This is a genomic window from Paenibacillus tyrphae (assembly GCF_000722545.1).
Taxonomy (GTDB): Bacteria; Bacillota; Bacilli; order Paenibacillales; family NBRC-103111; genus Paenibacillus_G; species Paenibacillus_G tyrfis.
The window spans coordinates 57,011-114,681 of the sequence record NZ_JNVM01000011.1 but is presented as its reverse complement, the minus strand read 5'-3'; the positions used below and the strand labels follow the sequence as shown (position 1 = coordinate 114,681).

General features: G+C 46.9%; 50 protein-coding genes and 1 pseudogene (2 of these 51 running past the window's edge). 2 read left to right on the top strand and 49 right to left on the bottom strand.

The window, feature by feature from the left end; genetic code table 11:
- The 7 genes and pseudogenes from ET33_RS15275 to ET33_RS40610 form a co-directional block, all read right to left on the bottom strand.
- Window positions 1-673: the 5' portion of a dTDP-glucose 4,6-dehydratase gene (locus tag ET33_RS15275; RefSeq protein ID WP_036682953.1), read on the bottom strand. It extends 296 nt beyond the left edge of the window; only the first 673 of its 969 coding nucleotides appear in the window; its start codon is at window positions 671-673; the stop codon falls past the left edge of the window.
- The gene (locus ET33_RS15270; RefSeq protein WP_200879213.1) at window positions 657-1,655 is read right to left on the bottom strand and encodes a Gfo/Idh/MocA family protein; all 999 of its coding nucleotides are present in this window, start codon (window positions 1,653-1,655) and stop codon (window positions 657-659) included. The genes ET33_RS15275 and ET33_RS15270 overlap by 17 nt, the downstream gene beginning before the upstream one ends.
- The gene (locus ET33_RS15265; protein ID WP_036682950.1) at window positions 1,627-2,142 is read right to left on the bottom strand and encodes an acyltransferase; all 516 of its coding nucleotides are present in this window, start codon (window positions 2,140-2,142) and stop codon (window positions 1,627-1,629) included. Before ET33_RS15265 ends, ET33_RS15270 begins: the two co-directional genes overlap by 29 nt.
- A gap of 117 nt (window positions 2,143-2,259) precedes the next feature.
- Window positions 2,260-3,726 carry a glycosyltransferase family 4 protein gene (locus ET33_RS15260; protein ID WP_081890332.1) on the bottom strand — a complete coding sequence of 489 codons (1,467 nt, stop codon included), beginning with the start codon at window positions 3,724-3,726 and terminating at the stop codon, window positions 2,260-2,262.
- A 77-nt stretch (window positions 3,727-3,803) separates the two neighbouring features.
- The gene (locus ET33_RS15255) at window positions 3,804-4,613 is read right to left on the bottom strand and encodes a glycosyltransferase family protein (RefSeq protein ID WP_063761654.1); all 810 of its coding nucleotides are present in this window, start codon (window positions 4,611-4,613) and stop codon (window positions 3,804-3,806) included.
- On the bottom strand, window positions 4,610-4,801 hold the full coding sequence (locus ET33_RS40615; protein WP_407668102.1) for a tetratricopeptide repeat protein: 192 nt from the start codon (window positions 4,799-4,801) through the stop codon (window positions 4,610-4,612). The genes ET33_RS15255 and ET33_RS40615 overlap by 4 nt, the downstream gene beginning before the upstream one ends.
- An 819-nt stretch (window positions 4,802-5,620) precedes the next feature.
- Window positions 5,621-6,733 (bottom strand): annotated as a pseudogene (locus ET33_RS40610) (glycosyltransferase); the annotation flags it as partial.
- A gap of 156 nt (window positions 6,734-6,889) precedes the next feature.
- On the opposite strand from ET33_RS40610, the gene ET33_RS15245 reads away from it, so the two are divergent.
- On the top strand, window positions 6,890-8,833 hold the full coding sequence (locus ET33_RS15245) for a tetratricopeptide repeat-containing glycosyltransferase family 2 protein (protein ID WP_036682944.1): 1,944 nt from the start codon (window positions 6,890-6,892) through the stop codon (window positions 8,831-8,833).
- A gap of 26 nt (window positions 8,834-8,859) precedes the next feature.
- A complete protein-coding gene (locus ET33_RS36410) occupies window positions 8,860-10,788 on the top strand; it encodes a glycosyltransferase (protein WP_051775355.1) in 1,929 nt (642 codons plus the stop codon).
- 30 nt (window positions 10,789-10,818) lie between these two features.
- Here ET33_RS36410 and ET33_RS15235 read toward each other — a convergent pair whose 3' ends face one another.
- From ET33_RS15235 to ET33_RS15030, 42 genes are all read right to left on the bottom strand, one after another.
- Window positions 10,819-11,181 carry a hypothetical protein gene (locus ET33_RS15235; protein WP_036682939.1) on the bottom strand — a complete coding sequence of 121 codons (363 nt, stop codon included), beginning with the start codon at window positions 11,179-11,181 and terminating at the stop codon, window positions 10,819-10,821.
- Window positions 11,181-11,573: a flagellar export chaperone FliS gene (gene fliS / locus ET33_RS15230; RefSeq protein ID WP_036682937.1), complete on the bottom strand. Its 393-nt coding sequence runs from the start codon at window positions 11,571-11,573 to the stop codon at window positions 11,181-11,183. The genes ET33_RS15235 and fliS overlap by 1 nt, the downstream gene beginning before the upstream one ends.
- A gap of 5 nt (window positions 11,574-11,578) precedes the next feature.
- Window positions 11,579-11,977: a flagellar protein FlaG gene (locus ET33_RS15225; RefSeq protein ID WP_235206724.1), complete on the bottom strand. Its 399-nt coding sequence runs from the start codon at window positions 11,975-11,977 to the stop codon at window positions 11,579-11,581.
- A gap of 30 nt (window positions 11,978-12,007) precedes the next feature.
- The gene (gene fliD / locus ET33_RS15220) at window positions 12,008-13,789 is read right to left on the bottom strand and encodes a flagellar filament capping protein FliD (RefSeq protein WP_036682934.1); all 1,782 of its coding nucleotides are present in this window, start codon (window positions 13,787-13,789) and stop codon (window positions 12,008-12,010) included.
- Window positions 13,790-13,860: 71 nt separating this feature from the next.
- The gene (locus ET33_RS15215; protein WP_036682931.1) at window positions 13,861-14,910 is read right to left on the bottom strand and encodes a glycosyltransferase; all 1,050 of its coding nucleotides are present in this window, start codon (window positions 14,908-14,910) and stop codon (window positions 13,861-13,863) included.
- Window positions 14,911-14,986: 76 nt separating this feature from the next.
- On the bottom strand, window positions 14,987-15,799 hold the full coding sequence (locus tag ET33_RS15210) for a flagellin N-terminal helical domain-containing protein (protein ID WP_036682928.1): 813 nt from the start codon (window positions 15,797-15,799) through the stop codon (window positions 14,987-14,989).
- Window positions 15,800-15,908: 109 nt separating this feature from the next.
- Window positions 15,909-16,109, bottom strand: a complete 201-nt coding sequence (locus ET33_RS15205) for a carbon storage regulator (protein WP_374701679.1) — start codon at window positions 16,107-16,109, stop codon at window positions 15,909-15,911.
- A 53-nt stretch (window positions 16,110-16,162) separates the two neighbouring features.
- Complete coding sequence (fliW, locus tag ET33_RS15200; protein WP_036682921.1) at window positions 16,163-16,570, bottom strand: flagellar assembly protein FliW; 408 nt, start codon at window positions 16,568-16,570, stop codon at window positions 16,163-16,165.
- 60 nt (window positions 16,571-16,630) lie between these two features.
- Window positions 16,631-17,200, bottom strand: coding sequence for a DUF6470 family protein (locus ET33_RS15195; protein ID WP_051775354.1), 570 nt, complete (start codon window positions 17,198-17,200; stop codon window positions 16,631-16,633).
- Window positions 17,201-17,224: 24 nt separating this feature from the next.
- Window positions 17,225-18,112, bottom strand: a complete 888-nt coding sequence (gene flgL / locus ET33_RS15190) for a flagellar hook-associated protein FlgL (RefSeq protein WP_036682918.1) — start codon at window positions 18,110-18,112, stop codon at window positions 17,225-17,227.
- A 27-nt stretch (window positions 18,113-18,139) separates the two neighbouring features.
- Window positions 18,140-19,699 carry a flagellar hook-associated protein FlgK gene (flgK, locus tag ET33_RS15185; protein ID WP_036682915.1) on the bottom strand — a complete coding sequence of 520 codons (1,560 nt, stop codon included), beginning with the start codon at window positions 19,697-19,699 and terminating at the stop codon, window positions 18,140-18,142.
- A gap of 18 nt (window positions 19,700-19,717) precedes the next feature.
- Window positions 19,718-20,221, bottom strand: coding sequence for a flagellar protein FlgN (locus ET33_RS15180; RefSeq protein WP_036682913.1), 504 nt, complete (start codon window positions 20,219-20,221; stop codon window positions 19,718-19,720).
- A 19-nt stretch (window positions 20,222-20,240) separates the two neighbouring features.
- Entirely contained in the window at window positions 20,241-20,504 is a 264-nt protein-coding gene (gene flgM / locus ET33_RS15175) for a flagellar biosynthesis anti-sigma factor FlgM (protein WP_036682909.1), read from the bottom strand.
- A 92-nt stretch (window positions 20,505-20,596) separates the two neighbouring features.
- Window positions 20,597-21,022, bottom strand: a complete 426-nt coding sequence (locus ET33_RS15170; protein WP_036682906.1) for a flagellar protein — start codon at window positions 21,020-21,022, stop codon at window positions 20,597-20,599.
- A 110-nt stretch (window positions 21,023-21,132) separates the two neighbouring features.
- Window positions 21,133-21,912, bottom strand: a complete 780-nt coding sequence (locus ET33_RS15165) for a ComF family protein (protein WP_036682903.1) — start codon at window positions 21,910-21,912, stop codon at window positions 21,133-21,135.
- 16 nt (window positions 21,913-21,928) lie between these two features.
- Window positions 21,929-23,791: a DEAD/DEAH box helicase gene (locus ET33_RS15160; protein WP_036682899.1), complete on the bottom strand. Its 1,863-nt coding sequence runs from the start codon at window positions 23,789-23,791 to the stop codon at window positions 21,929-21,931.
- 30 nt (window positions 23,792-23,821) lie between these two features.
- Window positions 23,822-24,220, bottom strand: a complete 399-nt coding sequence (locus tag ET33_RS15155) for a hypothetical protein (protein WP_036682897.1) — start codon at window positions 24,218-24,220, stop codon at window positions 23,822-23,824.
- 89 nt (window positions 24,221-24,309) lie between these two features.
- Window positions 24,310-25,035, bottom strand: a complete 726-nt coding sequence (locus ET33_RS15150) for a response regulator (protein ID WP_036682894.1) — start codon at window positions 25,033-25,035, stop codon at window positions 24,310-24,312.
- Between the two features lie 5 nt (window positions 25,036-25,040).
- Window positions 25,041-26,195, bottom strand: coding sequence for a sensor histidine kinase (locus tag ET33_RS15145; protein ID WP_036682889.1), 1,155 nt, complete (start codon window positions 26,193-26,195; stop codon window positions 25,041-25,043).
- Between the two features lie 88 nt (window positions 26,196-26,283).
- Window positions 26,284-28,905, bottom strand: a complete 2,622-nt coding sequence (locus ET33_RS15140; RefSeq protein ID WP_036682885.1) for a stalk domain-containing protein — start codon at window positions 28,903-28,905, stop codon at window positions 26,284-26,286.
- A 158-nt stretch (window positions 28,906-29,063) separates the two neighbouring features.
- Window positions 29,064-30,269, bottom strand: coding sequence for a methionine adenosyltransferase (gene metK, locus ET33_RS15135; protein WP_029191820.1), 1,206 nt, complete (start codon window positions 30,267-30,269; stop codon window positions 29,064-29,066).
- A gap of 194 nt (window positions 30,270-30,463) precedes the next feature.
- Entirely contained in the window at window positions 30,464-30,733 is a 270-nt protein-coding gene (locus tag ET33_RS15130) for an alpha/beta-type small acid-soluble spore protein (protein ID WP_036682879.1), read from the bottom strand.
- An 88-nt stretch (window positions 30,734-30,821) separates the two neighbouring features.
- Window positions 30,822-31,415, bottom strand: a complete 594-nt coding sequence (locus ET33_RS15125; RefSeq protein ID WP_036682876.1) for a hypothetical protein — start codon at window positions 31,413-31,415, stop codon at window positions 30,822-30,824.
- 88 nt (window positions 31,416-31,503) lie between these two features.
- Window positions 31,504-34,620, bottom strand: a complete 3,117-nt coding sequence (locus ET33_RS15120) for an S-layer homology domain-containing protein (protein ID WP_036682873.1) — start codon at window positions 34,618-34,620, stop codon at window positions 31,504-31,506.
- A gap of 545 nt (window positions 34,621-35,165) precedes the next feature.
- The gene (locus ET33_RS15115) at window positions 35,166-38,948 is read right to left on the bottom strand and encodes an S-layer homology domain-containing protein (RefSeq protein ID WP_036682869.1); all 3,783 of its coding nucleotides are present in this window, start codon (window positions 38,946-38,948) and stop codon (window positions 35,166-35,168) included.
- Between the two features lie 264 nt (window positions 38,949-39,212).
- Window positions 39,213-40,331 (bottom strand): glycosyltransferase family 4 protein, encoded by a 1,119-nt coding sequence (locus tag ET33_RS15110; protein WP_036682867.1) that lies wholly within the window; start codon window positions 40,329-40,331, stop codon window positions 39,213-39,215.
- A 220-nt stretch (window positions 40,332-40,551) separates the two neighbouring features.
- Window positions 40,552-41,676 carry a polysaccharide pyruvyl transferase CsaB gene (gene csaB, locus ET33_RS15105; RefSeq protein WP_036682864.1) on the bottom strand — a complete coding sequence of 375 codons (1,125 nt, stop codon included), beginning with the start codon at window positions 41,674-41,676 and terminating at the stop codon, window positions 40,552-40,554.
- Window positions 41,652-43,697, bottom strand: a complete 2,046-nt coding sequence (locus ET33_RS15100) for a DUF5693 family protein (protein WP_235206723.1) — start codon at window positions 43,695-43,697, stop codon at window positions 41,652-41,654. Before ET33_RS15100 ends, csaB begins: the two co-directional genes overlap by 25 nt.
- Window positions 43,698-43,730: 33 nt before the next feature.
- A complete protein-coding gene (locus ET33_RS15095; RefSeq protein WP_407668101.1) occupies window positions 43,731-45,443 on the bottom strand; it encodes a phospho-sugar mutase in 1,713 nt (570 codons plus the stop codon).
- A gap of 57 nt (window positions 45,444-45,500) precedes the next feature.
- The gene (gene fabZ, locus ET33_RS15090; RefSeq protein WP_036682856.1) at window positions 45,501-45,923 is read right to left on the bottom strand and encodes a 3-hydroxyacyl-ACP dehydratase FabZ; all 423 of its coding nucleotides are present in this window, start codon (window positions 45,921-45,923) and stop codon (window positions 45,501-45,503) included.
- Window positions 45,924-46,090: 167 nt separating this feature from the next.
- Window positions 46,091-46,612: a CDP-alcohol phosphatidyltransferase family protein gene (locus ET33_RS15085; RefSeq protein ID WP_036682853.1), complete on the bottom strand. Its 522-nt coding sequence runs from the start codon at window positions 46,610-46,612 to the stop codon at window positions 46,091-46,093.
- Window positions 46,613-46,741: 129 nt separating this feature from the next.
- Complete coding sequence (locus tag ET33_RS15080; protein ID WP_235206722.1) at window positions 46,742-46,960, bottom strand: DNA-directed RNA polymerase subunit beta; 219 nt, start codon at window positions 46,958-46,960, stop codon at window positions 46,742-46,744.
- A gap of 28 nt (window positions 46,961-46,988) precedes the next feature.
- A complete protein-coding gene (locus ET33_RS15075) occupies window positions 46,989-47,864 on the bottom strand; it encodes a flagellar hook-basal body protein (protein WP_036682850.1) in 876 nt (291 codons plus the stop codon).
- A gap of 55 nt (window positions 47,865-47,919) precedes the next feature.
- A complete protein-coding gene (locus ET33_RS15070; RefSeq protein ID WP_036682846.1) occupies window positions 47,920-48,813 on the bottom strand; it encodes a flagellar hook-basal body protein in 894 nt (297 codons plus the stop codon).
- 15 nt (window positions 48,814-48,828) lie between these two features.
- On the bottom strand, window positions 48,829-49,827 hold the full coding sequence (mreB, locus tag ET33_RS15065) for a rod shape-determining protein (protein ID WP_036682843.1): 999 nt from the start codon (window positions 49,825-49,827) through the stop codon (window positions 48,829-48,831).
- Window positions 49,828-50,107: 280 nt separating this feature from the next.
- Window positions 50,108-50,395 (bottom strand): sporulation transcriptional regulator SpoIIID, encoded by a 288-nt coding sequence (spoIIID, locus tag ET33_RS15060; RefSeq protein WP_036682840.1) that lies wholly within the window; start codon window positions 50,393-50,395, stop codon window positions 50,108-50,110.
- Between the two features lie 194 nt (window positions 50,396-50,589).
- Complete coding sequence (locus ET33_RS15055) at window positions 50,590-51,321, bottom strand: M23 family metallopeptidase (RefSeq protein WP_036682836.1); 732 nt, start codon at window positions 51,319-51,321, stop codon at window positions 50,590-50,592.
- Window positions 51,322-51,388: 67 nt separating this feature from the next.
- Window positions 51,389-52,444 carry a stage II sporulation protein D gene (gene spoIID / locus ET33_RS15050; protein ID WP_036682833.1) on the bottom strand — a complete coding sequence of 352 codons (1,056 nt, stop codon included), beginning with the start codon at window positions 52,442-52,444 and terminating at the stop codon, window positions 51,389-51,391.
- 168 nt (window positions 52,445-52,612) lie between these two features.
- A complete protein-coding gene (gene murA / locus ET33_RS15045; protein WP_036682830.1) occupies window positions 52,613-53,938 on the bottom strand; it encodes a UDP-N-acetylglucosamine 1-carboxyvinyltransferase in 1,326 nt (441 codons plus the stop codon).
- A gap of 145 nt (window positions 53,939-54,083) precedes the next feature.
- Entirely contained in the window at window positions 54,084-54,335 is a 252-nt protein-coding gene (locus ET33_RS15040) for a DUF1146 family protein (RefSeq protein WP_036683147.1), read from the bottom strand.
- 74 nt (window positions 54,336-54,409) lie between these two features.
- Window positions 54,410-56,929 (bottom strand): S8 family peptidase, encoded by a 2,520-nt coding sequence (locus ET33_RS15035; protein ID WP_036682826.1) that lies wholly within the window; start codon window positions 56,927-56,929, stop codon window positions 54,410-54,412.
- 202 nt (window positions 56,930-57,131) lie between these two features.
- Window positions 57,132-57,671: the 3' portion of an NADH-quinone oxidoreductase subunit N gene (locus ET33_RS15030; RefSeq protein WP_036682823.1), read on the bottom strand. It continues 975 nt past the right edge of the window; 540 of the gene's 1,515 nt are visible here — the last part of the coding sequence; its start codon lies beyond the right edge, outside the window — the gene reads right to left on this strand; its stop codon occupies window positions 57,132-57,134.

Here is a 57,671-nt window from a genome sequence, read left to right as displayed (position 1 = left end):
CATAAATAAAATCTCGTGTTTGTAATCCAGTGCCATGTATTTCTGGCGTTTCGCTATTTATAATTTTTTTAATAGTCCTTGGAATTACTCCAGCCATCATACCCTCGTAGTTTTGTCTGGGACCATAGTTATTAAAAGGCCGAACAATAAAAGCATCTAAGTTAAACATCCGAACATAGCTCTGGAGCATAAGATCAGCAGCAGCTTTGCCAGCCGCGTAAGTTGTTGTTGGATTAATGGGGTGATTTTCATCCATTGGTTCGTAAACTGCTGTACCATAAACCTCGGATGTAGAAAAATGGCACAGTGTGCCGAATGCATTCTTTCGCTGTAATTCCAGCAGATTCCGGATCACTTGCACATTCGTTGTGAATGCATTTGCTGGGTTTAGAAACGAATAGTTTAATGCTTTAGTCGCACAATTAAATACAATATCTATTTTATGGTTATTAAAGATATATTGAAGTGCGTCATCATGTTCCGCATCATCAGAATATAAATGAATTCCGTTTAAAATTGCTTTATTTAAATTATTTTTCGAACCTAAGAACATATTGTCTATAACGATAATTTCCGAAGCCCCGGCATCAATCAAGCCATCAACTAAATGGCTTCCGATAAACCCGGCGCCTCCGGTGATAAGAATTGAACTCCCTTTAATTCCACATCTCATATTTTTCACCTTTAATTAGATATTGTATTTGTTTTGCCACTTTGATTGAATCTAGAGCAGCATGAATTCCAGGTGTTATTGAATCAAGTTTTTTATGTAAACAATTATTAACAAAACATATCATTTCGCTTAGAAGCGCTTCCTGTGTTGGAACATTCACCGCTTCTTCAACAGATGCAAGAGACATATATTCATATGACTGCAGAACAGATTGTTTATTTATTAGTATTTCTTTTTTCAAAAGATTACAATCTATATACATGTCTTCACAGGTTGCACTTATTTGTCTAATTCTTTTTTCGGTAACCCTACTTGCCGTAATTCTAGAAAATACTCCGGTCTTGTGCTTAATAATCGCACTAGCAAAACTAATCATATTTTCTTCATTTGTTCCATAGGCAAAAACATTTTCAACATCACCATTCAAAAATAAAGCTAGATCGATATCATGAATCATTAAATCAATAATCACATCAACATCTTGGATTCGATTGCTTAATTTATTCGTCCTTGTGAAATCAACATTTAGAACTCTATTGCTATGCTTTAATATTTTTCTTAATTCAATTACAGCGGGATTATATCTTTCGATAAACCCAACCTGAATATTTATTTTTTTTGACTCGACAAGTTTTTTTATCTCTTCCGTAGTACTCGTACTATCGGTCAATGGCTTCTCAACAAAAATATTCTTTACATGATCACTTACGATTTTAATATAATCGAAATGGGTACTTGTTGGTGTAGCTATAATAACAGCATCAACAAGCAACAAATCGGCCATTAAATCAATTGAAGGTTTGACGTTATATTTTTCCGCACAGCTGTTCATATGATCTTGTAAAGTATCGTACACAAAAATTAATTCAACAGTTTTAAGCATGCTTAATACTCTTAAATGATTCTGACCCATTTTACCCAGCCCGATAAGGCCGACTCTTAAGGGTTTAAAATTACTCATGGCCATCATACCTTTTGTCAATTTTGTTTCCTTCTTTATCTATATAAGAAAAAAAACGAGCAGGGTTGCCCATGACGAGGGTAAACGGCTCAACGTCTTTTGTAACAACAGAGCCAGCCGCGATCATCGCATATTCTCCAATTGTAATACCGCATACAATGGTTGAATTAGCCCCGAGACTCGCACCTTTCTTTATGAAAGTTTCCGTAATTATCCAATTCTTATTAAACGCTCTTGGAACTTTATCGTTCGTAAAAGTAACGTTAGGGCCAACAAAAACATCGTCCTCAATAGTCACACCACTGTATATGGATACGGAATTTTGGATCTTACATCCGTTCCCTATAACGACATTTGAGTCTATATAAGTATCTTTAGATATGATACAATTCTTCCCTATCGTTGCACCCTCTCTAACTTGAGAATTGACCCATACTTTAGTCCCAGATCCAATGACACAGTTATTTTCTACCATTGCAGTTTTATGGATAAACACATCATGTGACATGTTTAACCTCCTCATTTAGAAATCTTCAATAATGTACGCGGGTTATTCCAATATTGGGTAAGTTAAGGATTCAAAATTTTCAGTGTGAGAGAATGAGAAAATTCTTCTTATAGCCTATTATGAGTATCTGTTCAACCACTTATTAAATGTACCATACAGTAAATTAAAGTTTCCTTGTATTGGTTGGATAAGTGCTAAAATATGATTCAATTTATTTACATCTTCGTTGTTTTTATATTGTTTCTCTGCTGAAAAACCTACTCTGTGATTTTGAGGCATGTTTTTTACTACATTTTTTACTTTTTCTCTCCAAGCTGTGCCCAAATGTGTTGCTACTACCGATTTTTGCTGTAATTCACCCGATTCCATTCTAAATTTGGCATCATGAATGTATGCCTCAACTAAAGCTTTATAGTTGTCCATACTATCGGGATTTTTGGCTTTACCATTAATTGAACCTAATACTAAATATGGAGAAACAGGCATGGGAGCCGAAACAATTGGCTTCCCCAGGGCCGCAGCTTCAAGGGACGCAGTGAATGAACCGAACGGAAAGCTTTCCAAATAAAAGTCCGATGCTCCATAATATGGTACAACATCTTTTTGCAGCCCCATTACTTTTACTCTTCCGCTTGTCTTTTCAATTGCTTCTTTCCAGTTTACATCCTGTGGATCGACACCAAGCACAATGAGTGTAACATTTTTATTTTGAGAACTATTCAAAATGTCTATCATTGTGTTTTGAAAATTGAGGTTCTCATATGGCAGGTACTTATATCCTGGTGCAGAAGTTAGCATAACTACGCAATTAGGGTCTATACCCAATTGTTCCTTATAGTAACTTGATGATTGTTTTAAATCAGGAAGATTTATAGGGAGAGGCAATAACAAATTATTTTTACTTCGCCTTTGTGATATGGTTAATTTTTGATCTTGCACTCCCATGTCTAATACCGCATCTGCTACACCCACGCCATACCAGAAGCATAATGAAGCATGATTTACAAACATTACCGGTGGCCCTTCATTTTCGCTAAAAGCAACAGAGCAAATCGGGTTATTAGGATGTATATGCAGAACTATAATATCCGCCCAGTCTCTTGATATATTTCTTAAAACTTTGGCCTTTTCCATAAATCCCATTTCAGAAGGAAGAACAATGTACGATCCTCCGGTTTTTTGGGAAGCCGCAATAAGCCAATTTGGTATTTCTGCATCTTGGTCCAGTAAAATAAATGAGTGAATATCATCATCAGTAGCTGATGCCATCCATCTTTCCGCTAATCGGGTGTGCCCCCCTGTTGTGTACGCGGCGGTTAATATATGTAGCCATTTTCGTCCTTGCCGTATATTTCGAGGCAGACACCATGAGAAATTGATATCAACTGAATCTAGCTTATCCCCTATACTATGAAGTCCTTCTTCAATTTCTTGATGCATATAAAATCCAGGATGTGCAAACCAAGCACATGAACCTGCGATTTCTGCCCATCTTAATGCATCTTCATAATTTTTTTTATTTAAATGATGAAAAAATTGTGTTGAGACCCTTTCAAATCTTTGCTGATTTAATAAAAGTTGCACGAAGATCACTCTCTTATCAGTAAGTTATTTGAACCTAAAATCTGTTTTATTAACGATTACGTTATTTATTATCTTAATTAAATCATGCCCTCATATTCAACGTGTAGCATTTCCTTAATTAATAGAAGTTTTTCGTATTCATTATTTTCTTCTTTTTTTCTTTTTTGTAATTCGTCATCCAGATGGTTTATAGTTTGGTCTAAATAAAGTTTATACCGATCAATAATTATCTCACTGTAATTCTGCAGAGTTATTTTTAGATTATCTTCGAACCCATTACTGACATTAACAATACCACAGTCATGAATGCACCAATACTTATCCTGCCTAGGTATCGCTACCTCATAACCATTCTTGATAAACTCCATACATTGCGACAAGTCATAACAGTGCCATCCTTCAAACAGGTCTTCTCTCCATGGTAAATCATATTGTGTTATTAAGATCAAACCGTCTACAACTGTTACCGATTTATAGTTATCAATTTCATTATTAAATTCAAGTTTCTTTAGAACCCCTGTAGAACTTTCAAATACTGCACCATATTTACTTCTAGCTTCCCACCAAACACCTTTAAGTGGTAAATATTCAGCCCCTGCTACTCCCATAATGCCTATTAGGGGGTTAAGTGAAAATAGTTTTATAATATCCAATATAAAATCCTTATTTATAATAAACGTATCCTGATGCAAATACACTTTATACTTCGCATCGGAGCTTTGCATAGCCTTGTTATAACCCGCGGCCATACTTTCGGCCCCAACGATACCTAATATTTCAATCTCAAACCCCTCAGGAACTTTTAAAGTATGGATATACTTCAAACACTCTTGGTAAAGCACCTCGTCATTGTAGCAGGTAATAAAACATACTTTGTATTCGTTCATACGGCGCTTACCTCTCTTAGCTTTTGCATAAGCTCTGTTACGCTGCTATTTTTGTCCCGCACACGATCAAGATATATTCTTGCACTGTCAAACTCCCCAAAGTCATACAAGATATGTGCCAGCAAATATAGCGCATCTTGATTATCCGCATCGAATTCCAACGCCTTCTCGAAGAATGGAAAGACCATATCATGCAGACCATGCTCATAACAAGACACCGCTAGTTGCGTTAATAATTGTGATTTTTCCACCATATCGTTCTCAACTATTTGATATATTTGTTCGATGGTTACTTCTCCATTGCCTAACAATCGAAGCAGCTCTGCTAAACTAGCTTCTCCCTCGACGTCATTCTCCAATCTCCGAAGCAAAAACTTCAATTTATACTTTTCGTAAGCCTTAGCATAGAGTTCTGCTTCAATTTGCCTCACCCATTGCTCAAGCTTATCATCTCTAGTGGAAATTAAACTCAGCCAATCCAACGCCAGCTGGTCATGTCCTTGCGTATACATCGCCAAGCCCAAATTAAATAGAGTAGGATCATGGCTGGCATCAAGCTCAAAAGCTCTGCTTAAAAAAGGCAGCGCAAGATCGGGTTTCTGGTGCTCGATAAACTGCACAGCAATATAGTTCAGCAATTCAGCCTTCTGCTCGTGCCCCGCATCTTCAATAACGCTCAAAATCGCTTCGGCATCTTTTTTTGCAAGCTGGCTTACGCTCGACCGAACGTCGTTCTGAAGCAATAGATTATTAATCAGCGTCTTAACACTCAGGTCTTTATTGCTTTTACGCGCCTTAACCAAATAATTCTGAATTTCATATGGTTTTGTCGTCTGAAGTCCCGCCATCTCAGCCAAGCGCTGGAGAAACTCTTGGTCTTGAGGGAAGACTTCTTGTACCAGACCGGTAATCTCTAACTCCATTAACTCCGCCGCTTTGAATGTTTCTTCAATGTCTGACAATTTCCAATACTGTAGTTCAGAAGGAGCAATCGACCCTGCTATCATTTTTTTTATCGTCCGATAGTTCAGCAAGTTAGGAGCCATGACGATCATCTGCCCATTATCGTGCAATAGCTTTTGAAGGATTTTAATGTTTTCTACGTTTTTCTCATTTAGGCCTCCGAGATTGCCTGTTATAATGACATCGAAAAAGCCTTCCTTATGTACATCCAAAACATCATTCAACGACAAATAAATATGAGACGTCACCTCAGCAGCTACTTTGGCCGCAAAGGCATTTGTTTCAACCCCATACACTTCAGCATATGGAAATTGATTTTTGATATACAGAAGCGTTCCTCCGCAACCGCTGCCGATCTCAAGAATACGGATCGAATCGTTAGGCACCGCTTCAATTTGCTTAACAAGTCCATTAAGAATGATGGCTCTCTCAGGATCAAACCCCCATTTTTCCAAAAACTTGTCCTGATTCGTACGAAGCAGCTTATTATATGCTTCTGCGTCCTTTCGAAATGAGACGCTCCCGAAATGATGAATAAACGTATCTTTACACAAATAAAGCTTATAGCCTGCCAGCTTGATGCGCAGAGACAAGTCATCATCTTCGAAGTTTCCTGGTGTAAAACGTTCGTCCAGCAAACCCACCTCATCGAGTACCTGCTTCTTCATCAACATACAATAGCCGACGAGCTTTAGGCGCTCCTCCCAGAGCTCGGGATTGGAGCTTTGATTGAACTGTGCCGCGAATTGATGCATTTCCTCGACGGACTGGTAGGGTACTTGAATACTTTGCCCATAGGAGCAGCTATTCGTCACCGAACCTACTGCGCCAACCTCTTCACTGCTATACAAACAAGTCAACAAGTTGGTTAACCAGTTTTCGGTCACAATCGTATCATTGTTCAATAATAAAATATTGTCGCCGGTCGAAATTTCAATCCCCTGGTTGCATGCTTTTGGAAAGCCCAAATTTTCTTCGTTGAAAATAACTTTAATATCCGACTGATTGCTGAGCCATGCTACGGTATCGTCCGTCGAATGATTATCTACTACAATAATTTCGTAATCATGCTGGGACGTAAATTTACGGATGCTTTCGATACACAATTGCGTATATTCCAATTTATTATAAGTCGCTATAACGATGCTGGTTTTCACGTTGTTTCCTCCGCTTTCGTCACGTGGAATCTGATATACTATATATATCGACAATTTTAGATAAAAAGTGATACTAAATTGCTTTACAATTTCTGTGATCCTGTCGATAAAACCTATATAGATCTACTTTTGGAACTCCGTCTATCGGGAGGCATTATGGACAAGCTTATCACTCTATGTATGATCGTAAAAAACGAGGAGGCCGTCCTTTCTCGTTGTTTAGAAAGCGTGAAAGATATCGTAGACGAAATCGTCATTATCGATACAGGATCAACAGATCAGACGAAAAGCATTGTTCGGCAGTATACGGATCTTGTTTTCGATTTCCCGTGGAGCTACGATTTTTCTGCCGCAAAGAATGAAGCAATCTCGAAAGCAACCGCTCCATGGATCCTTGTCCTGGATGCCGACGAGTACTTGCAGCATGACGATCAGGATATTCGAAAATTTCTAAGAGAGCTGGATCCCCAGAAGCCTTTGGGAGTTATTTCTTCTATCATTAACTATGTCGGTCATCCGAACTCCGGAAAAATGGTTGAATCTTCCTCGGCTCGTATTTTCCCTAGAAATGCCGATATCGTTTTCGTACGCCCTATTCATGAACAATTAAGCTACCTACACGGGGAACTTACTTACATTAACGGTCCCCTGGTTATTTACCATACCGGATATACCCAAGATACTATTCAGCTTAAGAATAAAACCGAGCGCAATTTATCCATTTTTCAAGCCATGCAACACTCCGGAAGCTTAAAACCATATGATTATTACACACTTGGCAACGAATATATGATGACAGAACAATATGAGCTGGCCTTAAAACAATATCAGAAAGCGTTTGTAAAACAGGAATTTGAAAAATACTGGTTCCCTTATTGTGCAACCCAAATGACCACCGCATTTTTAAAACTGGAACAATATAAAGAAGCTTCGCTTTTAATTGATAGTTGCTTGCGGAATTGGCCTCAATACTCTGATTTTTACTGGTTCAAAGGAGCTATTTTATATGATCTCGGTCTTTATGATGCATCTATAGCAGAGCTTCAAATGGCCATATCGCGGTCTGAGAAGCCAGGTGTACAGAGTCCCGATAACCAAACATGGCTCATTAGTCCGAATTACGGAACATCTCTTCCTTACCAAAGACTGGCTGTCATTCATCTGGAGCATTTGCGTATCCCCGAGGCTGTTTTTTATCTTACGAAACTGCTATATTCCAATCCGAACAATGAAACCGTATTATTTCGAATCCTTCAGCTCATGAATAAGTCCGAGTCGGCAGAGTCGATCATATCGTTTCTGGATAAAGTATACGATGCCCCAAAAGAGCATCATTTGCTTATGCTCCTTCGGGTAACGTTGAATTTAGGAAACCTGCCTTTATTTCATTACTATAAAGAAGAATGTTTGAAAAAGAGCATCACTCTTCCTATTCACCTACAGCTTCTTCAAGCATTGGTTTTGGATAGACAGGATCTATTTATCAGCCTAATTGAAAATTGTAGTGCGCTGCCTGATGATATCGAGTTAATGACAACAATCTGTTCTGCAAGTATGGCGTGGGAAGAGCGCAGCTTTGCGACATTCATCCCGCAGAGTAACAATGCCGGCGAGTTAAAGTTCATCCTAGACTATTATTGGGAAATCTCTCCAGATCATGCGTTATCGCAAAAAGATATTGCTGCATTAACCAAGCTGCTCACCCAACTATTCCAACTTGGCTTTTTCGATACTTATGATCGCCTTATGGAGAGGTTTAACGCGTATGCTGACGAGTTGGCGAATGAACTCGGACATTATTTTTATTCGATACAGCAAATTGAGCTTGCCATCGATTATTATTCAATTTTGATCAACAAAAACAAGCTTTCAGGAAAAGGGTATGAGAACTTAGCTAAGCTCTATATTCTTCAAGGCGAATACGAAGAAGCTCTTTATTTCATTAAACAAGCTCTTCAATTCATAGCCGTTCCTCCATCCCTTTACATCATGTTTTTACAGCATTGCCAAGATCGTAAACTGAATAACCAAATTAGGCAATTGCTGCAAATGAAGCATTCTGAGCTGATTGACATTCCATTACTAAAATCATATTTATAAACTAAGACGGCATAGGAGAAATCGGCATGAATAAGTTGCTATCCTTATGTATGATTGTAAAAGACGAAGAAAAGACCCTTCGAAGATGCTTAGAAAGTGTCAAAGGCTTGGTGGATGAAATCATAGTGGTGGATACAGGTTCTACAGATAAAACGGTAGAGATTGCTTCGGAGTTTACCGAACACGTATATCCTTTTCAATGGATTAATGATTTTGCCGCGGCAAAGAACGAAGCAATAAGCAAAGCTACCGCGAAATGGATCCTTGTGTTGGATGCAGACGAGTATGTGCAACCAGATGAGCACATACGTCTCCGTGAACATTTACAAAGCCTCGATCATGCAGAGCCTCAAGGGATCATATTGCCGATCTTCAACTTTCTAGGTCATGTAAAAGATCGAAGATTTATCGAATCCACAGCCATACGTTTGTTCACAAACCATCCTGATGTTTATTTCTTTAGACCTATTCATGAGCAGATAACTTACCGACATGGCGAAATTCATCTAGCCAACTATCATTTTAAAATATTTCACACCGGTTATACGGATGAAACAAGGGGCAGAAAAGACAAATCAACCCGAAATTTATCTATTTTTGAATCTCTAACTAATAAAACAGATTATGACTTCTTTACGCTTGGAAACGAATATATGATCCTCAATGATTATAAAAAAGCGCTCTACTATTACGAGCGGGCCTATAAAAAAGCAAAGAAGAATGAAGTCTGGTATCTTCACTGTGTTAACTCCATGATTAATGCTTACTTTTATTTAGACCGATATAAGGAAGCCAGTGATTTGATTGAAGAATCGATTCAAACTTGGCCTCACTTTTCAGACTATTACTGCTACAGAGGCTTGGTTTACTCTCATTTTGGCCTGCATGATCAAGCGATTAGATCATTCAATCAAGCAATTGAGATTGGGGAAAAAACTACCGACAAAAATCAACGTTTTTGGCTTATTAGCCCGATATACGGAAGTTCCCTTCCTTATTCCAAACTTTCAAATATTTACAGTTCAGTGCACGATATGCCTAATGCTGTCTACTGTTTAACCAAATTGATGCAGCTTATGCCCGATGATCGCTTGGTGCTATATCAGTTGCTTATGATCTTAGTATCTACAGAGTCTACTTCTTCAATAGTTGAATTTCTTAAAAAAATATATCCAGAGATGACCGCCGCCAGTGCTCTGCTCTTATTTCAAATGGGGTTGTTGGTTGGCAAAAATGAAATTGCCGAACATTACTACAAAGAATGTGTAAATTTTGGTATAGAAATCTCATCTTTTAATTATGTTCAATATGCATTGATAATTAATAATCAATCTCTTTTCGATCAGCATCTAGCAAAAATTGATCATGCAGACGAGCAGGAGGAAACGGATCTTTCTAAAACTTTATTTTTGGCTGCTTGCCTTTGGAAGAATTCAAGCTATCTCAACTTTGTTTCATCTGTCAAGGAATCGAGTCTGACACAAACAACGATGAAACATATCCTCTCTGGATCCTTGACAAAGGACACAGATATTGATTTATTGATCATCATCAAACTACTTATCGACTTGTTTAAAATGGGGCATTTTGAAGTATATGATTGGCTTATAAAGCAGTTACCTCATCAAGATTCGATAGCCAATCTACTTGGAGATTACTTCTACACGCAGAATCAAATCGAATTAGCTTTTGATTATTATTCGATGCTACTGCAAAAAAATACGCTTCAAGCTACAGGCTATGAAAATATAGCGCGACTGTACCTTCAACAAGGAGAAGTAACAGAAGGGTTAGAATTTTTAAGAACGGCTCTAAAGTTGAATCCCAACAATATCGTATCTTATACTTTATTTTTACAGTACAATTCTGATCCTCAGGAAAAAGCACAATATAAAGAATTAATGTATAACCAGTTTCCTCACTACAGGGGGCTCTCTTTTATTAAATTGCTCTAAAAAATAGGATCAGACCGGCGAGGTCTGATCCTATTTTTTATTATCTATGAAATAACCTTCAACTTGCGAATAAGCTTGCTGGTATCTATTTTTCATCAAGTTTCCAGCCTGCAGCTTATTTATTTCAGCCTTAATCATATTTTGTTCTAACTGAAGTCTTTTCTGTATGGATTGCTCCAATTGAAAGCACTCTGCTATTATTGCCTTTGCTGAGGCATCGGCAGTTTGCGCACTAAATCCAAGTTGATCCAATTGCTCTCTAAGCTCGTCTTGAGTAGCTTGCAGAATCGTTAATTGCTCCAAACTTTCCTCTTGATCGAAAACAAGCATAGAGATTTGTTTAGTGACGTCCAATAATTGCTCCAAAAGCTGCATTTCATGTACCGAAACCATTACGACTGCACCTTCGCAGGAGACCTCAAAGATTTCATGGCCTTAACCCAAGTATCTCTAAGGTCCGTCATCAACTCAATGCTTACTTGAAGGGCTTCTACATTAAGCTTAGTATTGGCCTCGAATAATTTATCTTTCATAAAAACGTATAATGCATCGAGGTTTTTGGATATTTCATATTTTTTATCTAAAGTCGCAATCAACTCATCTATAATGCGGATAGCTTTTTTGATATTTGTATTTTTTGCTTCAAAATCACTTTTTTGAATCCCATCTAACGCTTGCTTCATGAATTTGATACAACCATTATAGAGCAATAAGGTTAATTCCCACGGCGCCGCTGTCGTCACCTGCATTCGCAGGTATGTTTCTTGTCCTTGCTGCTGGATCATTCGTGTTACCTCTTTTCATCTATAATTATGCCGCAGATATCCTGAAGTTTTGCAACGAGATCCAATAGTTTTTCAGGCGGAATTTCCCGGATAAGTTCATTGGTTTCTTGATTAAGCACTTTCACCATAATTTCGCCTGTTTGTTGATGAACACGATATTCGAATCTTTTTTCGACGCCTTGAAGAGCTTTATTTGCTTTCTGGATCGCTTTGACTACGGCTTCCTCGGAGATGGACAACTCAAACTTCTCTTTTTTCAATAGCTCTGTAGCACTAGAAGAGATGTTGGGCACGTACCCAACGCTACCATAGCTCTCGATCTGAACTGCTGAATCTGTCCCGTTTTTTACTGATCCTGTCATACCCGTCATGTTAGTCGAGGAAGGCATAGAATTCATTTCCATTACAATCACCTCACCTTTACAAACAAGAAATTACATTCTTTGGGCTAGCCATGAGCTTTGAGCATTATTTTTTTGAATCGCTTTTTCCATTTGTGCGAATTGAGCGTAGTAATTATTTTCTTTTTTCTTCATTTTTGCTTCCAAATCTTTGATTTTGCGTTCGAACGTTCTCATATTAGAGCCTAACGTCGTATTTTCGTCATTTTCAACAGTTCCTGGTTTGCCTGCTTTTTCGGATAATTCATTGATGGATGAACCGATTTGGTCAAACATACGCTGAGCAATACCTTTTTGTCTATATTTGGCCTGATCAGATAAACCGGAATCCGCCGGAAAATTGGTAAACATAGCAACCACTGAATCCGGGTCGCTAGCCAAAGCTTTCTTAAGCTTGGTTTCGTCAATCGTTAGCTTTGCCGCATCTTCCGGTTTATTAATATTGTAAGACGATGTTGAAATACCGATTTTATAAAGGGCATTATAATCTTGTGATACCCCTTCAACGGTTTCGCTGGTCATTCTTCTTAAGGAGCTCAGAGCGCTAGAAACAATGCTGTCTCTTCGAATCAGGCCACTCTTGGCTTTTTCTTCCCAAAGCTTAACGTCAGCCTCTTTCATATCTTTCTTCTCATCATCGCTCAAAGGATTGTAGCCGCGATATTTGTCTTCGTTCAAGCGCTTGCTCATTAACTCAACCGTTTCGTTATACTTCGAGACGAAATTTACGATTTTGTCGAAGAGAGCGTCCGTATCTTTCGTTACCGAAACGTTAACGACAGTTGACGGAGCTGTCGTTTGATTTAAGGTGTAGGTAATGCCGTCTTTGGTAAAGGTATTGGATTGCTCGTAATATTGAACACCGTCGATTTGGACACTTGCATCTTGCCCATAGACTGCATTGCTGTCGGCAAATTGTAATCCGGCCAAAATGGAACTATTCGTTCCGGTCAAGTCCACCTTAGCATTGCTGCCCGTTCCCTTGGATGCAAAGACGACTTTATCGCTTGCGACATCATAACTCATCGTAACACCGGCGGTAGACGTGTTGACTTTGGTGATGATGTTGGATAACGAATCTCCAGGACCGATGGTTACCATTTTTCCGTTAATTACCATATCCCCAGAGAAGCCTATCGGACTTGTGGCATCCAGCCTATTTGATCTTTGAGCTCCGGCAGCGAATCCAAGGGCGGTTAAGCCATTATTCCCGGCTACGTCTGATAATGTGACTTGGCCCGTACTGTTAAATTTAAGCTGATTGTTACCCGCTCCTGTTAAACTAACCGAGACGGATGCGCCAAAAGCGGCCGAGAGCTGTGTGTTCAACTCATCTTTTAATGTAGAAGGCGTATAAGAGGCATTGGGACTTAGCGTGATCGTCTTCTTAACTCCATTGACAGTAACATCGAACTTATTATTGCTGGAATCGATGGAGACCGTTCCAGATAAAGCACTTCCTGCAAGATCATTCGAAATTGCCCCACTGCTCGATTTACTGGCTCCACTTGCCAATCGATCTACAGCAATCGTATGGTTTATGGCATTGGAACTGCCGTCCGATGATACCGTTACTGCGGCATTCGTAGATGCAGCTTTGGTTGCCTTCCAGTCGCCGCTTAATTTCATATCATTGACAACCGTTTTAAAACTGGATAGCTTCGTATTAATTTCCCGATACAACCCCATAGTCCATGACGTTTGGGTTCTCTTTTGAGTTATTTTGTTTAATGGCATCCGTTCCGCCTTCATCAGGTCACTTACCATTTTGTCGATATCAAGTCCCGAGCTCATACCGGTAATTCTCATAGGCATAGAAAACGCCCCCTTATCCATAGTAGTCTTTACTTCATTTATCGTAATTTTCGCAATAAAATTAAAGGGTTTTATAAAAATTTTAATCTTTCTACTGCTGGCTTGTAATTTTCAGTGGCGGAGGATAGATAGTATTCTTTGGCTTTGGACGTATTACCGACAATTTCGTAGTAAACTCCCAAATTATAAGCGGCTTTGTAAGTGCCTACACCGGCAACGGAAGTATATTTGGCGCTTTCTCCAATGGCTAAAGCTCTTTGAAAAGCCGGGGCGATTCGTTGGATATTGCCCGTGTCCATCGCGAGTAAGCCTTGCAAAAAGGGAAGGTCCGGGAAATCGGGATAGTCATTTTCGAAATTAACTAGCAATTGCTCCGCTTCTGAACTTCTACCCGTCTCTTTTAAAGCATATCCCAACATAACCAATGTTACCGGAAAATACAACCGGTTCGCTTCGCCGATATTTAAAGACTGCATTAAATACCGGATAGCCGAGGAATAATCGTTTTGCGCAAAATAAATTTTTCCCATTTGATAAAGCATATAACCGTCGTTCGGATTCTCTTCCAGATGCTTTTTATATAAAGGCAGATACCTGCTTATTTTATTCTTCTGATCATAATGCTCTTGCTCATAACCATAGTGAGTAAGGGTCAAATTCATTGGCTTAAACTCGGCAGGGGCATCTTTATAATAAACTTGCTCATGAACAATTCCATGAAACAAGTACATTCCGTCGTTAGGGTAAAAACGCACCATACGATGTGTCTTGATCTCATCTTCCATCTCATTCTTAATAAAAACTGAAGCGCACATTTTCGGGTATTGCAAAACAAATTGATTTACGATCTCGTTGGTATTTGCAGGCAAAGTTTCGTCTGCATCAAGTACTAAAATATAGTCTCCTGTAGCAAACGAACCACAATAATTTCTTGCATCGGAAAAATTGTCGTTCCAAGCATATTTCTTAACTATTACCCCGCTGGATTGAGCAATTTGGACAGTTTGGTCTGTTGAGCCCGTATCCAGCACAATGGCCTCAAAATCAGGAGGGATGCTGGCCAAAGCGTTTTTAATGCAATCCTGTTCATTTCTCACAATCATACAAACGCTTACTTTCATTTAGTAGCCTCCCGTATTTACTAATACAAAGAGCCCATTAATCCATAATGGGCTCTTTGTATTAAAGCTAAGCAAATTAACGAAGCAATTGCAGTACGCCTTGAGGCGCTTGGTTCGCTTGAGCCAACATCGAGTTGGAAGCTTGTTGCAGGATGTTGAGCTTCGTGTAGTTCATCATTTCTTTTGCCATATCGGTATCGCGGATACGGGATTCTGCAGCTTGCAGGTTCTCGGTAGTCGTTCCCAAGTTGTTGTAAGTGTGCTCCAATTGGTTTTGAACAGCACCGAATGCGGAACGAGCTTTGTTGATTTTCAGAACGTCGTTGTCGATAAGAGCCAGTGCTGTGCTTGCTCCACCTTGAGTTGCAAGGCTTTGATTATTGATAGAAAGGTTAGTAACCTTAATGTCTTGGAGAGAAACAGTGATTGTGTCTCCGCCATTGTCGCCCATTTGGATAAGAACGGATGCTTGCGAGCCATCCAAAACGCCGATACCATTGAATTTCGTTTTTGTAGCGATGTTGTCGATAGCGGAGCTCAAAGATTTGAACTCTTCGTCGATTGCTGCCAAGTCGGAACCGTTGTATGTACCGTTTGCCGCTTTTACAGCCAGTTCTTTCATGCGGGACAGCATGTCGGAAACTTCGTTCATTGCACCCTCAGCAGTTTGAACAAGGGAGATACCGTCTTGAGCGTTGGATTGAGCTTGGCCCAAAGCTCTGATTTGCGTACGCATTTTTTCCGAGATGGAAAGACCTGCAGCATCGTCAGCAGCGCGGTTAATGCGGTAGCCGGAAGACAATTTCTCGCTGGATTTGCCTTGAGCGATGTTGTTCAAGCTCATGTTGCGGTGTGCGTTCATTGCGTTAAGATTGTGGTTGATAATCATGTGATTGTTCCTCCTTGAATTTTAAATTCATTCACGTCCTTGTGAATATAGGGATTTTCCCTACATTTAGTTATATCGGCACATAGACTTCAAATGTTAATAGCTTTTTTCAACTTTTTTCTGCCGATTTCATCATGTTCTTTAGCTTGCTTAGGTCTAGTTTTGCCGATAAGGCTTCCTGATTGCTTTGTTGGATTGCTTCGATTAATTCTTTTCGGTATATTTTAATGTCGCTCGGGGCCTTAATACCTATTTTCACTTGATCCCCTTCGATCGCGGAGATTACAATTTCAATGTTGTCATGAATCATAATGGACTGTCCTTTTTTTCGGGATAGGACCAACAATGTGGTGCACCACCTTTCTATTTATTCGATTTGTCGAATAAAGGAGTTTTGATGTTATAGTCATATTTGGGAGGCAGCACGATTTGTCGTCCGTTCAAGTTTTGAATATTAATAATAATCGGTGCCATCAAGTTCATGGTCGAGGCTTCAAACGGCTCTCTGACGGTAACGATACAGAGAACCAATGCTTCTTCTTCTGACGAAAGCGCAAGCTGATCGATGTCATCCAGTGATAACTCAAAAGTATAATCCTTAAAATGAACAAATGGTACGCCCACGACAAATCCAATATTTTCGTCGTCCAAGCTTTGAAAATAAGCGAACTCCATTCCCTCGATATGCTGCAGCTCATATTGATTATAGTTCTCAAAAGCTAGTATACTGCCGTTTAGATTGAATGCCTTTCCATTCAGTTGTTCCAACATAGGAATGCTCCTTTCAAATATGCAAAGGCTATAGCATTATAGCTATAGCCTTTAATTGTTTTACTTATACCAGTCGTACTCGCTTACCGTAATGTTGATAGATTGCATTTGCCTCATATAAATATCAACTTTGCCCGGGGTATAGGTGAACTCGGGCTTCGATACGGTGTAGTTGATTTCCGGTTTATTCGCTTGAATATTAATTTGTGGAGCATTCATCGTATAGCTAATTTTAACGTTCATAAAGGAGGCCGGTCCTACATACTGAATCTCAGGTTTATCCTGCAAGGCTCCTTTGGCGATATCGGCAAAAGCATTGGATGGGTTTGTAATTTGTGCCATCCGCTTGCCTTCTTCGACTTTTTTGGCCAGTCCTTGCAGAAACACGGAGTCCATCTGGCTATAAATCATATTGAGCCAAGCCTGGTGGCCGCCTTTGGCATAGGCCTGCCAAGCCTGCGATGAATCGATCTGAAGCTCGCCTTGCGGACTGTGAAACTCAAGCGTGGCCGGCTTTTGCTCTATCGTTTGCTGACCTGGAGAATTGTGCTCGATTTCCTGCTTCGCATTGTTCGTCTCCATGCCAATCTGACCCAATGTTTGTTCAATGGATAATCGAAGTAATCTCACCTAATCCCTCCTAGGATAAGGCATTTATCTCAAGTAATCAAGCAAGCTGGGCTGAATGATTTTTGCGCCGGAAGAAAGAGAGGCCTGGTACACGTTCTCATCCCGCTGCATTCGAATCATCGTTTCCGCCATATCGGCATCTTCCGTTTTGGAATTCATACTCGTCAGATTCATCTCGAGGTCCTTCAAACGATTGTCCATAAGATCAATTCGATTCGCTCGAGCTCCCACTTCCGATCTTACTTGGGAGAACTTATCCTGGCGCACCTTTAGCTTTTCCATGAAATCTCGAGCCGTAGCCTGATCTCCATTCACAAAAGCATTTTGGATACCCTTCAGAACTGTAAATAAATTATCGGTTTCCGTCCCTTCTCCAAATACTTCATTACCGGTAATATTAATCGGAATCACTACACCTGCAGAGAACTCATATTTAATCTCCGCCGTATCGGTAGATTCGGTTCCCGTCGTATACGGTTTTTTGTCCGTAAACTGCCCGTTAAAAATGTATTTCCCGTTCATTTGGGAATTTCCCAAAGTGATAGCTTCATCGAACAAGGAACCGATCTCTTTGGCTATTGCGTTTAGAGCATCTTGGGGGTTCGTCCCGCTAACCCCTTTTACTGTCAGTTCGCTTGCCCGTTGGATAATGTCATTGATTTGACCAAGAACCGAATCCGTATGATCGACCGAAGACTTAGCAAAATCAATGTTTTTTTGATATTGTTCGTTAATGGAAAGTTCACTTCTATAACGCAATGCATAGGTAATACCTACCGGGTCATCCGACGGCTTGTTCAATTTTCTGGCCGTGGTCAGTTCGTTTTCCGTATTACTCATTCTTTTCACATTGTTGGACAGGTTGCGAAGAAGCTGGGACTGCATCATCCCTTGGGTCACTCTTAATGGCATTGAAAGCACCTCCTACTGGTAAAATGGTTATCTACCTACAACACCCATGCTGTTTATCACTTTATCCAACATTTCGTCGAACGTTGTCATTGCTCTGGAAGCTGCACCGTAGGCATGCTGGAACTTGATCATATTGGACATTTCCTCATCGATCGATACTCCGCTAACCGATTGTCTGCGGCTGTCTACTTGATCAACCAGCGCTTTTTGGTTTTCTAGCTGTCTCGTCGCTTCTTTAGACTGAACGCCAAGCTGTCCGACCGTCGACCTAAAATAATCGTCTACCGTTCCTTCAGCTACTGTAGCTCCATTGCTCACAAAAGTTAATTTCGTATCCTTCATCTGGGAGATGAGCAATGCTAACCCATTATTTCCTTTAACAACCTTTTCCGAAGCACCTGATACTGCTGTGCGGAGCGAAGTGGCGATTTTATCCGGATTCGTTGCAATATCGGGGTTCAGTTGAAAGCTCTCAGCCGTTATAGAGGTAAAGCCGTTTTTTGCCGTAAAGAAATCACCGCCTGCCTGAATCGGATCAGACAAGTTGTACCCGAGTTTGTGAAGACCGTTCAAACCGTTGACTTTAACTGTCAAATCATCGGTAAGCGTTCGACTAGCCCCGGTATATTTGACGTTGTTCAGAACCGTTCCTTCCGGCAACACGGAACCTTTGGGAATGGTGATCGTCATTTCACCGTTCGCTATCGTACTAGCCAACGTATCTAATTGCCGTTGATAATCAGAGACATATCTTTCACGGGAAAGAAGCATCCCGTGAACCTCGCCGCTATTAAGAACACCGGAGTTATAAGCATCCGTTAATGCAGCTGCGGAAGTAGGGACTGCCGTTTGTCCGTTCACCAAGTTTGTCGTGCCCATGTTAATATTATAGCCTTGGTCGGTATCTTGAACGGTAATGTTTACGATTTGCGATAATTGGTCAACCAATAAATCTCTTTGGTCTCGCAGATCATTGGCATCGTCACCTAAACCCTCGATTCTGAAAATCTCCGCGTTCAGATTCGCGATACCCGTAGTAATCGAGTTCATTTGAGTGGCCTTTACGTCCACATTATTGGTTAAGTCCGTGGAAAGGTCTCTGAGCTGCTTGCTCGTATAGTTGAAGGCATCCGCCAATGCCATCGCATTCTCGCGTACAATCTTGCGTCCGGTTACATTCTCGGGGTCTTTGCTTAAGTCGGACCAAGATTTCCAAAAGTTGTCAATCACCGTGCGAATACCGGTACTGCTTGGTTCATTCATAATCGTTTCCAATTTCTCTAAAGTGTCCGCTTGAACGGTCCAAGTGCCCAACCCTTTGCTTTCGTTTCGGAATTGATCGTCCAGAAACCTTTCCCTTACTCTTGTAATGGATGTGAACTCCACACCAGTGCCCAGCTGACCCGGTACAGCGGAATGCGACATGCCTACCGCTTCGATCGGTCGGGACGCGACCATATTCACGACTTGCCGGGAATATCCCGCCGTATTGGCATTCGCAATATTATGAGCCGTCGTTTGCAATGCCGCTTGTTGTGTAAACAGGCTTCGCTTGGCCGTTTCTATTCCATGGAAAGTTGACCTCATAACGTCACTCCTCTTTTCCTATGCTCTCGTATCAAACATGGTATTCCGACGAAGGTGTTGGTCCTGTTGTTGAGTCGGTTTGGAATAAAACATATCATTATCCGGAGGAGCTGAAATGATATCTATCGAATAATTAATAAACGCGAGCGACTGCTCGATCATCTGTTGATTTAACTCATTGTGCTCCCGCAGCTTACGGATGGTAGCCAGCAACTGCTTCTGGGAATCGACCAAGATTCGCTTCTCCTCGGCGTTAAAAATAATCTTGGTCAAGTCGCTGACCGTCACCCGCGGATTCGGTTTGTATCCTTTTTCAATCAAGAAATTACCGATCGCATCCACCCGTTGCTGATCCATTTCCCCGATCCGCTTGAGCAGCTTGTTTTCTTTCGTTACGATTTGCGTCAACTGCTCCACTTGATTGTGGATAAGCGCATGCTTTTTCTGCTCCGCCAGCTCCAACAAGGTGAGATGTACATCGTTCAGTTCGGACATGGTCTGCAATACGGCTTCAAAAGACATGGCTCTCCACCTTCAAAAATTATTTCAAAAACGGGAAAATTTTCTCGGCCAGCTTGCGCGCATCGACAACGTACGTCCCGGATTTTACCGACTGCTTGAGCTCTTCCAGCTTTTCGCGGCTCGCTCCTGCTGCCTCCGTACCTAAAAGTTCTTTGGCTTCGCTGGATATCTCTACCTGGTCCTTTTTCTTTTGCTTCTTCCCTGCGGCAAATGCCTGTTGCGCTTCCTGATTCTTCTTATATTGATTCACGGCACCTACCTGATTCGTTCCATTAATTTTCATCAAACTCACCTCGATTAACTACATAATAAACCCACCGATTCAGCGTTATTACTTTTATCGGTGGGCGGATTTTAAAAGTTTAGATGTATTCGTTATTTTGTTCGATCCTGTAAGCGGTCTTTAATAAGAAATGAGGCATGCTTCCCTTGCTCGGCCTGTTGCTTTTTGCGCTGTTCGTCTTCGGCCATGTTTCGCGCTTCCTTCGTCAACCGTGCCCGGCAGGCATCGCACATGTTGTGTTCGCGAATATGCGCTCCACAAACGTCGCATTCGTAAGTCATATTTGGATTACTTTTAATCGAAATGCGTCCTTCACGGATAAACTTCACGATTTGTTTGACCGGCACTTCGGTCGCATCGCTTAATTCTTGTATCGAGCAAGCGCGGTTCTCACGCAAATATTTTAAACACGTCTCGTATTGCTTCTCCATTTCCCGAAGGCAGTTCGGACATAAACCGTAATTGTTTTTCATGTATATTTTTCCGCAGCGGTCGCAGTTTGCTACATTCAGACTCATGTTAATTCTACTCCTCTCAAGAGCAAGGCCTAATACTCCTAATATAGCTGAAATTATCGAAGTTTGCACTTCATTTTTTGTCGGAAATTGGACGTTTGCCGCAAACAGTTTTATCTGGCCCAACTAATGCCGCACACCTCGAGAGGAAGGACCGTCTTTATGGCTCTTGAGCATTCGTTTAGCGTGCTTCCGGTCGTATACACGTCGTCGATCAAATAAACCCGTACCCGCCCTTGTCTGCATGCTGCCGCCACTTGGGAGGCAGCTCCCGGTTCCAGAGCAAAAACTCCTTGGAGATCGTCCAAACGTTCCATTCTTCCTTTGAAGCTTTGTTTGTCCGTATGCCTCGTTCGCAGCAACAGCGGGAGAACAGGCAATCCCGTCAGCCTTCCCAGCTCGGAAGCCAGCTGTTCAGCTTGATTGAACCCGCGTTCGGCATATCGCTGCTCACTTAGAGGCACATAAGAGATGAACTCGGAAGCAGGCCTCCCGAAGGCCGCGACGCCGGACGGCCCTTGCCGATGCAGATGATAGGCGTGCAGCAGCATCGGGCCGAGCACGCTGCGCAGCGACTCTTGGCCCCGGTACTTATACTGACCAAGCCATTCCTTCATTCGTTCGTCATAACGAACAGCACTGCGGTTCTGGTCATAGTACGTATCGGTTCGCCGGGGACAGTCGGGACAAGCTTCGTAACGGCCACACTTAGAGCAGCAGACTTCGTGGATCCACGGGATCGCTTCCCAGCAGCGCCTGCAAACCGGCAGCTTACGGGTACCGTCGTTCGCCGCACCGCAGGCGACGCAAGGCTCCATTTTGGAGGCCAGCAGCGATTCCGCCCCGCTTAGAAGTAGGCGCATCCACCTTCCGGCTTGTTCGGTCCAACTCATCGTACGCGCCCCCTTTTCAGTCGATATATCCTTTTTTCCGTGCGATAACGTTCATTTCGGCAATTTGTCGCCTGGCATGCGCTTGAGAACGTGTCTTTTCTTTGGCCGCAAAATATACACGCCCCCGGGGATCTTGAGCGGATCTTCCCGCCCGCCCCGCCATTTGCACCAACGCCGCCGAATCGAACACTGGGGAATCGGCATCGATAATAAATACATCCGACTTTGGAATCGTCACTCCCCGCTCCAAGATTGTCGTAGTGACCAGCATCCGAATCGAGGTTGCGCGAAAATCGATGACCTTTTGCGAGCGATCGGCGTCTTTGGAGGAAGTGCCTTGAACGTTGACGGAAGGAAACGACTGGCGAAGCAAAGCGACGAACGGCTCGACCATGGCGATTTTCGGGACGAAGACGAAGACTTGTGCTCCTCTCTCCAACGAGGAGGCCAAGTGTCCCTTAAGCTTACTGTTCAGCACGTTTTGAGCCAGCATTTGCCGCAAAGGCGGACACGCGAGAAGCGATGGTTCCGGCAGCGGGTGACGATGGTATCTTGCCGCTACTCGGGCATGCGGCAGCCGGTTGCGCTTTACAGCACGCTGTAGTTCCTCCGGTGGCGTTGCCGACAGCAAAATGTACGCTCCGCCCGAAGCGCATACCTGCTCGGCAGCATAGATCAGCATCGGATTGTTATGATACGGATACGCGTCGATTTCGTCGACTATGACCAGATCAAACGCTTGCCGAAATCGCATCAATTGATGCGTCGTCGCTAAGGTTAGCTCGCCTTGCTCCCACCGCTGCTCGCTTCCGCCATATAACGTGACAACCTTCGTGTGCGGAAAAGCTTTCTCCAGCCTTGGCTTCAGCTCCAAGACCACATCGCGACGCGGAGTAGCAATGGCGACCCGGCCTCCCTTGGCCAACGTATATTGAACCATCGGAAAAATCATTTCCGTCTTCCCGGCGCCCGTTACAGCCCAAATAAGAAACCGCGGCGCATGAGGGTCCTGTGCTTTTTCCCTTGAAAGGGACTTATTTGCTTTCAAAAATTGCAACGCCGAACCCGACGCTTCCGCCTGCACGTTGCTAAGCCCCCACGATCGCAAGTAAATCTCCATGTCTTCATCCGCCAGTGGCATAATAGTTACGTCAGGACTGTTGTTCGCCCGAACGATCGGGGTACAGTACCGCGATCTTCCCATAGTCAAACAAGCTTCGCAATAAGCGCACGGTCCGCCGCAATCCTCACACTGCGTCCAACGAACCGGCGATGCCTCGATACCCGCCTGTCCTCCGAACATTCCTTGGCTTCCGCAGCGCTTGCACTTCCCTTTCCATGCCTGGGGCAGCAAGGACCATCGCCTGCCTTCGCTTCGATCTAACTCCACCCCGGCTTCCAGCTCGACCCTGCCCTGAATCCAAGCGAGCTGTAAAAAGTATGCCGGCGATTCGGCAACGGCTTGACTTCCTTCATGCTGCATCAGGCCCATAAACTCTTCCATGAGCAGGTAGCGGCCATTCATGGATAGGCACATGGCATTTATTGTCCTATTCGCGAAGTGTCTGGCTTCGTCGGATAGCCCATCCGCCGTTCCGGCCCAATCCCAAAGCTTCCAATCTGCTACGGCTTCCGGATGAAGGCCAATTTCACGCGCTGCTGTTCGTAAGCTTTCCAGCATGTTTGACGAGGACGAAGATGCTTTCAGCTTGCGTTTGATTTCACAGGCTTGTCCGAACGATAAGGCGGGTTCCAGCACACGCAGCTTGAAGCGGCCACCGGCTTGATCCGTCCAGTAATCCCGGTCGGCCCGCATATCCAAGGAAACGTGCCAGGAACAACCGTCTGCCGTCATTGCGGCATATACGAATGCTTTCATGAATCACCTGGTTCGAATTATTTTTTATGATCACATATATTTGAAAGCGGTTTCTAAACCTTCGTTTTGGTTAAGCCGGACCACAATCACCTGTTCATCTGCATGCTTCAGGACCCACTCTTCCAAGTCCCTTTCCGCAATCGTACAGATGCTCAACTGATGCTCCAGACTTAACCTTCGGGCAATCTCCAGCGTATCGTCCGTCGAACCTTCATCCGCCAGCGTCACCGATATTGCCTTGCCCTTCATCCATGAAAAAAAGTACAGCGAGCGAAGATACCACTCCACCTGCAGCTGATTATTATAAGTTTGCAGCACATAATGCGTCGTTCGGGGCTTTCCATATCGCCTCCACTGCCAATGGAGCCAATGGATGATGGCGACCCCTGCGGCATAGCAACCGATAATCCAAGCCAAGCCTAACATCATAGCGGCTCCCTCCCTTAAGAGCAGTATATGCCGATTGAAGGGAGATGGTTCCTGCCAAACTTGAAGAAAGGACAGCTATTGAGAACCGCTTACAGCGTTACCCAGCCATTTTTAATCGCGATAATAACCGCTTGTGTCCGGTCGTCAACTTCCATCTTCTGCAAAATGCTGCTGACATGATTTTTAACCGTTTTCTCGCTGATATACAGAAACTCGCCGATCATCTTGTTGCTTTTGCCTTCGGCCATTAAGCGAAGCACTTCCGCTTCCCGACGGGTGAGCGGACTATTGTCCATATGCACGTACTTCACGCCTGCTTCTTTCGACGTCGTGCCGGAACCGGCTATGCCCTGCTCGTCCAAATACGTCATACGACGAAGCTGGTTGATGAGCTTTCCGGTCACTTTTGGATGAATGTAAGCATGTCCGGCCACGACCGAACGAATCGCATTGATTAAAGATTCCGCTTCCATGTCTTTCAATAAGTAACCGGAAGCCCCTTTACGAAGCGTCTCGAAGACGTAGCTCTCATCGTCATGAATCGAAAGAATAATCACTTTAATGTCCGGAAAAATATCCTTCAATTTCTCCGTCGCTACTACACCGTTCTCTATAGGCATATTAATGTCCATCAAGACGATGTCCGGGTTCAAGGTATTGCAGAGCTCCAGTACCTGAATGCCATCGCCGCATTCGCCGACGACTTCCAAGTCGCTCTCCATATTCAAAATTCGTTTAACCCCCTCGCGAAACAGCTGGTGATCGTCTGCTAAAACCAGCTTAATCGGGCGTTTGGCGCTGCCCATAATGTCCATATTGATTACTCCTCCTTGGATTCTGACTTGATCGGGATGACCATGGATAGTTTTGTTCCCGCCCCTGGCGCCGATTCGATGTCCATTCGCCCCTCGAGCAGCTCTACGCGCTCACGCATGCCCATTAAGCCGTAATGACTGCCGCGTGCAATCTTCTTGTCGATATTGTCGGTGCTGAAACCAACGCCATTATCGGATACGGTTATTTTAATCATCTGCTGCTGGAACGTGAGCTCCAGTGAGACATGGGAGGCTTCCGCGTGCTTGAGGACGTTAGAGAACGCTTCCTGTACCAAGCGGTATACCGCGACTTCCATACCGGATGGCAGGCGGACTTCTTTTCCGACCAGCTCGATTTTCGTACGAATCTTCGTTCTCTCCTCGTAATCCTGCACAAACTTACGCAAGGTGGGGACTAATCCGAGGTCGTCAAGCGCCATGGGACGAAGATTGAAAATGATCTTGCGAACCTCTTCAATCCCGCCCCGGACACCCGTTTTCAAATCATTCAGTTCATCTTTTACGGCATTATAGGCCTGCTTGGCCAACATGCGCTCGGTAATTTCGGTGCGAAGGACCATGTTTGCCATGTTTTGCGCAAGGCCGTCGTGAATTTCCCGGGCAATTCTCTTTCGCTCCTCTTCCTGTGCCAAAATGATCTTAAGACCCAGCAGCTGCCGGTTTTTGGCCGATTCCAGAAGACGTGTCACTTGATTGAGATCGCCGGATAAGTACTCAAGAACTACATTGAATTGAGAGACTAAAGACTCTGCCCGCTCCAGCTGTTTGTCGACATTTTTCAACCGTTTTTGCAGGTCGTCCCGTCGTGCTTTCAAATGCAGCTCTTTTTCCCGATGAATGGCCAGTTGGGCTTGCAGTTGGGTGGCTGCCTCGTAAGCCGCCCGAATATCTTCCTCATTGAAGCGCTTGAAATCCCGGCTCACTTCGGTCAAACGAACACGGGAGCGTCGATACTCCACCTCGAATTGATCCACCGTATCGATCGTTCGGCTCGTTTCCTCAATCACCGACTGCAATTCCTTGTTCAGCGCTTCGCGTTCAGCCCGGACGCTCTCACAGATCTCAAAAATTTGGTACTTGCTGTTTTCCATGACATCAATGGCATTTCTGATGACGCGGTCAAAAACGTCGACTTGCATCCGGACAAAGCTCCTTCGCCATTTTTCTCGGACGTACTAGCAATATAGTACCATATTTTCGGAAGATTGTGAGAGCTTATAGTACTAATTATTGCAGGGTGATTTGCTGGGTTTTTCCATCCCAGGTCACTTTCCAGCCCAGGTTCTCGGACAAAATACGCAGTGGTACCATCGTCAAATCCTTCATGATGACCGGTGGCACTTCGGCCGTAATTCGCTGTCCGTTTACAATCATGTCTTTATTATCGATCCATAGATCGATCATTTTACCGCCACGAAGGATCGTCACTTTACGCTCGTTCGGGTCCCAGTTTACCTTTCCACCCAGAGCATCGGTCACAAAACGGATCGGAATAAGCGTGTTGCCCTCCGTGATGACCGGAGCTTGTTCCAATGTCATCGCTTTGCCGTTAACGGTCACAGCCTTTTTGTTGACCGTCAGCTGAACGGAATTATTCGACGGTTGCTGCACCGCGCCGCGGTATGTAAACGTAATATCGTCGATGCCGATTTTGCCTTTGGCCGCCCGTTCGTCCTGTCCGATTTCCTCATTTACAACATAGACGCTCTTGACGCGAATCGGATAGCTCAGCTTCAAATCCGTCAGATCGGCAGTAAGTTGTTTCCAACCCTTCCAGTTAATATTTCTTGCGAAATCAACATAATGAATTTTACCGGCATTGTCAAGCAGCTCCGCACGCAGCCAGTTTAAGCTCTCGTCGCCGTTGACTCTCATTTTCATATATTGCGGCTCGCCTTCAATGAGAATGCGGGTATCCATCGTCGCATAAGCCCATTTGGTGCCTTTTCCTTGCGTGAAGTCGTAATTAAGCTCCAAATATTTATTGCCGTTCGTGTCTGGAACGATGTAGACAGAAGAAGTCACTTCCTGCGGCTTTGCATCCGGCATCGTCATGACGGCCTCTTTGTCCAGATCATACCATACTTTATCAATGCCGACAGGAATTGTCGTCGTCGTGCTGAAGCCGTCGTATCGCGCGATCAACTGCGCGCCGCCCGTGCTTCCCGCTAAGCTTGTTACTTTCAGCATACCATTCGTAACTTCACCTTGAATGCCAAGCACTTCCCATTGAATGAGCTCCGGCGGAATTTCTCTCGTCTTGCCCGATTTTGTCGTCGCAACGACCGGCAGTTTGTACGTTTCGCCTTCGGACAGCGCGAGGTTGTCAGACGTAATTTTCATGCTGGTCAGCTGATTTCGGCCCACGACTTCGACATCCGCCGTTGAGGTACCTTGACCCGATACCGCAGTGACTTTGCTTATTCCCGGTTGGTTCGGAGTGAATACGTTATCTTTGAACGTGCCCTTATTGCCGGCTACGCTCCACTGTGCCGTAATTTTATCGGTGTCAACCACCGGATTGTAAAAGACGTCGTAGGCTTTAAAACGAAGCGGAGCCTGCTCGCCGACAAACAGCACGCTTGGCGCCTGAATAAACAGTTCCTTTACTTCACCCTGCGGCGCGGTCGAGAATACCCCTACCCCATTCACAACTTTCCGCTGAATTCCGGTTTCGGTCTTATTCACAAGCACCGGCGTCATTTCGCCCAGCGGCCGGGCTACCATCTGCGTGGAACCGCCTCCGTCGAGGTTAAGCCCTTTCCATACGCCTACTTGAATCATGAACTGCTGCAGCTCATTCATCGATAAGCCTTTACTGTCGCCGCTGTAGTCGGCCGTAATGATGTAGGCCGTCTTCTGGTCCTTGGAATAGCCAAGCGCCGTCCGCGAACGCGTGCAGCACAGATCGTCCACCGGGCGCGAAAATTCCGATGGCTTGCCTTCATCCACCAAAATCGTATGACCGCCGATCATCATTTTGAACGTACTTGCATCATACTTCTTATTCGGGTCCTGCGGCAGGATTTGATAGTCTGCTTTCAGCGGATCGCCTACTTTTACATGCGTTCGGATAAAATCGGCAGCTTTGCCCGATGCGCGTAAAATGTACCCGTCTTTCGGAGCAATCATATTAATAACGCCGTTATCTGCAATTTCTTTAACGATACCGTTCTGAACCAAAATTTCCGTAGGAACGGTTACGCCATCATTGGAACGATCCACTTGTCCCCAAGTGTTCGTATACATAAACAAACCGTCAATATGGCTGTGCTCGCCACCGGGCTCGAACCAGTAGTAAGTTTTATTAATCCCGCCAAGCGCGTAGCTTTGCCCGTCTTTTGCAATAATGGAACCTTTAAACGTAAATAGGTCCACAATAGGCTTGTTGTCCTTGTCTAGCGCAAACGAGTAGAAGCCCGGCAAATACGGCGGCGTTGCCATCAACTGCCCGTTGGCAATCTCCGGTCCCATTGGGACACCTTCCGCCTGGGTGTTATAGAAGTCGCCGTTCACCCCTGCGACAGCTTTCGTTTCCTTGGCCATACCCAGCACGCTTTGCTTGCGCGTAAACTGGTTCTCGGTCCCTGTCATGACATCCAACTTGACATATGGGTTCGTCAAATCGACTTCCACGACATTCGCATTGACTTTGACGTCTTTTTTGCTTCTCGTAAACTGCCATACATATTTTTTCAACACGGCGCCGGTCGTCAAAATTTCTTGGCTTACCACTGTCGGAGCCGAATCCGCCGCTTCTGCCCTATACGGTACCGACCATGTGGACAGCAGCAACGACACTGCCAAAACGGCACCCGACAATTTTCGCCATTTTTTTTGCACAATCACGTTTCTGTTCTCCTCTCGTTTTCCACTCTCCTTTTATATAGACTCAATGACTATCCAAAAAGTTACGATAATAAAGGGTTATAAAAATCGACAAAAATGCAAAAAGACGATCCGCGAAAAGAACGGACCGTCTTGCTTAGACAGATCTGGAAAAAATATTAAGCTTGGGCGTCAGCTTTCAGCTGCTCTGCTTTATCCGTACGCTCCCAAGGCAAATCGATGTCCGTACGGCCAAAATGACCGTAGGCTGCCGTTTGCTTGTAGATCGGACGACGCAGGTCGAGCATTTTAATAATGCCGGCTGGGCGCAGGTCGAAGTTTTTACGAACGATTTCGACCAGCTTCTCTTCGCTTACTTTGCCTGTCCCAAACGTATCGACAGAAATCGATACTGGCTTGGCAACGCCAATCGCATAAGCGAGTTGAACTTCACATTTGTCGGCAAGACCTGCAGCTACGATGTTTTTAGCAACGTAACGGGCCGCATAAGCGCCGGAACGGTCGACTTTCGTCGGATCTTTACCGGAGAACGCGCCGCCGCCATGACGTGCGTATCCGCCGTACGTATCGACAATGATTTTACGGCCAGTCAATCCAGCGTCACCTTGCGGTCCGCCGATTACGAAACGGCCTGTCGGGTTGATAAAGTATTTGGTATTATCGTCGATCAATGCCGCCGGAACGATCGGCTTGATAACGTGTTCTTTAATATCGGCTTGGATCTGCTCCAACGATACTTCTTCAGCATGCTGGGTAGAGACGACGATCGTATCGACACGAACCGGTTTAGCCCCTTCGTACTCAACGGTTACTTGCGTTTTACCGTCCGGACGAAGGTATGCAAGCGTACCGTTCTTACGAACTTCCGACAAGCGGCGTGCCAGCTGGTGGGACAGCGAAATCGGCAGCGGCATCAATTCAGGTGTCTCGTTAACCGCAAAGCCGAACATCATGCCTTGATCCCCGGCGCCGATTGCTTCGATTTGATCGTCCGTCATTTGGCCTTCACGGGCTTCAAGCGCTTTGTTAACGCCTTGAGCGATGTCAGGCGACTGCTCGTTCAAGGAAACCAGCACTGCGCAAGTTTGGGAGTCAAAACCGTATTTCGCGCGAGTATAGCCGATATCTTTAATGGTTTGACGTGCAATGGATTGAATATCGACATATTCCGATTGGCTTGTAATTTCACCGATGACAAGAACCAAACCGGTAGCTACGGAAACTTCGCAAGCTACGCGAGCATTTGGGTCATTCGCCAAAAATGCGTCAAGTACAGAGTCGGAAATTTGGTCACAAATTTTATCCGGATGCCCCTCAGTTACAGACTCCGAGGTAAACAAACGGCGGCCCACAGAATTGGACATGAGTACAACCTCCTACTGCTTTTATTATGGATAAAGGCTGAAGTCCACATACAAAAAATCAACCTTTTCCGGGTGGAAAAGGTTCCTTTAGCTGCTACCTTCTTATTGTATGTTACTGGATTTGTAGAAGGCTGTCAATAAAATATGATGAGATCGCGTAAAATTAACATTCCTGTTGATAATTGTCTTCTTGTTTATAAGCTCAACATCATTTCTTCAGCTTTTTTAATTAATCTTGCCGTAATTGTTCCCCCTACGGCACCGGCATCCCGGGAAGCAATGTGCCCCCAATAATCTTCTTTAATCGAAGCCGAAGGGATCGAACCAAGCTCGGTAGCAAATTCAACATTAGCGTTAGCCAACTGCTTGCCAACTGGAAGCCCCAACTCAGCAGCGATCTCGTACTTTAAAATATCCAGTGCCTTTCCGCTTTCCGGTACCACTTTCTTGTTGCTTTTCGACATAAGGGATACCTCCTCAAGTAGGATGTAATGCTATTATCCCCCCTGAGGCGAACCCCAAACGTATGAATGATTGGTGAAATGGGTAAAATTATGATGCGGCTTTCGTTCCATCCGCATTAATAATCAAATAACTGCCGCGAACCATAACGAAAACTTCCTGCTTGTTCTTAGCGTCAGGTTTAACGCCCCGGCCCTCCCGTGGAACGATGAGCAAGTGGTTAAGCTCAACCGTTGCTCCTGCGGAAATATCTTTACCGGAAGTAACGTCCGGAATCCCGTTATCGTCAGAGCTCACCGCTACAACTTTACCTGTTCGGACAATGAATTCGGTGCCAGCACCGCCATAAAGCGTTTGTCCTTGCTGGAGCTTCACGACAGTAAGTCCGGAATTGGGGACAGCGTTATTGCCAGTACCGGAACCTGTGGATGGGATAGTTCCGCTTCCGCCACCTTGCTTGGCCAGCTCAGCCGCGATGAGTTGTTTGATTTTTTCTTCGTTTATACTTTGTTTAGCGAATTCATCTGCTACTTGCTTGGCAACGTTTTGTTCGAAGTAGCTTTTGGTGATGATGGGATCATCGACAGAACCTGGTTGGGTAGAGGTATTGTTGGAATCTGCGTAGACGATCGTCGTGAAAAGAAGGATGAGAATTACAGTAGCTAGAGTAATTTTTGATTTCATGGGCTCACCTGCTTTGGATGTATGTATTTAGTGGGTCTTGATAAAAAAAGAAGACCCGTAGGGGTCTTCTTTTTTTAATCCGTTAGGATTAGTTAGTGATAACAACTGTTGTTGTTGCAGATTTACCGTTAGGTGCAGTAACAGTCAACGTGAAGGAACCATTTCCTACGATAGTCAAGTTCTCACCATTAAGCGATACACTGCCATTTTGCTCCATGCTTACATCAGTGATGATGTATGTCAGTTGCAGCAGTTTATCGTTGTAAGGTGCGATATTTTCGTTTTTGAACTCATTGCCATATTGGTTCTTAACAGTGAGGTCGCCCATCAGGTTGTAAAGTTTATACTGGTTAGTGGTATTTTGTACCAAAATATCGGAAAGCTTATCAGCGGTTGCATTTGCACCTCTGGAGAATGTTTTGCTCGCTTTTCCAGCTTCAATGCTTTCAACTTTGTTAGGCTCGTTCTTAACAGTCACTTGACCAGTTACTGTGTTGTCGTTACCTTTACCATCCAAGAAGCGTACAGTTACATTGGAAGTACCTGTCTTCTTACCGATAACGTAAGCTTTACCATTGCCATCCCCTAAGCCATAGCGAACATATTCGTAGACTTCAGACGAAACGCTCTTGATCTGTTTCGGGAATGCAACTTTATTTCCAGCGCTGTCTGTAGCTTCAACAACAAGTTCTTTAGCTAACTTGCTTTTCGCTGGGTTGCCTTGAATTTCAGTGCTGTTTTTGTACATATCATCGTCCAGCGTATTGAAGATGCTGCCCAGATCTTTCAAGTTGTATTTGAGGTTCTCGCTCTTACCATCAACAACTTGAACTTTCTTCGTAACGGAAGCTACGCTGCTATCGATGACAGTTCCATCAGTTTTCTTCTTACGAAGAGCAAATTTAACTTCAACTTCTTTACCGGTTGCAACATTTGCAGTTTCGATTTTGACCTCTTTATCAGAGAATTGCTTAACAGTAAGACTTGCACCGCCATTTGTAGGCAATTGTCCATAACCATCAACGCTAACTTTAAAGTTAGTGTCGCCAGCAGTCACTGTAGCGTAAACATCATAAGTTACAGTGCCATTGCTGTTGTTTTCGTTGATCGGCTTGTCAAATTCCTTCATAAGCTCGGTGTAGTTGTCAAAGAGCTGGAATTTAGGCTTCGTTTCACCGCCAGCAACTGCTTTAGTAGCAGCATCCGTTACCGTTTTGATTGTGGACGGATAACGTGCATCAACTGTGTTGAAGCTTTTGCTAGCTTGGCTGTTTACGCCGTTTGTAAATACGTTAACGTAAATTTGGCCATTGCCTTTTGCCGTTACTTCGCCGATGTGAATTTTACCTTTTTTGTCGCCGGTGATAACAACTTTACCTTCCGAATCAAGCATAGAAGCAGGTACGTTGTCGGTTTTACCGAGGTTAACCGGTCCCGATACGGAAATGTTGAAGCGTTTGTCTTTTACGTTATCTATAACGTCATCAGCAGACAATTTGTTGCCTTCAGCATCGTAAGCGATCAAGTCGATGTACTTGTCTTTATCGCCTACTGCAAGAGAACCGCTAAATTCGCCGAGTTCAACTTTAGCAGCGATTTTGCTTGCGCTGAGTTTAATGTCAGCAGTTGCAGTAGAGCCACCACCGAATACGGATACAGTGAATACTCCAGTGCTAGTTACTTTGCCATCAAGTTTAACAACGAGGTCTTTTACGCCATCGCCATTGTCGTCGATGAACTCATATTTCAGGTTAGACTCGTAAGGAACATTTCCTTTTGGAGTAATGTAGGCGCTTGGATCAGCGATTTTGTTGCTTGCCGTTCCGGAATCAATTGTGAGCTCGCCGCCGTATTGGTCGTATTGAGTCAATTTAACGACAGCTTTGTCGCCAGAGCTTTGGAGTGCGCTTTTACCAGTTGGGTATTTAACGTCTCCCAATTCTACTTTAGCGAGGTAAGGGAAGTCGCCCACTTTGAATACTTTAACAGCAGACTTTTTCGTGTCGTTGTCCCAAATGTTAACGGAAATTTGGCTATTGTTGGAGATCAAGCCGCTATCATCCGTATTCATAACAACATAGAACTTGCCAGTGTCAACATCTTTAGTCAAAGATGCGGAGTTATTCGGCACTGTCGCGTTAACTGTGAAGTTACCGGCAGGGAACGAAACGTTTTGACCGTATTGGTTGGTTGGTTTGAATTGAACGCGAACTTTTTTCGATTTTGCAACAGTATCGTTAGCTGTTACGAACTCGATTTTTTCAAGTCTTTCGTTCTCTGCTTTGAATTCAGCCGTAGTTTTGTCAACTGCGGAAGCATCCAAACCGCCAAGAGTTACGCTGTATGTGCCTTCAGTAATTTTCGTACCGTCTTTCAGCGTCAGCGTAGCAACTTTTTTATCTTCAGACCATTTGATGTCAGTTGCAACGTCAGCTGTACCTTTTTTCAAGGAAACAGTAGCTTTTGCAGTATCTACATCTCTGTCCAGAGTAACTTGGACTTTGTTGTAGTCAGCAGCTTTAGCTTCTTTGATGGAAGCTTTAGCCGGTTTGTTGGTGTCAACAAATTGTTTTTTAGCTTCGTAGGAGCTCGTTACCAACAGGTCGCGAGTTGCTGCCGAAGTACCGCCGAATGTGCCGTCAGTGCCGTTGCTCAGCAATTTCAGTTCAAGTGCCAATGCAACATAACTTTTTGCCCAGTCGGAAACAGTTTTGTCGCTCACGCCGGTTTTGTTTCTACCTTCGGAGTCTTTGCCCAGGCCGCGGATCAAGAAAGTAGCGAGTTGCTCTTTCGTTACGTCGCCAGCAGGGTTGAATTGGCCAGGAGCGTAACCGTCCGTGATGCCAGCTGCTTTAACAGCTTCGATGTAAGGCAGAGCGTATCCGTTAGCCGGATCGTCGGATTTCACATCGGAGAAGCTGGAAGTTTTCAGGGAAGTGTCAACTTTCAAGTTGAAGACCAAAGCTGCTACTTTCGCGAATTGCGCACGGTTCATTTTGTCTTTCAGACCGAATGTACCTTCTTTAACGCCGTCGAAAATGCCAGCGCCGATCATTTCGTCAAACTTTGCTTTTGTAGCTGCATCCAGATCTTTCAGATCTGTGAAATCAGCGGAAGATTTCTTAGCGTCTGCACCCAGTGCTACGGAAGAAAACATGGAGAATGCCATAGCCAGGGACAGGATTGCAGATAAACTTTTCTTCATAACCTTTTTTTCTCCTCCTCGAATATCTTTCGGTTGTTGAGAGTTCTGTGTAGAAAAATTATAGCTCGATTCCCTCATTAGCCGATTCACCCCCTTCCCAGAGTTGAGCAAAATGAGTTTTTATTGAAGATGTCTGCAATGTATAAATTGCAGAAACTAGTAAACCAATAGGAAGTTTAAGGATAGAATCGCATGCCACCTAACATTATACACTGACATGCTAGCAAGGTAAAGAGTATATTTTGTGAAATTTATCCAAGTTCACAGCTCTTTGTCTTGCTTTCTGTTTGTTTCAATGTATTAAACGCACGTTGTTTCGAAAAGTTGCGCTCTTTGAAAAAACTTTTTTTGTTTTTTTGAGGCCGCTTTGAAACAAGTACATCAAGAGCGTCTATCAATTATGTATTGTATCGAGCGCTCACAAAAGGTAGTATACAACGACCTACTCGCATACGTCATCATTAATAATTTTCCAATATTGAGCGGAAACCACCTAAAATTAGAGAACAAACCGCCAACCCACGGTTGACGGTTTGTCAGTCATCTTATTTCGGGAATTTCTTTTGCTGCTTCAAGATGCGCTCCATGACGGCAGCAGCTTGAACACGCGTGAAGTTTTGAAGCGGGTCAAAACGATATGTCTTCTTCTTCTGACCGGAAAGAAGAACGTTCTCAATGCCCTCGATGAATTTGGCTTTGTATACGGCCTCAACCGCAGGCAAAGCATAAATGTCGATATCTTTCGCATCGGTAAATTGCTTTTGAAGCGAATCAAGAGACTTATTGCTGTCCGAATTCACTTTCAGCTCAGCCGCTCTCGCAATCATGACGGCCGCATCCTGGCGCGTAATGGCCTCATCCGGCTTGAACCGGCCTCCGGCATTACCGCGTGCGATGCCGACCCGTGCCGCTGTCTCGATGTACTTATAATCGTACAGCGGATTGGTGCTAGCAAATTTCTGCACGTCGCTGAACGTCAGGTTGCCGGAGTACTGAAGCGGAAGATCGAAAGCTTTGACAAGCAGTGTAGCAAACTCGCCGCGCGTAATCGATTCGTTCGGTACAAAGAGCGACTGCAGTTTATTGAGCATAAACCCTTTGGAATAAAGCGTATCAAGCGTATCACGGCCCCACTCGTGGCTCGTAATATCGTTGAAGCTGTCGTACATGTACATTACTTGGAAATAGCCAAAATGATCGATCGGAACCGTGATCGTATTTTTCTTCGGATCGACTTCGCCGCCGATGTTTTTCCAAGCTAAGGTCGTCATGCCCCGATAATCTTCATAGATATCCATTTGATAAACGGTGACATACTTCCAAGAGTCTTGTCTGATCGAATCGTCATACTTCAGCGTCAGCTCGCCGCGCTTGGTTGGTACGAACGAGTTCTTCAGATCATTCTCATTATTCTTCTGATAAAATCTTACGTTTGCGTTGTTTACGTCAATGTTGTACGGATCGCGCCCGGAGCCTGTGAGAGCTTCTTTCAGCTTGTCCTTGTCCAAATAATCGTCTTGGCCAACAGCGCCGCCGTTGATCCAGAACAGCTTACTAGCCGGACGGAATTTGCCTGTCGGCTCTTGCAGGAAGAACGTTGCGCTGTAGTCCGTATTATAGGCTTTGTTGACACGGCCGTCCTTCACATTGGCAAGACCGAACAACAGCTTGCGGTCTCCCGTCAAGTACTGGTTCGTTGCTGTCGGTTCGTTGCGCATAAGCTTCGTGTTAGTCGGGAAGCTGAGCTCCAGCTCTCCCTCGAAGAGCTTATATTTGTTTTGTAGCGGCATCAGCATTTGTGCGCCTTCTACCGCCGTATTCACGTTATTCACCACAAAGCTACCTTTGGAGCTGTCTTTGCCGCGGTTCACGGTAAAGCTAATTGTGTTACGGCCCGCTTTCAAGTTCTCGTAGCGGTAGTAGAAATAAGGTTTGTTATCGGATGGGTCGATCTTGCTGAGTATATTAGCGTCTTTACCGAAGCTTACGCTATCTGCGTTCTCAGCTTCCAATTTGATGTCTACGAAGTTCCCGTTAATCGTAGCCACATCATCCTTGCCGCTCCTCACAAGAATCGGTTCGATAACCCGGTAAGGTACCGGTTCACGGGAAATCGTAATGCTCCGGGTTTCGGTGATTCCCGTTTTGTTGGAAACCATAAATTCGAAAACGACATCCCCTGTAAAAGGAAGAGGAATGCTTGCTGTATTGATAGCCCCAGTCCCGACGCTATTCAGATAGTTTTGCTGGCCGTTGGCCGGAGCAGCAGGATAATTCCATCCAGTTCCACTATCCCGGGCATCGAAAGTAACAACCGGGTTGCCCAGAGCGTCTTTTTTGCGGACAGTCATTTTGATGCTGTCTGCATTCACGAAGTTGCCCACGAAAGATACGCTGTTTGCATTCGTCGCGTATTTATCCGGTGTTTGCGCCTTGGTGAATTTCTCCAGCGGACTTGGCAAGATATCTCCTACGAATGCAGGAGTCGGCAACGTAAACTTAAAGATCTCATACTGCACTGTCGTTACAACAGCACCGTTCAAACGCAGGTTGATTTTTACCGTGTTACGTCCTTCGTTAAGCAAATCTTTGTTGTCATTAGGCAGCCAACGGGTATCGGCTTTGCTCACATCCAACATAAAAGTCGATTTTGCATTGGTATCGCGGAAATCTCCTGCAACCAGCTTGGTCACATAACCGTTAACGGACACCTCGACATTGGCATACTCCGCTTCAGGCAAGTTCATGATTTTCGCCTGCAAGCAAGGCGTACCGCCTGTGCCTGGAGTGCAATAAGGCGTCTCCAATGCGGCGTTTTTGATAACCATATTGTTATAGAAGTTAACCGGAATGATATACGGTGTACTTGTAATAACTAATGGGAAGTCCAGCTTACCGTTGGTTATACCGTTCGGTACTATAGACATGATGGCTCTTCCATCACGAATGCCATTTACTTGTACTTTCCATTTTTGCTGCGTACCGTCGGGTCCAACATAAGTTGCTGCAATACCGGTTGTGTCTCCGCCGATGAACGCCTTAACATTTCCCGCCGGATCAACACCGGTCGTATAGATATAGAACGTAGATGGCAGCTCACTGATTTCATTATCGCCATTTTGATTTAGGGCGACTTCAACCGGTTGAGTCGTTACCGGGTCCGTGCCAAGATCCTTGGTTACTTTCGTTACATAAGGTGCAGCCGGATCAAAATAATTGAACGTAAACGTCTGCTGCGGCGCTTGACCTACCAAGCCGCTGCCTGTATAGAACGTCACGATAAGCGTCTGATTCCGATTCGTCGGAAGAGTCAGCGGAATAGAACCCAGATCAAATACTTTATAAGTCGAGGTCGACTCTGCCGGGATTTCCGTAAGCGGAGCCGGTGTAGTACCCGAGAAGTATACCCGTTGGGTTGCCGGGCTGCCGCCTACTACGGTGATATCTGCATACACATATTGCGTAACCGTAGAAGAACCCGGGGCCAGATCGACCTTCATTTTACCCGTCAGGTTAGCCGTCGTTTGATTCAATTGCGGAAACGGATCGTTCACTAGCTTCTGCTTTCCAGAACCAGTATCTAAAGCGCCGTTAAACAAAAACGGCTTGCCATTGTTGAAAATGAACTTTTTAGTCGTGTTGTACGTATTCGTGTTGTTGCTGGCGACAACTTTAAAAATGTTGTCCCCGGCTTGCATGTTGAAATCCGTGTTCCGGTTTGGAATGAACGTAAAGTCGCCATTATTGCTGCGGAACGCCGTGATCGGATTGGCTTGGCCGAGCAAGTAACCTTGAACCGTCGTCGCATTCGGCGATTTACCTGTAATCACATACGCCGTTTGCGTTGGGTCCTTCGGATACATTTGACCGTCGTCGATCGGCACGTCGTTAAACTTCAGGTCCGTAATGTTCGTTGTCGGCGTAAACGTCAGGTAGGCAGGTTGGGAAGAAATCTTGGTGACGTCACCCATCGTAAACGTAATTTTGTTCGTACCTGCGGACAGCTTGACGCTGTTGAAAGTCACTTCATAAGGGCCCGTTTTCATGCCCTTGTTGGATTTGTTCTCCACCGGGCTTCCGGGGCTGGTCGTCACGTTCTCGATCTCATAATAAATAGAAGAGATCTGAGCATCGTCGATATTATCGATTTCGACAGAAATATTGACCGTCTCGCTGGTGACCGGAGTCGGGGTTGCCGCTGCTGTACTGTATCCTTTGACTTTCATCAGCGAACCGCCGGCGGCCATCGCGGAAAACGGTACGATCATCGACACCAGCAGGGCAACGATGACCGCAAAGCTGACGGCACGATTGGTAAGTCGTTTCAAGAGAAGTACCTCCTTATGTAATAAAAATGTAGGCAAATTAACGATTCAAAGCAATCCGGTTAAAAAACAACCTCCCCCGCCTGAAACCGGCAAAGATTTGACATCATTCGCCAAAAAATTAGTTGTACTTTACATATCGGCCGAATGTGATATTTTTTTTAGGGAAATTTGCAAGAAGCGCAACAAAAAATCCCAAACCGATCAAGGTCTGGGATTATCAGCTTTTATTGTTCTGTTCAACATGTTGCATTTGATGCTATATAATCATTTCGACATCCGTGAACGAGTGCTAAGCTGCATCGTTTTCACGCGGATTTTATTTAAAAAATGAAGCACTGGTTTTTTGGTCTTGCTGATGATGCCGATCGCTTCCGCGCCAAGCACCAGCACAAAGAGCAAAATGGCAATCAATAGCACGGCGCCCCACAGCGCATCCTGCTCCGACATGAAGGAAAGCAGCACGGCAGAAGAGCCGAAGAACACGGCAATGCCATATATAATGAGCACCGTTGTCCGGTGGCTGAAGCCAAGCTGAAGCAGGCAGTGATGCAAGTGGCTTTTATCCGCGGCCGAGATCGGCAGGTTATTGACCCATCGGCGCATAATGGCGAAGAACGTATCCGATAACGGAACCCCTAAGATCATGATGGGTACCAGCAAGGATACAACGGTCGCCTGCTTAAATCCAAGCACGGACAGCGTAGCCAGACAAAACCCAAGGAACAGAGCCCCCGAGTCGCCCATGAAAATTTTGGCCGGATGAAAATTGTAGAACAAAAATCCGGCGATAGAGCCAAGCAGCACGACACACAGCAATGCGACGGTAACGTTCCCCATCATCAGGGCCAATACCAGAATCGTCGTCGTCGCAATCCCCGATACCCCGGCGGACAGACCGTCCAAGCCGTCGATCAGGTTAATGGCGTTGGTCACCCCCACGATCCAGAAGATCGTCAGCGGAACGGCAAGCCATGTTAAAGAAACGGCCCCGTCGGCGAAGGGCAGGTTGACCAAATCGATCACAGCCCCGGAATAGACCACTACACTAGCAGCCAAAATTTGACCGAGCAATTTGATTTTGGGTGACAGGTCGAACCGATCGTCCAGTGCGCCGATTAATACGACAATCGCCCCACCTACCAGCAGACCGAAAACAACATCCGTTTTTAATGTATTTATAGCAGGAGAAACAACGAAATAAGCTGCAATGAATGCAATAAAAATAGCTAATCCGCCGAGTCGCGGCATGATCCGGCTATGTACTTTGCGATGATTCGGTGCATCTACGGCACCAACCCAAAAAGCAAAGCGTTTTACCAGCGGTGTCATCAGCAATGCGATCAGTAAAGCAGCAACAAAGCCGATACCGTATAACAAGTTCATGTGTGTTTTCACAGCCCCTTTTTTCTATGACAAAACCCCAAACACTTCAAATTATACCTTGACGGCTTCTGAAATACCATCATGAATTTAGGCAATTTGGGCGGTTTTCAGGTGGTTTTCATAGGGATTATCAGGTTTCCGCACATTTTCCTCTCTACGATTCACTTTCACTGCGAATTACGGCAAAACAAGCACATTTTTATTGCATAGCGCAGCCTTATTAATTCCCTTTAAATCGACAGGCAAAATAAGCAACGATTCGTTCCGCCGGACGCCCGGCTTCGACTTTCAGCCGTTCAATGGCAGGCTGCTTCTCCCGTTTCCAAGATTCCACGCCGTTCCACAGCCGCAAAGTTTCTTCGGCCAGCGCGTTCGCATCGGGCTTTTGGGTACTGCAAGCGGCTTTAATCCCGAGACGGTTCAAAAATTGATCGATCTTCGGATCGTACGACACGCCAACCATAGGGACGAATTGACCGGCCGCATAAATTAAGGAGTGAAGGCGCATTCCGACCAACACCCGGCAGGAAGCAACTTCCGCCAGCATATCCTGCGGATGGTCAATCGGAGGGGTTATGCTCATCCGCTCTTTGTAGAGTTCCCCCATATGTTCCATCACATACAAGGAAGCTTGCTCGTCGGATGGCAAATGAAACGGCAGGAAACGAATGTGCGCGTCCGATTGCTCCAATACAAGCTTAAGCGCATCGGCAACAGCCCGGAGCTCCGAACGATCTTCGTTCCAGAATCGGACGGATACCCCAATAACAGGCTTTGTAAGCGTACCGCCTTTTGGGGACCTTTGATCGCGAAGTGATAATCCCATCACCGGATCCGGCACCACTTCGACCCGATTTGCTGGAACACCCATTCGCCCCAGCAGCGCTTTCGATTCGTCGTCTCTAACCGAAATAAACGCACATCGATTGAAAGCCGAACGGATCCATCCGTAGAAAAACGGCCGGTGTACCGGACCGATGCCTTGAGAATAAATAAATACAGGCTTTCGAAGCCATTGAGCAAGCCGGATAATTCCAATGTAATACGGGATCGTTTTGGTCCCCGTTTCATCCTGCAGCAGGCTGCCGCCACCGCTTATGAGCCCGTCGGCTCCGCGCAGCGCCCGCCATACTTCGGCAGGGCGCATCCGGTGAGCGGCTTCAACGCCGTAGGTTCGGGCCGTTTCTTCCGGGTTTATGGACAGAACGACAGGGACGTATGTTTCGCCCTGTCGTTCTCCATGCTCCTTCAAAGCCAGTAAAATCGATTGCAGCACTGCTTCATCGCCGCTGTTATGGAATCCGTAGTAACCGGACAATACTATTCGCTTAACCGGGGTGCCCAACGCTGCCAACTCCTTGAAATAATTTCCCAGACCACAATCAAGACGACCCCGATCAACAGGCCGAAAGCCACGCCGTAGACGACGCGAATCGACGAAATGACGAGCGGTGTATGCAGATGCGCGAACGTATCTACGACCGAAGCTTGACCGATAACGCCGATCAGAACAAGCAGAAGCGCGCTGCGGTACTTATAGCACAAGTAAGCTCCCAGCAGGAACAACGGATGGGAGATCAAGAACTCCTTCGTCCGCGGCCGCACGCCGAGCGTATTTTCCAGGAAAGATCGGAAGTATCGTTCAAACGACGATGCCTGCCCCTCGTTGCCGGTACGCGAAATGTAGTAATAGCCTGCTGCCGCGACGACTACTGCGACAATGACCCACAGAACACGAATATTCGCGTGAAGGAAGCCTTGAATTTGCCGTACTTTATCCCGATAAGAAGTTTCATCGCTGAACAACAGCCAGTACAGAACCGTCAGTGCGATCGGAGCCGCATGCAGGATGCCGACGCCGCGGAATTGCTCTAGTACCAGAGAATACGTAATTTGGTTCAGTAAACCTACGATAAATAAAACACCGATTAGGGAAAGAAGGGTTGTCCGCAGAAGCAGAACGACAGTGAACAACCATTTTTTTTCATCCCTGCGGTTTAACTTATTCCGCGCCGTCCGGATAGCAAACATCATAGCGAGAGTCGGAGCGGAGGTTCCTGCGCCAAGCGCCAACGCTTGTGAAAATAAACTGTTGTTCCATACATACATCCCTGCAGAGCCAACCAATCCGAGCAAAAAGACAGCTAGTGCAATCTCAGGAACAAAGTAAGAGATCGTCAGCACAATTAAAGCGATGGCTCCAATCGACAGCAGCATCTTGGCCACCGGCTGCCAGCCTGAATGCACCGGTACAAACGCCGTAGCCGGTCCGGTTTGATAGCCTACCTTATGAATCTGAGGAATGGCCCCGTCCGGCCCCTTCAACGTCAAGTAAATCGAATCGAGCGGATGTACGATTTTCCCTTTGTCCGTGCTCTTTACCGCTTTGGCATGCAGGAAGATCATACGGATGTTACGATCCTTCACCGCCAGCAAAAACCGATCCGCATAATCTTGAATGCGGCCCTTCAGCTCTTCCGGAGTAATGTTCTCCGTCAGCTTCTGGGAATCGGATTCCGTGAGCGGGTGAAGACGGACCACGTTGTAATCAATCTTCTTTGAAATCGTGTTGAAGCCGCGCGGCGGCGTCTTTTGGTACAGGGCTTCGGTTGAGGCCAAGCCGATTTGATGCTTTTTCATGAGCTCGGCCATCGACTCGAGATTATGCAAATCCTTATCACTTACGAATCCGGGCACGGTTTCGCCATCGATAATCATTCGCTTAACCCCGAGAGCCTGCAGTTTTCCCAGCAGCTCATCCATGCGGGCTTCATCGAAAGCCCGGCGGTTGGATAGCCGGATGACAATCGTGTATCCTTTTTCCTTAAGCAGCTGTAAGGTGATCGGATCCGGGTCCATCGTTTTTAAAAGCGCATCTTCCATCGACATCTCGATGATCATGCCCGGCTGATTTTTGTAGCTCCATGCTCGCGTGTTTACATTCAACTCGGCAAAGGCCTTTTGAATCATCGGCTGAAGCTGCTGCTCGGATTCTTTCTCCGCAAACAAAAGATACGTAAAATTTTCATTCGGCGAAATGGGCGTCTGGGTCAAAGCGGACGCTTCATGGGATGTAAACAGCTCGATGCGACGGCTCAGCTTCAGCTCGTTGAGAGTCGCTTCATAGACAGCCATGGATTGAATCCCATGCTGCTTCATCTCGTCCAACTGCTCCAATACGAATTTGCGGGGGTCCGTTTGCAAATCGGATATTTCCAGCAAATTGCGATAATCGAAGACGAATTCTACCTTTCGTCCCGTTTTCTGCTCCGTCTCATTCCGCTCGAACGCTACGGGGATGGCAGCCAGCATCCCGAGGATAACCAGCCACCATAACCATTTAAGCGCCCGTTGGTTCCATTTCATGTACGTTCCCTTCAACACTGCCCACTCCCAAAGTTAGTTGTGATTGTCCACACGGGACATTACAGTCTGTACCAGTTGTTCGATCGCTTCGGAAGCGGCCTGCGCGGAGGTGCCTCGAACGGCAAAGTATACTTTGATCTTCGGCTCCGTGCCCGACGGGCGGAGACAGAACCAAGAATCGTCTTCAAGCGTATATTTAAGGACGTTTTCCGACGGAAGTCCGTACAATCCTTGAGAGAAGTCTTCAACTTTAACGATTCGCAATCCGTTAAGCTCTTCTGGCGGAGCGCTGCGCCAATCGCTCATGATGCTTTGAATTTTCTCGACGCCGTCTTTGCCTTTGAGCGTGCGCGATTCGAGCTTTTCCAAGAAGTAGCCGTGACGCGTATACAATTCCTGCAGAACGTCGTACAAGGTTTTGCCCTGGCTTTTGTAATAAGCTGCGGCTTCACAGATCAGCATCGACGCGATCACCGCATCCTTGTCGCGCGCATAGTTGCCGGCGAGATAACCGTAGCTTTCTTCGTAGCCGAACAAAAACTCGGCCTCTCCGGTACGCTCGAATTGTGTCATTTTTTCACCGATATATTTAAATCCCGTCAGCGTGTCCAATACTTTAGCCCCATAATGCTCGGCAATGACTGCACCCATCTCGCTGGTGACGATCGTTTTGATCACGACTCCGTTAGCCGGAAGCTCACCGCGCTCCTTACGGCTGCTGAGCAGATAATCGACCATAATCGCGCCAGACTGATTGCCCGTCAGCACGAAATATTCGCCGTTTGCATCCTTCACAACCGCGCCCATCCGGTCGCAATCCGGGTCCGTTCCGATAATGATGTCGGCGTCCGTTTTCTTGGCTTCGTTAATCGCCAAAGCGAACGCTTCCCGTTCCTCCGGATTCGGCGACTTGACGGTGGAGAAGTTGGCGTCCGGCTGTTCCTGCTCGGCAACCACCTGCACCTGACCGAAGCCGATGCCGGACAATGTCGCGCGCACGGATAAATTGCCTGCTCCATGCAGAGGTGTGAACACGATGCGGAAGTTATCGCTCGTCTGCTTCACCAGTTCCGGGTTGCGGCTGATGGCCGTGACCGCACGAATGTATTCGGCATCCACCGTCGCGCCGATCCATTGCAGTAAACCGGCATTTTCGGCTTCCGCACGCGACTTTCTTTTCACGTCGGCAAACGACTGCACTCCACGGATCTCAGCGATAACTTGCTCGGCTTGCTCCGGAACGAGCTGTCCGCCATCGTTGCCGTATACTTTGTATCCATTATATTCGGGCGGATTGTGGCTCGCTGTGATAACGATGCCGGCGTCGGCCTTCAAATGTCGAACGGCGAACGAGAGCTCCGGCGTCGGACGAAGCGATTCGAACACATACGCTTTGATTCCGTTGCCTGCCAGCACTTTAGCCGCTTCAAGCGCGAATTCGGGCGACTGGTTCCGGGAATCGTAGGCAATCACCGCGGAAAGCGATGCTTTGCCGGAAGCAAGCATGAACTGCGCGAGCCCTTGGGTGGCACGGGCTACCGTATACGCATTGATCCGGTTCGTGCCGGCTCCGATGACGCCGCGCAGGCCCCCGGTTCCAAATTCAAGATCGCGGTAAAACCGATCCTCGATTTCTTTGGGATCTCCTGCAATTTGTTTAAGCTCTTCTTTGGTGCTCTCGTCAATCGCCGGATCCTTCAACCAAAGCTCGTATTGCTCCTGCACATGCTTCCCCGTATTCATCATTCCATCTCCTCTACCCGAAATTTTATGTATTTATGTCAATTATGATCGGTATCCTTCTCACTGAAGAGCGAACATGATTTCGCCTTCGGCTACAACCTTGCCCTCGACTTTAGCTGTCGCTTGCGCTTTGCCGATAATGCCTTTCATCCGGGTAACCACGACTTCCAACGTCAACGTATCCCCCGGTTTCACTTGGCCCCGGAACCGGAAATTGTCCACCCCTGTAAGCATTCCAATTTTTCCTTGGTTGCCTTCCATTTGCAATAAAGCTACGCCGCCAACCTGCGCAAGAGCTTCAATAATTAATACCCCCGGCATCACAGGATACTCCGGAAAATGTCCCTGGAAAAACGGTTCGTTGATCGTAACGTTTTTAATACCGACGGCTCTCACACCAACCTCTGTTTCCAATATACGGTCTACCAACAAAAACGGGTAACGGTGCGGAATAATCTTTTGAATTTGAGTGGCATCTAACATTGCAGATGCTCCTTTCTTGTTGAGTATAAAAACGCTTGGTTCAACTTACAATATAAATGTCCCTTCATGAGCTGCAGCAGTGAAGGTTGATATAAGGGGGCTTATGTGCGGATTTGCCAGTAAGGTGAATCCGGGCATGAGCTCTTTTTATTTCGAAAAGAGTTCTCTTATGAATGTAAGCCGCGTTTGTTCAGCAGCTTGAACTGAAGAATATAAATAATAGAGGTGACAAACGATACGGCAATGACAAACCATAAGTACGTATGTGCGTATGGAAGTTCGAAAACAATCAGCAGAATGGCAACATAATACAAGACGGTCGTCAATTTACCCATCGCATTTGCCGGAACGGTCTTTTTGCCCCGAAAGTGAAAAATCGCTGATCCTACGATCATGCCCGCGTCCCGTAAAAACATGGCTCCTGCAGCCTGCCATGAAATCATCTGGGAGAAAACGAGCGACAAGATGACGGTGATCATCATCAGCTTGTCCGCGAGCGGGTCCAACATGCTGCCTAGCTCGGTGACCAAATTTCGTTTCCGTGCGATGTAGCCGTCCAGTACGTCGGTAAGCCCTGCAATAAGCAGGACGAAAAAGGCGCTTTTGATATATCCCGCTCCAAATACCACGAGGTAGACGGGAATCAGAACAAAGCGGCATACGGTCAGTACATTGGGCAAGTTCCACACGAAATCGCGTCCCCCTCTGAGCCGCTTAGTTTATCGGCGCAGCTCGATTCTCTCTCTATAACGCTTCCCATCCATACATTATACCTTTATGAGGAAAAAAATAAAACTCCCTTACCCGGGAGTTTACCACTACGTATCGGCAAAGATCAAATCGAACGCATGACGCCACATATTTACATTTAAAACCTCATGAAAATCTTGTTTTCCTATATAAACGTACCCGATCGCAAGCCCTACTAAAAGCGCCACTATGCCGGTGAACGGAATCCACGTCCACTTCAGGAACGTCAAAACCGCTTTTTTCCATCTTTTCGATTCTGCAGGCGCCTTCTTTCGGTTATCGCTCAAGTTCCCTACCTCGCTTTGCGTAATGCCGTTAGCCACGCAAGTTGTTGGCCAAGTTCATCATTTGATCGGACGATGCTACTGCGCGGGAATTCAACTGAAACGCGCGCTGAACCATGATGAGCTCGGACATTTCGTCTGCAAGACTGACGTTCGACTGCTCCAAAAAGCCCTGGCGCACCGTAATCGGGTCTACCGTGTTGTTCCCCGCTGTTACGGGCTCCAAGATATCGTCCCGCTGCTGAGCCGTAATGTCGGAAGGCAACCCGAACACATTATCGCCGAGCTGCTGCAAAAGCTGAGGACGAACCACGCGTACCATTTTGATTTGCCCGACCGGAACCGCCTCCGCATTAGGATCCGCTTCATCATGGGCCAGAATCGTTCCATCCGCTTGAATTTGTATCTGGTGGTTGTTCGGCACGCGAAGTGGATTGTTGTCTGCCCCCAACACGTAATGCCCGTCCTTCGTAGTCAAAATCAAACCGTCAGGGTTTTGCGGATCGCCCGCAGGCGACAGCTCGAAGGAACCGTCTCGCGTCCAACGGGTTTCTCTAACCGGATTGCCCGCTGCATCTACGGAAGCGGTGGATATTTCAAACAGTCCCGCCCCTTCAATCGCCACGTCAAGCGGGTTGCTCGTTGGTTTCAGCGAGCCTTGACTCATATTCAATTGAGCTGTCGCAAGCTTGGCCCCCCACCCTTGGTTGTAGCCAAGCGGCGTAAGCCGGCCTTCTTTTTGAAAACCGCGGGGCTGCTGCTGCATGTTGGTCAACACGTCTTGAAATGAAGCTTCCCGGCGCTTGTACCCCGTATTGTTGACGTTGGCCATATTGTTCGCAAGCAGATCGAGCTTTTGCTGAAGCGCATGCATCGAAACGGACGAATTGATCATCGAATGATTCACGTGAACTCCTCCTGTAAGGGGTGTTTCTCAGCTGGACGAGCTATATCATAGCAGATTAGACGCGGCCGATTTCGTTGGCTGCTTTCTCCATGCTTTTATCGTAATACTGAATCATCTTTTGGTTAGCCTCATAAGCCCGTAAAGCCGACATCATATCGACCATGGACTGGCTGGAATCAACGTTGGAGCGCTCAACATAGCCTTGCCGCACTTCAACCTGGTCTTGAGCGTCAATCGGCCGGAACGCGCCTTGATCCTGAGCATTTAAGCGGTACAGCCCGTTGCCCTCGCGGACCAACTGGTTCGGATCTTCCACCCGGGTAATAAGCAGATTCAACGGTTGTCCGTTAGCATCCAATATCGGCTGTCCTTCTGCATTGGTGAACTGTCCCGTCCGGGTCATACGGAAATTCGTGACCGGCGTACCCGCATCCATCAGCACGATAGGTTGTCCATCGCGGCCTAACACCGAATGGCCATCGGAATCGATCAGCCGTCCGTTGGCATCCAGCGAAAATTTGCCGTTCAGGGAATAGCGCTGTTCGCCGGCTGCGTTCAAGATCGTAAAGAAAGCTTGGGGTTGAATCACCCGTTGTCCGTTCTGATCCACGTATTTGCCTGAGCTGTCAAAGCGGGCGCCCGGCACCTGAATATCCGAAATCAAGGCGAAGTCAAAAGGGTTTTTCGTTTCCTGTATATCGCCTTGCGTATGCAGAGAAACGTTCTCCTCCGCCATAACCCCCGTATTAATCCGGCCGACAGGCACCGTACCCGGTTCGTCCTTGCCGCTGCGTACTCGAGAAATCAGAATTTCCGGGAACGACCGGTTAATTCCGTTGCCGCCTTTAAAGCCGGGGGTGTTGAGGTTGGCAATATTATTGGTAACGATATCGTGCTTGCGCTGCTGTGCGATCATGCCGGAAGCGGCGGTATACAGGCCTCTTAACATCGAATGGTTACCCTCCTAAAATTTGCGCTTGGTTACTTTATCCAGGTTGTCCAACATAATGCCGGTTCCTTTTACAACGCAGTGCATCGGATCTTCCGCAATCAGGATGGGCACCTTAAGCTCGTCCGCCAGCAATTGATCGATGCCGTGCAGCATCGCGCCGCCGCCGGTCAAAATAACGCCGCGGTCGATAATATCGGCCGAAAGCTCCGGAGGCGTGCGTTCCAATACGCTCTTGGCTGCCGCCACGATGGACGATACCGGCTCCCACAGCGCTTCTTGAATTTCCTGCGAGTTGATGGTCACCGTTAACGGCAGTCCGCTCACCATATCTCTGCCGCGGATATCCATCGTCTCGCGCTTGCCGTCCGGGTGCACCGTCCCGATGCGGACTTTAATATCCTCGCTTGTTCGTTCACCGATCAAAAGCTTGTACTTGCTTTTAATATATTTCATAATGGCAGAGTCGAACTTGTCCCCTGCGATTTTAATAGAAGAGGAGGTAACGATGTCGCCCATGGACAATACGGCCACATCCGTCGTACCTCCGCCGATATCTACGACCATGTTGCCGCTCGGTTGGAAAATATCCATTCCGGCGCCGATGGCCGCAGCCTTAGGCTCTTCTTCCAAAAACACTTCGCGCGCCCCGCTCCGTTCGGCCGCTTCCCGAATGGCCTTCTGCTCTACCGACGTGATGTTCGTCGGAGCGCAGATCAAAATACGGGGGTGACTGTACCAGTTCTTCCCGCCAACCTTATTGATAAAATACTTCAGCATCATTTCCGTTATTTCAAAGTCGGCTATAACGCCGTCCCTCAGCGGACGGATTGCCACAATATTGCCGGGCGTCCGGCCAACCATGCGGCGCGCTTCTTCGCCCACAGCCAGCACTCGCTTTATATCGCTTTCGATGGCGACGACGGACGGTTCATCCAGGACAACGCCCCGACCTTTCACATGAATCAGGACGTTCGCAGTCCCGAGATCTATGCCGATATCCTTGCTTAACATTCCTATTGATCCTCCCTAACCAACCGTCCATCCTTATTGTAAAAGAAGCGGCACTTCTATTATATACGTTACTTAGGTAAATTCGCCATGTATTTCAAAATTCCTCTTTTTTTTGAACGATTTTTCGACAAATATCGCTTTGTATCCGGCCGGTTCGGGAGAAGGGGCGTACCGTCAGCAGCGCGGAGGCCCGTTTGCGTCCAAGGGCTATAGGCCTACCTCCGCGTTGGGAAATACAGCTCACGGTACGGCTGGGAACGCGCCCTGTAGCGGGGCCGGTTTACTTAACGGTAACGAGCTTCTCTTGCGCCTTCGGACTGCGGGTTTTCCGGTATTTAATCTTGGTGGCCTCTCCCCCGCGCAGGTGACGGATTGACTTATGATATTCCAAAATATGCTTCACCTGATTGGCAAGCTCCGGATTAATCTCCGGCAGACGTTCCGTCAAGTCCTTGTGCACCGTGCTTTTGGAAACGCCGAATTCCTTGGCTATGGTGCGAACCGTATGCTTGGTCTCCACCAGGCAGCGGCCTATCTTAATGGTTCGCTCTTTGATGTAATCGTGCACTCCCCTCGCCTCCCTACTCGAGTTAGTTTGGTACATTATATGAGGGGCGCACGCTTATATTCTTTGTTTCGGAAGGCTGACAAGCCCGCAGCGAACAATTATTTCAAGGACAAGCGTTTTTTCGCAAGAGACATCCGTTCCGCGAAAAACAAAAAGGCAGAGGAAACGATCCCCTGCCTGCCGATCGGCCGATATTAATGATCTCCGAGGTATTGATCCGGATTAACCGCCGGGCCGCCTTGACCTTGGCGCAATTCGAAATGCAAATGGGTGCCTTGATCTTTTTCCAGCTCGTTGCGTCCCGCCTTGGCGATGACGTCGCCCTTCTTCACTTCGGCGTCTTTGGCAACCTTGACTTCGGCCAAGCTTTGATAAACCGAAACAAGCCCGTTGCTGTGCGTAATTTCCACCAAGTTGCCGACGACCGGATCTTTCTGTACCGCCGTGACCTTGCCGCCCATAACGGCCAATACGTCAAACGCTTGATTGTCGTGTCTTGCGAAATCCATACCCATATGCGGGGTGAAGGTGTCGCCGTATTCGACCATCGCGGCTTGCCGCACTTCGTTCGACGCTTTGTTATCGAAGAAAGGAAGCACGACATCCAGTTCGCTGCGCTCTTTGACCGGCCATTGCATCGTTTCCTGTTTCGCGTTGGTAGCTACCGCATCGGTGCCCGAGACGTTTCCTGTGACCGTACCGGATTTCGTAGCATCAAGACTGACATTTTTGTCAGGCTTCGTGATGCTAGACCCTTGATACCACCACATTAACGTTAAGATGATTGCCGCAGCTGCCATGTACGTTGCCGGAAATACCCACTTCTTGGCGAGCAATCTTTTCCAGGATGACGATGTGCCGCTTTGGGCTCCTTCAGTAGATTTAGGAGCTTCTTCTTGGACCAAATCTCTTTTTTGTTCACTCATTTGTATATCACCTCGCTAACCATTCTTGCCAGGTTCGCGAGATTTATACGCGGGAAAACCTATTTTATTAGAAAGTTTTTCCTTTCAATAGATTAGAAGCCCGGTCGATGACTATACCGGCGTAATAGTATTTGACGATGTCCTCCGCTTTGCGTCCTTCCATCGCCATCCCGTTGGCGCCCCATTGGCTCATCCCTACGCCATGCCCGTAGCCGAATGTCGTAAACCGCCATTCTCCGCCACTCCATGACCATTGAAACTGGCTGGAATTCAGTCCGAGCTTCTCTCGAACCTCTCTTCCGGTAAATAGCTTTCCGCCTATAGACAGCTTCTTGATACGGTTTCCTTGGCTCTTCTCTATCACCTTGATGCCGAGAGGACTCCCGGTCGATACCGGCACGGCGCCGGGTAACCCCAGCTTACTTTGCAGCTCCTTGGACGTAAAAGCTACCGTCTCTTTATAGCGAGGCGACAGCTTGGCATCCCAAGGGCTCGGTACGCTTCGCAAATACGGAACGGTAAAATTCCAGTAGTCTTCCGAATTTTCCGTATATCCGTTGCTGGTAGAGAAAAAGCTCGCTTCGATCGGCTTCCCTTGATAGGTTAGTACGAGATCTCTTGTTTCCTCCACCGCCCGTTTCAGCTTGTCCATGTGAGAGAGGAACACATCGTCGCCCCAGCGCCGCCTTAGCTCCTCATCGGTGACGTAAGCCTGGTGGCTGATCGTATCCGTCACGAGTGCATTAGCATCCGGGACATTGCTCTGGTCGCCGTCGAGCAGCCTTCGGACGATATAGGTGCGTGCGGCCATCGCTTGGGCCTTGAGCGCTTCCGGCTCGAATTCGATGGGCATCTCCGCCGCAACGACTCCCCGCACATACTGCTCGAGGGCCATTCTTTCCGTTCTCTTCTCCTTTGCCCGGTAAACGGGAATAAGCAGTTCGTCCTGCTGCCGTGCTGCAGACGGCTGCTCTGCGGCAGGCGGTGCAGGCACCGGCTCCTTTCCGGGCCCCGTACGTACGAGCAGGCCGGGCACCAGCACGACGACAGCTGTGAAGCTGGCCAGCCATACGGCCAACCAGCGAATCCAAGATTGTTGCGTCCGGGTCAGCTTGTACTTCATCAACGGGTTCCTCCATCTTTTGTCGGCTCTCCATAATCAGGCGCTGCGGCTGCAGGTAACACCATCTTATGAACCGAAAAGATAGAATAGAACCTCAAAAGAAAGAGAACCGGCCCTTTCCGAATGAAAGAGTCGGTTCCCGTTCCAAGAGAATAGAAGCCATAAGCGTTAAGCGAGGCTTGGTTGTACGGCGAACAGCGGGAGTGTTTGTTCCTCTTCTTCCGTATCGACGATCTCGACAGGAATCCGGCGGATGTCCGCCCCCAGCACACTAAGCTTCTCGGCAATATTCACATAGCCCCGGTCGATGTGATGAATACCGGTAATCTCCGTATCGCCGTCGGCCACAAGCGCGGCCAAAACAAGCGCCGCTCCGGCACGCAGGTCGGTCGCGCACACCTTGGCTCCTTGGAGCTTGCCGCCGCCACTGACGACCGCCGTACGGCCTTCCACCTTAATCTGCGCATTCATGTTCAACATTTGCTCCACATGCATAAAACGGTTCTCGAAAACCGTTTCGGTAACCAGGCTGGTCCCGTCTGCCATCAGCAGCAAAGCCATCATCTGCGACTGCATGTCGGTAGGGAAGCCGGGATAAGGCAGCGTTTTAAGATCTACCGCACGGAGAGGCCGATCCGTATACACCCGTAGGCCGTTCTCATCTTCTTGAATTTGCACGCCCATCTCCTGCATCTTGGAAATGACCGGACGCAAATGGTCGCCGATCGCTCCTTCGATGTACAAATCGCTGTTTGTGATGGCGGCGGCAATCATATATGTACCTGCTTCAATGCGGTCGGGAATGACCGTATGTACTGCACCGGTGAGCTTCGATACGCCGTCGATGCGGATGATGCCTGTACCCGCTCCGCGGATTTTGGCGCCCATCGCGTTTAGATAGTTCGCCAGATCGACGATCTCCGGCTCCTTGGCGGCGTTCTCAATTAAGGTCGTACCTTCGGCAAGCGCTGCGGCCATCATAATGTTCTCCGTCGCACCCACACTGGCGACATCGAGGTACACCTTGGCGCCCTTTAATCGTCCGCTCACCCTCGCTTCGATATACCCTTGGCCGAGCTCAATCTCTGCACCCATCGCTTCGAAGCCTTTCAGATGCTGGTCGATCGGACGCGTACCGATAGCGCATCCTCCCGGCAGCGATATGCGCGCTTGGCCGACACGGGCTAACAGCGGGCCCATGACCAGAAACGACGCCCGCATTTTTCTTACCAGATCATAGGAGGCCTCGCATGTGTCGATTTTGGATGCATCGATGCGGACCGTTTCATGTTTATATTCAATCTTGATTCCCAGACTTTCAAGTACCTTGTTAATGACAAGGACGTCATCTAGGGGAGGCGCGTCGTGAATGACGCTGACTCCATCCGTTCCTAAGATCGAGGCTGCGATGATCGGCAGGACAGCGTTTTTCGCGCCGTTTATTTTTACCCTGCCGAATAGCTTTTTGCCGCCGCGGACGATTATTTTGCTCATCATGATCCCCCTCCGCGTAATTTCTGCTTGCGGTTGCATAGTCTTTAGCCGGTCACGATACCATTCGTGGCCCGAGCGGATTTTTTAACGGTTGTACTAACCATTGTTGACAACATTCTCCTCGGTTATTCGAAAAAATGTTTTTTCAGAACATTCCGGAGAACCAAGTCGACCACTCCAAATAGTCGATCACGAAGCGGGCGGTCTGATACCCTAGCGCGATCGAGAGCAGGATTTGCAGCATTTTGGCCTGGGCGCTTTTGGGGCGTCGCAGCATCATCTCCAGCTTCAGCTCCTGCAAAGCCCACCAAGAGACGCCGATGAATACCAGGACGACCACAATGTTGATCATCCCCTTGAGACCCATCGACGCGCTCATTTGATCCAAATAATCCATGGAAGCATTCCCCGCTTTCACCGAAATGTTCCACCGGTCCGGAAAAAGCCGTGTTGACCGCTTCCGGGCCCGGTTTATTTCAGAATCCCCATCAGCATCTGGACGAATTCGGCCCGGGTTGCCTGCTGCTCGGGCCGGAACGAGCCGTCCGCATAGCCGCCGATCAGTCCTTCGGCTTTCATCTGCTTGAGCAGACCGGTGCCCCAATACTCTTCATCCACGTCGGTGAACGGAAGAGCGCCTCTTCGTTTGCCCGTCATGTTCATGCTGCGTGCCAGCATCGCCGTCATCTCCATGCGAGTGACCGGCTGGTCCGGTGCAAACGTCCGATCCGGGTAGCCATCGATAATACCCGCCTGCGTCGCCCGGGCCACATGATCGTAGGCCCAATGCGTCTCCGGCAAATCCGAGTAGCTGACCGCTTTTTGCTTCGACAGCCAGAACGCCCGCGAGATAACCGCCGTCGCTTCGGCACGGGTAATCGGCCGGTTGGGCTGGAACGTATAGTTGTCGTATCCGTTAATGACCTGTTTGCCGGTCAAATTCAAGATCGCATTTTGCGCCCAATGCCCTCGAATATCGGTATATCCGCCAGTCAGCGGCTTGGCGTTAACGAGCAGTTGGTACATGCGGTTATCGAACGGCCGGTTTGCAGTCAACTTCAGATAGTACGTCCCCGGTTTAAAGCGGCCGGACAACTCCTGCGAGTCGGACGAGCTGCTGTTCATCGAGGTCGCCATCGAATTCATCGACCCGTCGTATAAATGCATATACATGCTCACGCCGGAAGGGATGTCGCTAAGTCCGACCCGAACGAAGCTTTCCTCTTCTACCTTGAACTGGAACCAATCCACGTCGTCCGACTTATCGATCAGGCCGTTATACGGAGTATCCATCGAGATGGCGGTCGCCTGATAAGAGCGGTTGTTCGGTTCGTTCGGATCGATCAGCTTCGCGTCGTACTCGATCGCGAGCGTATATTCGCCAACAATCGGATTCGTATAATCCTTCACGTTGGTCACTCGAATGTAGTAGCTGCCGGGAAACACTTCGGGCAAGTAGTACGACTCCGTTGCGCCGTCGTCTCCTTCGTCGATCGTCACCGACTTCTCTCCCTGCTTTTGCACGAGAAGCACCGGGTCGATTCGCGCCGTATCGGTCATCACATGAATACGCAGCGAACCGGTTTGCTGAACCGGGAATTCGTACCAGTCCACATCGTTGTATTGATGAAATGTCCCCTTGACCTTGACGCTCCGGGAAGGCAGCACGAACGCTTTGAACTGGCGGTCGTTGTCTTCGTACGGATCGCGGTAAATATCAAAGGAAGTTGTGAGCCCGTAAGGCGTCTCCACTTTGCGGTTGCGGTCGCTAAGCTGCAGTTGAAAATAGCTGCGCCCCTTCGTTACTTTGAACGGAACCGTCTGGCCCCCTTGCACGGTTTTGGTCGTAAGCACGCCGGAAGCGTCCGTATGCTGCACATTCACCGATAAGCTGCTATCAAGCTCCAGCGTAACATTTACGGTTCCGTCGTAGGAAGCATCCGTGGCATACCAGTCGTTGTCCGTACCGTCCGAGAAGGATGCGGTAATTTTTTTGCTGACGGAGATCACTTTGGCCTGATCCTTACGGTTGTTCGGTTCGTACATGTCGGCCAAATAAGGCTCGTTGAGCAATCGATCTACCCGTAGCAAGCCGTACCCGGTGCCCGGATTCCACCCTTTTCCGGTTGGGTCCTCCGCAGTTTGACGGATCTTTTGACGAATCTGATACGCTTTCATCTCCGGATTCCGTCCCCACAGCAGTGCGGCCGCAGCCGCGACTTGCGGCGCAGCCATCGACGTCCCGTCCTTCGCTTCGTACGAGCCACCTATCGCCGTCGAGAACACATCCCAGGGCGCGACCACGTCGACCTCCGGTCCCGTGTTGGACAATTCGTTCACCGTACCGTTAGCATTCACTCCGCCAACCGCGAGAACGGTAGGATACGCCGCCGGATATTTGACGCGGTTGCCTTCGTTGCCCGTAGCGGCTACGAGCAGCACGTCTCTTTCCTCCGCGTACCGTACGATATCGTTCATGTAGGCGGAGTATTTATTGAGGCCGAGCGAGAGAACAACAATCTTGGCGCCATGATCGACGGCATAACGAATCCCTTCGCCGAGCTTCTGCTCGCCGCCGGAACCATCCGCTTCAAGCGCTTTGATCGGCATGATCCGGGCATTCCACAGCATGCCGGCAACGCCCCGGTCGTTATTTCCCACAGCGCCTATGACACCCGCTACGTTGGTACCGTGACCGTTATCGTCCGCCGGCGGCTGTTTCGGATGAATCAGGTTGACGCCCGGCACCAAATTAGGTTTCAAATCGGGATGCGCCAAATCCACTCCGGTATCGACGACCGCGATAATCATGCCGCTGTTGCTCTGCGTCACATTCCAGGCTTCGTTCATATGTATTTGCTTGAGGTAAGTTTGCTTGGCATAGAACGGATCGTCCGCCTCCAAGGCATAAACCGTACCGGTGAAGGTGAGGAAAATCGTGAGGCCTAAGAATGATGAGTATATTGTATGTTTAAGATGTATGCCGTTCATCGCATTCAGAATCCTTTATCATGATTTTCTTCAGCCTAACCCCATTATCTCATTCTAAGCTTTAAGCCGAATCCCTGCAACTGGAATTGAAAACCTTAGAGCAAATTTTCACCATTCAGACATATACGCCGAAAAACCCCGCCTTTCCGGTCAAGGAAAAGCGGGGTTTCGCATGAATGAGTGGAACATACATCCACCCAGACTAGCTAAATATGAACAAATCCTGCGTAAGCGAGAAGATGCGTTCCAAGTAACCGAGTACCCAGTGCGGAAACAATCCGAGTACTACGCTCGCGGCTACGCACAGCCACATCGTTACGCTAAGCGGAACGGTCGTACGGATCGGCTGCGCCCCGTCTTCACTGCGCATGAACATTTGGCGGATCAAGCCGAAGTAGAAGTAGTACGAAACGACGCTTGTTCCGATCATGACCGCCGCAAGCCAGTAGTGCTGCGTTTGCAGCGTGCCAAGCAAAATGTACAGCTTCCCGAAGAAGCCGCCGGACACCGGCAGCCCTGCGAGGGACAGCACCAGCAGCACAGCTGCGACAGCCGTTCCCGGCGCCCGGTAATACAAGCCGGCCAAGCCTTTGATCTCGTCGTCGCCCGTCGAGCGTTCGACGATCATCAGCACCGCGAAAATCCCGATGTTCATGAACAGATAGGCAATAAGGTAAAAAGCGAACTCGGCGAAATTCGAATAATGCATCATCGAGAACTGAATCGCGATCGGCACCATCAA

What these genes read in the sequence shown, in the direction of transcription:
- ET33_RS15265 (WP_036682950.1), bottom strand. Translation starts at nt 2,142, where the DNA reads ATGTCACATGATGTGTTTATCCATAAAACTGCAATGGTAGAAAATAAC.
- ET33_RS15255 (WP_063761654.1), bottom strand. Translation starts at nt 4,613, where the DNA reads ATGAACGAATACAAAGTATGTTTTATTACCTGCTACAATGACGAGGTG.
- ET33_RS40615 (WP_407668102.1), bottom strand. Translation starts at nt 4,801, where the DNA reads ATGGTCTTTCCATTCTTCGAGAAGGCGTTGGAATTCGATGCGGATAAT.
- ET33_RS15245 (WP_036682944.1), top strand. Translation starts at nt 6,890, where the DNA reads ATGGACAAGCTTATCACTCTATGTATGATCGTAAAAAACGAGGAGGCC.
- ET33_RS36410 (WP_051775355.1), top strand. Translation starts at nt 8,860, where the DNA reads ATGAATAAGTTGCTATCCTTATGTATGATTGTAAAAGACGAAGAAAAG.
- ET33_RS15235 (WP_036682939.1), bottom strand. Translation starts at nt 11,181, where the DNA reads ATGGTTTCGGTACATGAAATGCAGCTTTTGGAGCAATTATTGGACGTC.
- fliS (WP_036682937.1), bottom strand. Translation starts at nt 11,573, where the DNA reads ATGATCCAGCAGCAAGGACAAGAAACATACCTGCGAATGCAGGTGACG.
- ET33_RS15225 (WP_235206724.1), bottom strand. Translation starts at nt 11,977, where the DNA reads ATGGAAATGAATTCTATGCCTTCCTCGACTAACATGACGGGTATGACA.
- fliD (WP_036682934.1), bottom strand. Translation starts at nt 13,789, where the DNA reads ATGCCTATGAGAATTACCGGTATGAGCTCGGGACTTGATATCGACAAA.
- ET33_RS15215 (WP_036682931.1), bottom strand. Translation starts at nt 14,910, where the DNA reads ATGAAAGTAAGCGTTTGTATGATTGTGAGAAATGAACAGGATTGCATT.
- ET33_RS15210 (WP_036682928.1), bottom strand. Translation starts at nt 15,799, where the DNA reads ATGATTATCAACCACAATCTTAACGCAATGAACGCACACCGCAACATG.
- ET33_RS15205 (WP_374701679.1), bottom strand. Translation starts at nt 16,109, where the DNA reads ATGATTCATGACAACATTGAAATTGTAATCTCCGCGATCGAAGGGGAT.
- fliW (WP_036682921.1), bottom strand. Translation starts at nt 16,570, where the DNA reads ATGTTGGAACAACTGAATGGAAAGGCATTCAATCTAAACGGCAGTATA.
- flgL (WP_036682918.1), bottom strand. Translation starts at nt 18,112, where the DNA reads ATGCCATTAAGAGTGACCCAAGGGATGATGCAGTCCCAGCTTCTTCGC.
- flgK (WP_036682915.1), bottom strand. Translation starts at nt 19,699, where the DNA reads ATGAGGTCAACTTTCCATGGAATAGAAACGGCCAAGCGAAGCCTGTTT.
- ET33_RS15180 (WP_036682913.1), bottom strand. Translation starts at nt 20,221, where the DNA reads ATGTCTTTTGAAGCCGTATTGCAGACCATGTCCGAACTGAACGATGTA.
- flgM (WP_036682909.1), bottom strand. Translation starts at nt 20,504, where the DNA reads ATGAAAATTAATGGAACGAATCAGGTAGGTGCCGTGAATCAATATAAG.
- ET33_RS15170 (WP_036682906.1), bottom strand. Translation starts at nt 21,022, where the DNA reads ATGAGTCTGAATGTAGCAAACTGCGACCGCTGCGGAAAAATATACATG.
- ET33_RS15165 (WP_036682903.1), bottom strand. Translation starts at nt 21,912, where the DNA reads ATGAGTTGGACCGAACAAGCCGGAAGGTGGATGCGCCTACTTCTAAGC.
- ET33_RS15160 (WP_036682899.1), bottom strand. Translation starts at nt 23,791, where the DNA reads ATGAAAGCATTCGTATATGCCGCAATGACGGCAGACGGTTGTTCCTGG.
- ET33_RS15155 (WP_036682897.1), bottom strand. Translation starts at nt 24,220, where the DNA reads ATGATGTTAGGCTTGGCTTGGATTATCGGTTGCTATGCCGCAGGGGTC.
- ET33_RS15150 (WP_036682894.1), bottom strand. Translation starts at nt 25,035, where the DNA reads ATGGACATTATGGGCAGCGCCAAACGCCCGATTAAGCTGGTTTTAGCA.
- ET33_RS15145 (WP_036682889.1), bottom strand. Translation starts at nt 26,195, where the DNA reads ATGCAAGTCGACGTTTTTGACCGCGTCATCAGAAATGCCATTGATGTC.
- metK (WP_029191820.1), bottom strand. Translation starts at nt 30,269, where the DNA reads ATGTCCAATTCTGTGGGCCGCCGTTTGTTTACCTCGGAGTCTGTAACT.
- ET33_RS15130 (WP_036682879.1), bottom strand. Translation starts at nt 30,733, where the DNA reads ATGTCGAAAAGCAACAAGAAAGTGGTACCGGAAAGCGGAAAGGCACTG.
- ET33_RS15125 (WP_036682876.1), bottom strand. Translation starts at nt 31,415, where the DNA reads ATGAAATCAAAAATTACTCTAGCTACTGTAATTCTCATCCTTCTTTTC.
- ET33_RS15120 (WP_036682873.1), bottom strand. Translation starts at nt 34,620, where the DNA reads ATGAAGAAAAGTTTATCTGCAATCCTGTCCCTGGCTATGGCATTCTCC.
- ET33_RS15110 (WP_036682867.1), bottom strand. Translation starts at nt 40,331, where the DNA reads ATGAACTTGTTATACGGTATCGGCTTTGTTGCTGCTTTACTGATCGCA.
- ET33_RS15100 (WP_235206723.1), bottom strand. Translation starts at nt 43,697, where the DNA reads ATGAAATGGAACCAACGGGCGCTTAAATGGTTATGGTGGCTGGTTATC.
- ET33_RS15095 (WP_407668101.1), bottom strand. Translation starts at nt 45,443, where the DNA reads ATGATGAATACGGGGAAGCATGTGCAGGAGCAATACGAGCTTTGGTTG.
- fabZ (WP_036682856.1), bottom strand. Translation starts at nt 45,923, where the DNA reads ATGTTAGATGCCACTCAAATTCAAAAGATTATTCCGCACCGTTACCCG.
- ET33_RS15070 (WP_036682846.1), bottom strand. Translation starts at nt 48,813, where the DNA reads ATGTTAAGAGGCCTGTATACCGCCGCTTCCGGCATGATCGCACAGCAG.
- mreB (WP_036682843.1), bottom strand. Translation starts at nt 49,827, where the DNA reads ATGTTAAGCAAGGATATCGGCATAGATCTCGGGACTGCGAACGTCCTG.
- ET33_RS15055 (WP_036682836.1), bottom strand. Translation starts at nt 51,321, where the DNA reads ATGAGTGAACAAAAAAGAGATTTGGTCCAAGAAGAAGCTCCTAAATCT.
- spoIID (WP_036682833.1), bottom strand. Translation starts at nt 52,444, where the DNA reads ATGAAGTACAAGCTGACCCGGACGCAACAATCTTGGATTCGCTGGTTG.
- murA (WP_036682830.1), bottom strand. Translation starts at nt 53,938, where the DNA reads ATGAGCAAAATAATCGTCCGCGGCGGCAAAAAGCTATTCGGCAGGGTA.
- ET33_RS15040 (WP_036683147.1), bottom strand. Translation starts at nt 54,335, where the DNA reads ATGGATTATTTGGATCAAATGAGCGCGTCGATGGGTCTCAAGGGGATG.
- ET33_RS15035 (WP_036682826.1), bottom strand. Translation starts at nt 56,929, where the DNA reads ATGAACGGCATACATCTTAAACATACAATATACTCATCATTCTTAGGC.